Annotated in this window: 61 protein-coding genes and 1 pseudogene; 54 read left to right on the plus strand and 8 right to left on the minus strand. The window is 46.1% G+C overall.

The window, feature by feature from the left end; genetic code table 11:
• Positions 1-14: 14 nt before the first annotated feature.
• Positions 15-284, minus strand: a pseudogene (locus OGY13_RS05915) (transposase); the annotation flags it as partial.
• A gap of 298 nt (positions 285-582) precedes the next feature.
• Here OGY13_RS05915 and OGY13_RS05920 point away from each other — a divergent pair.
• Entirely contained in the window at positions 583-1,650 is a 1,068-nt protein-coding gene (locus tag OGY13_RS05920) for a TraU family protein (RefSeq protein WP_007372234.1), read from the plus strand.
• 48 nt (positions 1,651-1,698) lie between these two features.
• On the opposite strand, the gene OGY13_RS05925 is transcribed toward OGY13_RS05920, so the two are convergent.
• On the minus strand, positions 1,699-2,445 hold the full coding sequence (locus OGY13_RS05925) for an AcaB family transcriptional regulator (RefSeq protein ID WP_009653890.1): 747 nt from the start codon (positions 2,443-2,445) through the stop codon (positions 1,699-1,701).
• Between the two features lie 437 nt (positions 2,446-2,882).
• Here OGY13_RS05925 and OGY13_RS05930 point away from each other — a divergent pair, with 437 nt between their 5' ends.
• The 21 genes from OGY13_RS05930 (at position 2,883) to traN (ending at position 25,632) form a co-directional block, all read left to right on the plus strand.
• Entirely contained in the window at positions 2,883-3,494 is a 612-nt protein-coding gene (locus OGY13_RS05930; RefSeq protein ID WP_009653893.1) for a hypothetical protein, read from the plus strand.
• Positions 3,495-3,556: 62 nt separating this feature from the next.
• Complete coding sequence (locus tag OGY13_RS05935) at positions 3,557-4,057, plus strand: hypothetical protein (protein WP_016241582.1); 501 nt, start codon at positions 3,557-3,559, stop codon at positions 4,055-4,057.
• A 366-nt stretch (positions 4,058-4,423) separates the two neighbouring features.
• Positions 4,424-5,188 carry a single stranded DNA-binding domain-containing protein gene (locus tag OGY13_RS05940; protein WP_016241581.1) on the plus strand — a complete coding sequence of 255 codons (765 nt, stop codon included), beginning with the start codon at positions 4,424-4,426 and terminating at the stop codon, positions 5,186-5,188.
• A gap of 75 nt (positions 5,189-5,263) precedes the next feature.
• On the plus strand, positions 5,264-6,820 hold the full coding sequence (locus tag OGY13_RS05945) for a recombinase RecT (protein ID WP_007372238.1): 1,557 nt from the start codon (positions 5,264-5,266) through the stop codon (positions 6,818-6,820).
• 57 nt (positions 6,821-6,877) lie between these two features.
• Complete coding sequence (locus OGY13_RS05950) at positions 6,878-7,987, plus strand: lambda-exonuclease family protein (protein ID WP_007372239.1); 1,110 nt, start codon at positions 6,878-6,880, stop codon at positions 7,985-7,987.
• A 371-nt stretch (positions 7,988-8,358) separates the two neighbouring features.
• Positions 8,359-8,736 (plus strand): hypothetical protein, encoded by a 378-nt coding sequence (locus OGY13_RS05955; RefSeq protein ID WP_007372240.1) that lies wholly within the window; start codon positions 8,359-8,361, stop codon positions 8,734-8,736.
• 59 nt (positions 8,737-8,795) lie between these two features.
• On the plus strand, positions 8,796-9,875 hold the full coding sequence (locus tag OGY13_RS05960; RefSeq protein ID WP_007372241.1) for an AAA family ATPase: 1,080 nt from the start codon (positions 8,796-8,798) through the stop codon (positions 9,873-9,875).
• 59 nt (positions 9,876-9,934) lie between these two features.
• A complete protein-coding gene (locus OGY13_RS05965) occupies positions 9,935-11,290 on the plus strand; it encodes a DUF3150 domain-containing protein (RefSeq protein ID WP_009653892.1) in 1,356 nt (451 codons plus the stop codon).
• Positions 11,291-11,354: 64 nt separating this feature from the next.
• Positions 11,355-13,268 (plus strand): VWA domain-containing protein, encoded by a 1,914-nt coding sequence (locus tag OGY13_RS05970; protein WP_007372243.1) that lies wholly within the window; start codon positions 11,355-11,357, stop codon positions 13,266-13,268.
• 63 nt (positions 13,269-13,331) lie between these two features.
• Positions 13,332-13,832, plus strand: a complete 501-nt coding sequence (locus tag OGY13_RS05975; RefSeq protein WP_016241579.1) for a hypothetical protein — start codon at positions 13,332-13,334, stop codon at positions 13,830-13,832.
• A 55-nt stretch (positions 13,833-13,887) separates the two neighbouring features.
• Entirely contained in the window at positions 13,888-14,196 is a 309-nt protein-coding gene (locus OGY13_RS05980) for a hypothetical protein (protein WP_016241578.1), read from the plus strand.
• A gap of 10 nt (positions 14,197-14,206) precedes the next feature.
• On the plus strand, positions 14,207-14,434 hold the full coding sequence (locus OGY13_RS05985; protein WP_016241577.1) for a hypothetical protein: 228 nt from the start codon (positions 14,207-14,209) through the stop codon (positions 14,432-14,434).
• A gap of 33 nt (positions 14,435-14,467) precedes the next feature.
• Positions 14,468-14,689 (plus strand): hypothetical protein, encoded by a 222-nt coding sequence (locus tag OGY13_RS05990; protein WP_007372244.1) that lies wholly within the window; start codon positions 14,468-14,470, stop codon positions 14,687-14,689.
• Positions 14,690-14,716: 27 nt separating this feature from the next.
• Positions 14,717-14,977, plus strand: coding sequence for a hypothetical protein (locus OGY13_RS05995; RefSeq protein ID WP_016241576.1), 261 nt, complete (start codon positions 14,717-14,719; stop codon positions 14,975-14,977).
• A gap of 24 nt (positions 14,978-15,001) precedes the next feature.
• Positions 15,002-15,391, plus strand: coding sequence for a hypothetical protein (locus OGY13_RS06000; RefSeq protein WP_016241575.1), 390 nt, complete (start codon positions 15,002-15,004; stop codon positions 15,389-15,391).
• A gap of 21 nt (positions 15,392-15,412) precedes the next feature.
• Positions 15,413-15,934: a hypothetical protein gene (locus OGY13_RS06005; RefSeq protein WP_007372245.1), complete on the plus strand. Its 522-nt coding sequence runs from the start codon at positions 15,413-15,415 to the stop codon at positions 15,932-15,934.
• A 216-nt stretch (positions 15,935-16,150) separates the two neighbouring features.
• Positions 16,151-16,489: a hypothetical protein gene (locus OGY13_RS06010; RefSeq protein ID WP_024196083.1), complete on the plus strand. Its 339-nt coding sequence runs from the start codon at positions 16,151-16,153 to the stop codon at positions 16,487-16,489.
• The gene (gene traF / locus OGY13_RS06015) at positions 16,467-17,567 is read left to right on the plus strand and encodes a conjugal transfer protein TraF (protein ID WP_007372246.1); all 1,101 of its coding nucleotides are present in this window, start codon (positions 16,467-16,469) and stop codon (positions 17,565-17,567) included. Before OGY13_RS06010 ends, traF begins: the two co-directional genes overlap by 23 nt.
• The gene (locus OGY13_RS06020; protein WP_009653894.1) at positions 17,564-19,006 is read left to right on the plus strand and encodes a conjugal transfer protein TraH; all 1,443 of its coding nucleotides are present in this window, start codon (positions 17,564-17,566) and stop codon (positions 19,004-19,006) included. Before traF ends, OGY13_RS06020 begins: the two co-directional genes overlap by 4 nt.
• A gap of 14 nt (positions 19,007-19,020) precedes the next feature.
• A complete protein-coding gene (locus tag OGY13_RS06025; protein WP_007372249.1) occupies positions 19,021-22,539 on the plus strand; it encodes a conjugal transfer protein TraG N-terminal domain-containing protein in 3,519 nt (1,172 codons plus the stop codon).
• A gap of 435 nt (positions 22,540-22,974) precedes the next feature.
• Positions 22,975-25,632 (plus strand): conjugal transfer mating pair stabilization protein TraN, encoded by a 2,658-nt coding sequence (gene traN / locus OGY13_RS06030; protein ID WP_007372250.1) that lies wholly within the window; start codon positions 22,975-22,977, stop codon positions 25,630-25,632.
• A gap of 44 nt (positions 25,633-25,676) precedes the next feature.
• Here traN and OGY13_RS06035 read toward each other — a convergent pair whose 3' ends face one another.
• The 6 genes from OGY13_RS06035 to OGY13_RS06060 form a co-directional block, all read right to left on the minus strand.
• Positions 25,677-26,447 (minus strand): putative periplasmic lipoprotein, encoded by a 771-nt coding sequence (locus OGY13_RS06035; protein WP_007372251.1) that lies wholly within the window; start codon positions 26,445-26,447, stop codon positions 25,677-25,679.
• A 127-nt stretch (positions 26,448-26,574) separates the two neighbouring features.
• Positions 26,575-27,105, minus strand: a complete 531-nt coding sequence (locus OGY13_RS06040; RefSeq protein ID WP_007372252.1) for a FlhC family transcriptional regulator — start codon at positions 27,103-27,105, stop codon at positions 26,575-26,577.
• Between the two features lie 2 nt (positions 27,106-27,107).
• Entirely contained in the window at positions 27,108-27,638 is a 531-nt protein-coding gene (locus OGY13_RS06045) for a hypothetical protein (protein WP_016241572.1), read from the minus strand.
• Positions 27,631-28,191, minus strand: a complete 561-nt coding sequence (locus OGY13_RS06050; protein WP_016241571.1) for a transglycosylase SLT domain-containing protein — start codon at positions 28,189-28,191, stop codon at positions 27,631-27,633. Before OGY13_RS06050 ends, OGY13_RS06045 begins: the two co-directional genes overlap by 8 nt.
• A 29-nt stretch (positions 28,192-28,220) precedes the next feature.
• A complete protein-coding gene (locus OGY13_RS06055; RefSeq protein WP_016241570.1) occupies positions 28,221-28,751 on the minus strand; it encodes a hypothetical protein in 531 nt (176 codons plus the stop codon).
• 14 nt (positions 28,752-28,765) lie between these two features.
• Complete coding sequence (locus OGY13_RS06060; protein ID WP_286637563.1) at positions 28,766-29,788, minus strand: ParM/StbA family protein; 1,023 nt, start codon at positions 29,786-29,788, stop codon at positions 28,766-28,768.
• Between the two features lie 1,183 nt (positions 29,789-30,971).
• Here OGY13_RS06060 and mobI point away from each other — a divergent pair.
• The 32 genes from mobI to OGY13_RS06220 form a co-directional block, all read left to right on the plus strand.
• Entirely contained in the window at positions 30,972-31,403 is a 432-nt protein-coding gene (gene mobI, locus OGY13_RS06065) for a conjugative transfer protein MobI(A/C) (RefSeq protein WP_016241569.1), read from the plus strand.
• A gap of 975 nt (positions 31,404-32,378) precedes the next feature.
• Complete coding sequence (locus OGY13_RS06070) at positions 32,379-32,969, plus strand: hypothetical protein (RefSeq protein WP_234625563.1); 591 nt, start codon at positions 32,379-32,381, stop codon at positions 32,967-32,969.
• 594 nt (positions 32,970-33,563) lie between these two features.
• Entirely contained in the window at positions 33,564-34,127 is a 564-nt protein-coding gene (locus OGY13_RS06075) for a hypothetical protein (protein ID WP_007372259.1), read from the plus strand.
• A 12-nt stretch (positions 34,128-34,139) separates the two neighbouring features.
• Entirely contained in the window at positions 34,140-34,556 is a 417-nt protein-coding gene (locus OGY13_RS06080; protein WP_016241566.1) for a hypothetical protein, read from the plus strand.
• Between the two features lie 121 nt (positions 34,557-34,677).
• Positions 34,678-34,929 (plus strand): hypothetical protein, encoded by a 252-nt coding sequence (locus OGY13_RS06085; RefSeq protein WP_007372261.1) that lies wholly within the window; start codon positions 34,678-34,680, stop codon positions 34,927-34,929.
• Between the two features lie 15 nt (positions 34,930-34,944).
• Positions 34,945-35,217, plus strand: coding sequence for a hypothetical protein (locus OGY13_RS06090; protein ID WP_016241565.1), 273 nt, complete (start codon positions 34,945-34,947; stop codon positions 35,215-35,217).
• 13 nt (positions 35,218-35,230) lie between these two features.
• Positions 35,231-35,614: a hypothetical protein gene (locus OGY13_RS06095; protein ID WP_007372262.1), complete on the plus strand. Its 384-nt coding sequence runs from the start codon at positions 35,231-35,233 to the stop codon at positions 35,612-35,614.
• Between the two features lie 62 nt (positions 35,615-35,676).
• Complete coding sequence (locus OGY13_RS06100) at positions 35,677-36,381, plus strand: hypothetical protein (RefSeq protein ID WP_007372263.1); 705 nt, start codon at positions 35,677-35,679, stop codon at positions 36,379-36,381.
• A 168-nt stretch (positions 36,382-36,549) separates the two neighbouring features.
• On the plus strand, positions 36,550-37,722 hold the full coding sequence (locus OGY13_RS06105) for a hypothetical protein (protein WP_007372264.1): 1,173 nt from the start codon (positions 36,550-36,552) through the stop codon (positions 37,720-37,722).
• A gap of 792 nt (positions 37,723-38,514) precedes the next feature.
• Complete coding sequence (locus OGY13_RS06110; RefSeq protein WP_007372266.1) at positions 38,515-38,850, plus strand: hypothetical protein; 336 nt, start codon at positions 38,515-38,517, stop codon at positions 38,848-38,850.
• Between the two features lie 147 nt (positions 38,851-38,997).
• On the plus strand, positions 38,998-39,591 hold the full coding sequence (locus tag OGY13_RS06115) for a hypothetical protein (RefSeq protein ID WP_007372267.1): 594 nt from the start codon (positions 38,998-39,000) through the stop codon (positions 39,589-39,591).
• A 92-nt stretch (positions 39,592-39,683) separates the two neighbouring features.
• Positions 39,684-39,950, plus strand: a complete 267-nt coding sequence (locus tag OGY13_RS06120; RefSeq protein ID WP_007372268.1) for a hypothetical protein — start codon at positions 39,684-39,686, stop codon at positions 39,948-39,950.
• A gap of 108 nt (positions 39,951-40,058) precedes the next feature.
• The gene (locus OGY13_RS06125; RefSeq protein ID WP_286637564.1) at positions 40,059-40,517 is read left to right on the plus strand and encodes a hypothetical protein; all 459 of its coding nucleotides are present in this window, start codon (positions 40,059-40,061) and stop codon (positions 40,515-40,517) included.
• Between the two features lie 35 nt (positions 40,518-40,552).
• Positions 40,553-41,029 carry a hypothetical protein gene (locus OGY13_RS06130; protein WP_007372270.1) on the plus strand — a complete coding sequence of 159 codons (477 nt, stop codon included), beginning with the start codon at positions 40,553-40,555 and terminating at the stop codon, positions 41,027-41,029.
• Positions 41,030-41,103: 74 nt separating this feature from the next.
• Positions 41,104-41,379 carry a hypothetical protein gene (locus OGY13_RS06135; protein WP_007372271.1) on the plus strand — a complete coding sequence of 92 codons (276 nt, stop codon included), beginning with the start codon at positions 41,104-41,106 and terminating at the stop codon, positions 41,377-41,379.
• A gap of 114 nt (positions 41,380-41,493) precedes the next feature.
• Positions 41,494-41,766, plus strand: a complete 273-nt coding sequence (locus OGY13_RS06140) for a hypothetical protein (protein WP_007372272.1) — start codon at positions 41,494-41,496, stop codon at positions 41,764-41,766.
• A gap of 154 nt (positions 41,767-41,920) precedes the next feature.
• A complete protein-coding gene (locus OGY13_RS06145; protein ID WP_016241563.1) occupies positions 41,921-42,226 on the plus strand; it encodes a hypothetical protein in 306 nt (101 codons plus the stop codon).
• A 12-nt stretch (positions 42,227-42,238) separates the two neighbouring features.
• Positions 42,239-42,532, plus strand: coding sequence for a hypothetical protein (locus OGY13_RS06150; protein ID WP_007372274.1), 294 nt, complete (start codon positions 42,239-42,241; stop codon positions 42,530-42,532).
• A gap of 94 nt (positions 42,533-42,626) precedes the next feature.
• On the plus strand, positions 42,627-44,699 hold the full coding sequence (dinG, locus tag OGY13_RS06155) for an ATP-dependent DNA helicase DinG (protein ID WP_016241562.1): 2,073 nt from the start codon (positions 42,627-42,629) through the stop codon (positions 44,697-44,699).
• A 20-nt stretch (positions 44,700-44,719) separates the two neighbouring features.
• A complete protein-coding gene (locus tag OGY13_RS06160) occupies positions 44,720-45,040 on the plus strand; it encodes a hypothetical protein (RefSeq protein ID WP_016241561.1) in 321 nt (106 codons plus the stop codon).
• An 87-nt stretch (positions 45,041-45,127) separates the two neighbouring features.
• Positions 45,128-45,550 (plus strand): hypothetical protein, encoded by a 423-nt coding sequence (locus OGY13_RS06165; protein WP_024196082.1) that lies wholly within the window; start codon positions 45,128-45,130, stop codon positions 45,548-45,550.
• Positions 45,551-45,631: 81 nt separating this feature from the next.
• A complete protein-coding gene (locus tag OGY13_RS06170; RefSeq protein ID WP_007372277.1) occupies positions 45,632-45,796 on the plus strand; it encodes a hypothetical protein in 165 nt (54 codons plus the stop codon).
• A 26-nt stretch (positions 45,797-45,822) separates the two neighbouring features.
• Positions 45,823-46,218 (plus strand): hypothetical protein, encoded by a 396-nt coding sequence (locus tag OGY13_RS06175; RefSeq protein ID WP_024196081.1) that lies wholly within the window; start codon positions 45,823-45,825, stop codon positions 46,216-46,218.
• A gap of 181 nt (positions 46,219-46,399) precedes the next feature.
• A complete protein-coding gene (locus OGY13_RS06180) occupies positions 46,400-46,591 on the plus strand; it encodes a hypothetical protein (RefSeq protein WP_016241560.1) in 192 nt (63 codons plus the stop codon).
• A gap of 130 nt (positions 46,592-46,721) precedes the next feature.
• A complete protein-coding gene (locus OGY13_RS06185) occupies positions 46,722-47,417 on the plus strand; it encodes a hypothetical protein (RefSeq protein WP_007372278.1) in 696 nt (231 codons plus the stop codon).
• A 22-nt stretch (positions 47,418-47,439) separates the two neighbouring features.
• Entirely contained in the window at positions 47,440-47,637 is a 198-nt protein-coding gene (locus OGY13_RS06190) for a Lar family restriction alleviation protein (RefSeq protein WP_032155220.1), read from the plus strand.
• Between the two features lie 52 nt (positions 47,638-47,689).
• Positions 47,690-48,148 carry a hypothetical protein gene (locus OGY13_RS06195; protein WP_008786599.1) on the plus strand — a complete coding sequence of 153 codons (459 nt, stop codon included), beginning with the start codon at positions 47,690-47,692 and terminating at the stop codon, positions 48,146-48,148.
• A gap of 147 nt (positions 48,149-48,295) precedes the next feature.
• The gene (locus OGY13_RS06200) at positions 48,296-48,436 is read left to right on the plus strand and encodes a hypothetical protein (RefSeq protein WP_007372281.1); all 141 of its coding nucleotides are present in this window, start codon (positions 48,296-48,298) and stop codon (positions 48,434-48,436) included.
• 15 nt (positions 48,437-48,451) lie between these two features.
• Complete coding sequence (locus OGY13_RS06205; protein ID WP_007372282.1) at positions 48,452-49,084, plus strand: hypothetical protein; 633 nt, start codon at positions 48,452-48,454, stop codon at positions 49,082-49,084.
• 460 nt (positions 49,085-49,544) lie between these two features.
• Entirely contained in the window at positions 49,545-50,216 is a 672-nt protein-coding gene (locus OGY13_RS06210) for a hypothetical protein (RefSeq protein ID WP_007372283.1), read from the plus strand.
• The gene (locus tag OGY13_RS06215) at positions 50,213-50,560 is read left to right on the plus strand and encodes a hypothetical protein (protein ID WP_286637565.1); all 348 of its coding nucleotides are present in this window, start codon (positions 50,213-50,215) and stop codon (positions 50,558-50,560) included. The genes OGY13_RS06210 and OGY13_RS06215 overlap by 4 nt, the downstream gene beginning before the upstream one ends.
• Positions 50,561-50,577: 17 nt before the next feature.
• Positions 50,578-51,521, plus strand: a 944-nt coding sequence (locus OGY13_RS06220) for an IS5 family transposase (protein WP_188010678.1), incomplete at its 3' end; no start/stop codon positions are given.

The following is a 51,521-nucleotide window of genomic DNA, read 5'->3' on the forward strand; positions in this document are numbered from 1 at the left end:
GTCTGTCGTCAGTACTTTCGCCCAAGAGCCACCTGAAGCGCCTCTTTATCCAGCATGGCTTCGGCAAGCAGCTTCTTGAGTCTGGCGTTCTCTTCCTCAAGCGACTTCAGGCGCTTAACTTCAGGCACCTCCATACCGCCATACTTCTTACGCCAGGTGTAAAACGTGGCATCGGAAATGGCATGCTTGCGGCAGAGTTCACGGGCGGGTACCCCAGCTTCGGCTTCGGCTTCGGCTTCGCGGAGAATACTGATGATCTGTTCGTCGGAAAAACGCTTCTTCATGGGGATGTCCTCATGTGGCTTATGAAGACATTACTAACATCGGGGTGTACTAATCAACGGGGAGCAGGTCAACACCAGCCTCCCTCACGCCAATACTGGTCACGACAAACGTGTATGGTGATGGCTGGCAGACCTTCCGTGACACCAAGAAAGAATACGGTGACTTCGCAAGGCTATACATGATTCAGCCAGGCATGGCCGAACATTATGGTTTGATAAACGTGCCCAGCGTTGTGACAGCCGACAGTAAGCGATTCATTAATGATGAATATTCACGCAAAGATTTTGAGGAGCTGAAATGAAAAAAATTCTCTCAGTTCTGAAATCACCCAAGACCCTGGTGCTCGCATGTCTGGCTTTTACTATGCCGGTTTTTGCGGCTGACGTTTCATCACCCGTACAGAACAAGGTCTGTCATGATAACCAAGTCTTATCAGCGAAACTCATTACGGATGTTTGCTGGAACTGTATTTTCCCGATAAAGCTTGCCGGTATTAATCTGTCGATGACAGGTACTGCACCTGACAATGCAGCATCAGGGACAGTATGTGCCTGTAAGGATGGATTGAACGTCTATCACCCGGGTGTATTGACCGCGATGTGGGAACCGAGAAAGCTCATCGAGTTAACGAGAACACCCGGGTGCATGTCATCCCTAGGAGGGGTAACACTCGACCTTGGTAATGATTTGCAGTTTGGCCCGCAGACCGATGGAGCAGCCGAGGAACAGCGGGAGCGTTTCTCAATAAGTTTCTACAACGCACATATGTATGCTATGCCGTTATTAAGAATGTTGGATATGTATCTACCCGGTCAATGTAATGCCGACCCATACAGCGATTTTGATATCATTAATTTCACGGAGATTGACCCGACCTGGAATAATACGATGCTGGCATTCTTCCAGAACCCGGAATCAGCAGCTGTGGCTAACGTGATAGCAATGCAGGCTTGCGCCGGTGAAGCAGCGGCACAATTTGCAGGTAAACAGCCAATAGACTCACTTTGGTGGTGTGCCGGTTCCTGGGGTGGGCAGTATCCTTTAACTGGATCGGTACGGAGTATGGATGCCCCCAGAACAACCAGCCTGGTCGGGATCCGTATGCTGGCCGCAGAACATCGTCGTGGACTGGCCTACCGTTCGATGGGAAACGATACTGTTTGTCGCTCCAAGATTTACCCAACGTTGCCAAAGCAACAGTACAAATTGAATATGTTCTACCCTACCCCGGAGACAAAAAACAGTCATGAGGTCGGTGAGTCCCCATACCAATGGCAAGGTGGGCCTTTCCGTTATCCAACCGGTAAAGGCCAGGACAGCACCTACATGATTTTCCAGTGGGTAGATTGTTGCCGCACAATGTAATAAAAAAACCCTGCAATGCAGGGTTTTTAATTTCTGTTTTTCGTTGAATTAAGCCTGCCGTTTAATGGCCTCATTCTGATCATCATTCGCTTCATTACTGGCATCCTGCAACACCTTTGTTTCCTGGTCTACCTGGGTAGGTTCTGTCTCAGTGCTTCCAGCCAATTCTTTTTCAGCGGCCCGGCCATTGGCCTGATTAAGCTCATCAGCAGATGCCTGCGCGTGACGTTTGAGTGATGCTGCCAGATCACGAATGAGATTATGAAGACGAGACTTAAACTCCTCGACCTCATCCTGATTAAAACAGTTATTTAACCAGAGGGTATCGATGATCTGGTGCAATTTATCAAAGTTCTGAATAATGCGGATAACCCGCAGCGCTTGCGGCGTTCTGATGCGAACCTCATGTTCTTTTGGATGGGTATACCCGACTTCATTGAGGCTGCTGCGTTCTTCTTCTTCTTTTACCGCACGGTTCAGAATAGCAATGTTATTTTCCAGTTCTTTCTCAGGCATGTCGATTACTTCGTTAACCGCCTTCAGTGTACGTTCAATCGCACCACTGTATTTAGTGCCAAGCCGTTCAAGGGCTCGGCTGTTATTGGTCAGATTGAAGAGAGCCTGGGAGATAATGTTAAAATTACGGGACTGTACCCGAATACCTTCCTGGGTGTGAAGAGTAAATTTCACGACAGCTTCAGGATTGGAATATTCGACACGAGAGTTAGGGGTTCGGTTATCCTGAGCCCCACTCTTTTTAGCTTGTTTTACGGTTTGTACCGGTGCTTTAGCCATAACAGAACCTCGGAGTTAATTTGTATGCCAATTGATTAGGCCAAAACTCAGGATAGTTGTCATTGAAAAATGGCTGCAATATGACCATGAAAAACCGACTTGAAAAATTAAACCAATATGCTTAAATGAATAAGAACCGAGCTGACGGACATCAGCACAACTTCCTAGTTAATTTCGCGCTCAACCAGCGCCCACCGGATGACCTCCTCCCGGGTTAACTACGCCTTCTACAGGCCCGAGCATCTCTGATGTGTTTAGGTTAAACCTGACATGTCTCTTTGCTTACCCAAACGGGTATTTTGGTTCTCAATCCCAAACAAAAAAAATTGTTAATCCTTTTAACTCCAGCGAATCAACAGATGTGCAGTTTTGTGTACATCCGTTTAGTTTACCTTTTAGGTAGCTAAATTTTCGCATTCTAAATTTATAGGTGATCTATGTCTGACCCAATCTCATTAATGGCAGGTATCGTATTTTTTGGTGCTGTGTATTACCGTGCCGAATATATCAGATTCCTTGGCCCAATCTGGCTGGCAATTTTTATAACGGAACGCGGTTTACTGTTCACTGGTCTCGGTTTTGTTACCGCGACTGTATGTGTAGTTGTTGCTTTACTCGTTATTTATAATTCATTCTTTACCAAGTCTGGGAAAAAATCTAATGAAGCAACTAATGGAAACATGGTTGAAGGTGTTTCTCGGGCTGGGTCAAATAATGACAAAGCCAAATATGCAAACCATCGTTTTGAAGGAAAGCTTGTTTACCACGGTCTCGAAAACTGGAAACACGATCCTAATAACGATAAATCGTATTTAGTCACAATACGTAGTGGTGGGAAAGACCATGAAATTTGGGCTGTTGGGCTCAAAAATGCTGTTGAGACTTGTGGAGCACAAGTTGGTGATATTGTTTCAGTCTGGAAAGAGTCTGAAGTAAGAACCGACAAAGCACAAGTGTTTGACGAAAGCGGTAAGGTTACAGGGTATCGTACTCTCCTTAACGAAAAACGTCGCGGCATTTGGGTTATGCAAGTACTCGCCGAAAGCTAAAATATTCTTAATTCAGGCTATAAGCCTTAACTTTTTAATCTTTTAAATATATGAGGTATATTATGACAATTGTCTATGGTAGTAGCATTGAGCCGGGTGGTATGGAACTGGATGATTACACAATGATTGCAGAGTGTGAAAATTGTGGGAAAGACTGCCGACATCGGATTTATGAAGACTGTGTTGCAGGGGCAATAAACCAGAGATTCTCTTATACGTGTAATCACTGCGGTTATCATTCCTGTAACGCTGAAGTATGTGACGTATGCGATAGCATCGAATGCGAAGAACATGCTGGTCGTTATCAGTCTAATATTTTCTTCGAAATGCATGAGCTCATTGAGCTCATGAAAATAGAGGGAGATATACTGGCAATCAGAGCAAAAATCAATGTAGGCGCTCACGACTTTGGAGATCTTTCAAAGTTAGATGATTGCCTGCATAGGCTCACCTTTCCAGGTTACTATGAACGGCGAAATACTGATCTCTATAAAGAGATATCAGATGCTTCAACCGACATGGCAATCCAAACATGGAAGCGTCTGGAACGCTTGTTATGCTAAACCTCCCTATAAAAACCCAGCGAAAGCTGGGTTTTTTTCTTTTCTGGATTGACCAACCAAACGTCGTATCATAATCTTATATCGCGGGCATCCCGCTTAACTTCTTTTAACACTCTTTATTTCGGCAACGCGCCATCCCTGAATGAATAAGTTCATTCGCACGGCTTCCCTACGCCCATAGAATTCGACACACGGTGCATCATGCATCGTGTTTTCTGCGCCGTCGAAAAAGGTGTTTTTCCTCTTGTTGAGGATACAGTGAGTCCAGCACTCTAACTGGATGCTTCACAAATCTTTCTAATTTTTGTGCCTATAGCACTAAATCATTTTAACTTTTTTAATTTAAAAATTTATGAGGTATAAACTATGCAATCCAGAGCAAAGGGTATTGTTGCGATAGAACCTAAATATGTGCCTGCATCTAACAATGCAGATTCATATATTTATTTCCGTTTGCGCTGTGACATGTCCATTAGCGGCAAGTCTCAGACCGAGTTCTATTCGATAAAAGCATTTGGTAAAGTCGCGGATTTTCTACGCGATAATATTCAAATGAATACCGAACTGTATATCGAAGCATTAGCTCGATCATTCCGTTATACAAAACATGGTATTGACCAAATGAGGACTGAGTTTCATGTTTTCATGGCTCGAATCATTCAGACTGGTCAATCAATAGATACCCGTGCAAATGAAACTGTAAAGCCACCATCTACATCAACCGTCACTTCGCTATCCCCTCAAGTAGCGCAAAAACTTAAGGACGATATGAAGTGGCAGAAAATGTCTGATGAAGAGGTAAGAACTGCTTCTGAAAAATGGAGAACAGTATATGCCGAGCAAAAGCAGCTGCACCCTGGAAAAGAGTCTGTATCACCAGACAACAATAAAAATTCAGTAGAGAAGATACCAGAAGCTTCGCCGAAGCTGGATGCTAAGAATAGAGCCGTGCAGACATCACGTCCGCAAGCCGCAACCTCTAAGCACCCTGTCAACATGCAAGCCTGGACAAATCTGCCAGCCGATAATTCGACAGCAGCCGTTATTGTAGCTCGTATGAAACTTAATGAAAAATTAAGCTCCTCCGGGCAAGTAACTTTAACTAACGCATATTCATCAGTTCGCGGTTGATATGACTGGTTGCTGATTCCTCAGCAACCTTCTTCTTTTTTAATCTTATAATTTATTTAATTTAATGAGGTATATATGTACTCAAATAAATCACGTAGTTCTGGTTCATTCTCAAACAACAATAAAGGGAACACCGATATTGTCGTTAAGATAGACAGCATTGCTCGACATATGTTGTCGCTCGAAAAGATGTTTGCATCCGCAGGTTCCAGTTCACCTCACATCTCATTCGAACGTGAATGCGTTTTTGCAAAACATATTGTCAACAATAATAACTACTTGGCTGACATAGCAGTTAATAATCCAAAGTCCTTCGAAACAGCATTCCTTCAGCTTGCAAGTAGCGGCCTTACTCTTGACCCGGCGCAGAAGCAGGCTTACCTGGTTCCACGCGATGGTCGTGTCATTCTTGACGTGTCCTATATTGGGCTCAGCAGGATGGCCACCGATGAAGGTTTATGCGAAGACATTGTGGCTGAATTAGTTTTTGAAAAGGACTCATTTAAAACCAATGGTCGTCGTTCCAGCCCAGACCACGAATTTGACCCCTTTGCTTATAAAGGGGGACTCGTTCTCACAAACACCGATCAGGGTGCTTTAGGAGATCGAGGCATGTTCAGGGGGGCTTATGTCGACTATTTAATGAAGGATGGACGTCATCTGGTATTTTTCATTGACCTTCAGGATTTAGCTCAATCTCGGGCGAAATCCGAATCTTGGGCAAAAGTGGAGAAACGGCAGTATTCACCGTGGACTCAGTTCCCTTGGAAGATGGTGCTCAAGTCAGCTATTAAGCAGACCATACACTTAATTCCTGGTAACCGTACTCGCCTGAGTTCAATGATTGAATATCTGAACACTGCTGGTGGTGAAGGTTTCCGTACAGCAACAATACCCGTCGCAGCTGCTGAAGCTGAAATGGAGGTTAGACAAGAAGCCAGGACGGCTGGTAATACGGATACTACAATCCGAACTGCAAAGTCTGATGATAAAGTTATTGAAGGTGAGTTTAATAAGCTCCCTGAAGAACCTGATTCAACCGAGCAGCAGGACATCAAGAGCAATACACCAACCGATGTTTACGATACGGCTGAGGGAAATACACCTCCAGCTGACGTAAATGGTTCGGCTGATGATATTCTCCCTCCACCCGGAGAAACCAATGGGCAGTCCAATGAAGAAATGTCTGAGCATCCCGGGGTCAGAAAATGGGCTGAACGCAGAATTAAAAAGTTAGTAAGCCGGGCAGAAAAGACGCTTGGATACGAAACTATTTTAAACGATGCAAAAAGCAGTTTCGATCTGAATGAAAGTGAGCTGGCATTCGCTCGCTTATCTTTAGAAAAATCCCGTCGGTCACTTCTCAAAAATCATTTAACTAACGCAGTAGGTAGCTTCGATTTTACTCAAGTACTTAACTTCATCGAAAAAATGGGTAAGGGTGAGTTTAAAACCGACGCGGCCAAATGGGTCGGTGAAGTCCAAGCCGAATCAATGGAAATACACAAGTTATATCTTGAGGCTGTTAATACATCTGATTTTGTGAGGCTCAATGCCGCTCTCAACAATGTGACATTTCCCCCTCTAAAAGAAATGGTAGAAGGTCTTATTGAAGATCTTCTGGCCGCTTAACTTATCCGGCAGGAAACTGCCGGTTTAACTTTCTAAATTTATCTTAAGGTGATCATTATGTCTGACATTTATGAAGTCGTTGATGTTGTGCAGGGCTCAAAGGAATGGCTCGAATGGCGTAAAACTGGTGTGACAGCAACATGCTCCCCTATTCTGTTAGAGGAGGCTGGTGCAACTAAAACGCCCTACGAACTCTATTTGCAATACGCTGGCCTGATTAAGGCAGAAGACCTTTCTGTCATTAAACAGGTTGATGCTGGTAAAAAGCTTGAAGCACTTGCCAGAAGTTACTGCGAAAAAGAGATTGGACAAATCGCCCTGCCTTTCTGTGTAAGGAACAAAAAGTATCCTTACATGATTGCTTCGCTGGATGGGCAGTTCGACGATGGTTCAATCCTTGAGATAAAGAATCTTTGCGAGAGCAAACATCTTTCTATTCTTCAGCTTGAAACCAAATCGCCAGAATTCCGTTATTACTACTGGCAAGTTCAGCACCAGCTGCTGACAACAGGCGCACCCCAGGCGTATCTTGTGTTTTGGTCGGCCACTGACCAGACCAAGGTCTTTAAAATTATGCCTTCGAAGAAAGCGTTTTATCGAGTCCAGGTTGCCTGCGAATACTTCTGGAATAAGGTTCAGACAAAAACAGCTCTACCGTTTGATAAGGAAAAAGATATTTTGCTTATCTCTGACCCTGAAATCATGTCTCAGACACAAGGCTTTAAGCTTCCAGACGACCTCGAAGCTCGTGTGGTAGACATAGCCAGACAAGTTGGAACATTGCAGCAGATGGAGAAAGAGTTGGCTTTAAAGAAAAAGCAGTTCGAAGAATACCAGAACGCGGTCAATTTATTGATCCAGGGTCTAGGTGCTTCTATTGGCTTTTCCTATAACGAGCTGGTTAGAATCGATGGCTTTGGCTTTCGTTTTCTTCAGTCTCGCGTACCGGAAAAACCGAGCTACAAACGAATCTGCGATAAATTATCTATTGACCCCAAACATCATCCAGAATGTTACGGTCAGTCATCGGTACGAAATTCGTTAAGTACCTATGAATATAAATCAACTCTGACTGATACTGTCTACATTCCTTTGGATGACACTTCCGTACTGGTATCTCCTGGTGCAGAAGAGACAGACTCAGCCCAACAATACGTTGTTTTTTAATTATTGAGCCCAGTTTAAAACTGGGCTTTTTTTTTGCTTGACCAATTACACATCCTTTATTATCTTTAAATAGCGGCTTAGTCCGCTTAACTTCAGGCAACTGCCTTTAAACACCTTCTAAATTCGGCGCTCAAGCCACTCCTGAATACCTCCTGGTATTCACAAGGATTTCTTTCGCCTAAACAAATTCGATAGCCTGCGGCTCTCATAAGCGGCAGGCTTTTTTGTCCGTCGAAAAAGGTGTTTTGTTGTCACGTAGACAACAACAAGTGCCTCAGTCACTCCCAAACTGAAACTAGTACCTAACTTCAGCCTTCATGCAAGGCCTAATTCATCTAATTCACTAATCTTTTTAAATGAGGAGTCTGATCATGTTTCTTGTAAATATGACTGCATATCTTGCATCCCCAGAACAACGGGAAATGGGCGTTATTGATGTCGATCAGCAAGTATCACACGCATTACGTGAACTGTTGACCTTTAATACCTGTCCTTCAGAAGATGTTATGACCGATAAAGCTAAAGAATTTGCTGAAATCGCTACATCACTCTGTAATAAATATAAGGCTGATGGTGTACTTGTTTATGCCAAAACCTATTTTATGCCTGTTCTGGTCTCTGCATTGAGAGCCAGAGGCATCGTTTCTTATGTAACGTATGCACCAAAGGTTACCAGTGTTGATAACAGTGGCAGTGTTAGCCGCAATTATAAGCATGTCGATTTAGTACGTGCTGATATTGCTGCATAACATCATTCTTCTTAATTAATTTTTAATTTTTAAATCTATCTAATTTAATGAGGTATATCATGACTACTAATTTCGCAAACCTGTCTGTTGAAATCATGGCGCGCTCTACACCTGTCCACCCTTCTGTATTTGGTATTGTTGTTCCAGATCATCAGATGGATAAAGTTAAACCGTTCCAGGGATTTGACTCAGCCAATCCATTTAGTGCATTCGTGCCTAAACAGAATGACGACTATGTTTTTGAAGCGTATTTGCGTTCATCTGTACTGATGTGGATTAACTATCCACAAAATCAGTCTCTGTGGATCTCTGGCCCAACAGGTTGTGGCAAAACCAGTGTTGTCGAACAAGTAGCAGCAAGACTTAACTGGCCTGTCATGAAAACTACAGCTTCACAAGACCTGGATATTAACAATCTCATTGGCGGTCTCCGGCTTCAGTGTAATGAACTGACCGGTGATACCAAGACTGTTTTTGTTCATGGCCCACTGACGCTGGCGTACAAGTATGGACTGATTTTCCTACTCGATGAGTACGATCAATTAGACCCATCCTGTGCCAATGCCTTTAACGCCATCCTCGAAGGAGGGAATTTAGTTATTCCTGAAACCAACGAGGTAATTAAACAGCACCCGAACTTCAGATTTGTTGCAACGGCTAACTCAATTGGTCAGGGCGATTTTACTGGCGTTTATGGCGGTGTGAAAACATTAAATGTGGCCAACCTTGACCGCTATATGTTTATCACTGCTGACTATATGCCAAAAGAAACCGAGACTAAATTGATTACCAAATATATCCCCGACACCAAAGTCGCGGAGAAATTTGTTGACGTTGCGAATATGATTCGCGGTCTTTTTGTAGGCAAGAATATCACCGGTGAAATTGACACTAGTGTCAATACTAACAGTGCAAAACTCCCGGACGGTGTTCTTCCCGACACTCGTTTATCAGTAACGTGTTCAACTCGTTCGCTGGTGGCCTGGCTTGACCGCTACTCAATGATGAAAGCTGCAAAGATGCCACGTGCATTATTAACAGCTTTCGATTATCAGATTGGTAATCGTGCATCAGCAGATGATAAAAAATCTTTGCATCTCATCGTTGAAGCTGTATTCGGTTCTGAAGCACTTAAATAAAACCCCGCTTGGGGTTTTTTAATTCTTTTTAAATCAATTTTAAATTAATGAGGTATGTCATGACTATCAAATCCAATGCCACTCAGGTTCTGGAACAACTTATTCTCGTTTCTCTTTCTGATATCACCAGTATTAGTGGTCGTCGTAAGCTGAAAAGAGAAGATCTTGGTAACAGTGCTGATTTGCCACCTGATGTACTTGTTTCATTAGGTAGCAAGAAAATCATTGACCCACAACTCATCAATCCATTTACCCGCAAGAAGAATTCAGCTCACGCTTTATGTCTTGAAGCGGGTATTAAATTTATGGGAGGCTATGCAATTCCAGCCGACAAGGTTAATGATTTAATTGGTAAACTGAATGTACTTAAGGGCGAGTTTTACGATTACAAAAAGGAATTTATGAAAGCTGATTTTAATAGCTGGATTAATTCTTTTGAAGAAAAGTATCGCTCTATACTTTTGCGTGATGCTGCGATCGATTTGTCTTATATGGATAGCCAGATACAATTTGGCTTTACTGCGATTCATATCACACCTTATGGTAACAGTGTCATTCAGGATGGTTTAACTGGGCAAGTTAAAAGTTTAGCGGATGAAGTTTATGAGGATGTGGCTGATGTTGTTGAAGGTTTCCTTAAAAACAGGAACCCCGATGCGTTTTCTCAGCACACACTAAATCCTTTACGCCGCTGCGGCGATAAACTCGCTTCCCTAGCTTTCATCGCACCAAGCGTCCAGTCTCTTAGCGACTATGTTAATCAGGTAATGAAAGACATTCCGCTAACCGGCAAAGTGACGGGCAAACCTTATAACGACATTCTCTCTCTCCTCAATAACCTACGCGACCCAATTCATGCAAAACAGTTTGTAGAACTGCTGTCATCAGCCAGTACTACAGATGGTAACGATGCGATTGACCCATCACTTTCAATGAACCTTATTGGAGATGATGATGCCATGACTTTAGCGGCCATTTCGGCAACTCAGGTTCAGGTAGAAACGCTTCCTCCTCCGCATACAGATGCGTTTGCATCTGCTGTGGTAGTAGAAGATCCGATCGGATTGCAAAGCGTTGATTCACTCGCTGAAGCCCCATCTGTTCTGGTAGAAATCAATGGTTCAGCTGATACGTCTTTGGCAATCGAACCGGTTAATACGTCGGCTGATACTGACGTTAACGACTTGTCCGATACCCAGGAGCATGGAATTGTTAATGACGCTGTAATACCGGCGTTTAGTGCGGTTATGGTCGATGATGATTCATTTTTGGGCGGTGATTCGATTGTACCCCGCTCTCTGCCAGACTCAGCTCTTATTTCGGGTTTGGATTCTGAAAAAGTCATTGATGGAAAAGAGCCTGAAATTGTAATTTCGTCTTCACTCGATGATGACGAAACAATAATGGTGTTTTAAAAATAAAAGGCCCACTCCGGGCCTTTTTTCTAATTAATCTATTTAAATTTATTGTGAGGTATATATGGGTATTTATAATTCCCTTCCTATTGTCGCACGTGCATTAAGCTCTCAGATTGGTCTTAATGTTTCTGTTGGCGGCAATGAAGCATATGCTACGGAGACTGGTGCTGGTTTTCTTATTAACCTTCCATTCTTCAAGGACGCTGAAATGTTGGCAAATCCGTTATTAGGGTATGCCGTACATGAAGCAGCACATATCCGTTTCACTGATTTTGGTGATCTTAAGATATTCATTCAAGAGCATATGGAGTCGGATAAATACAACGTTGAGGTACTTAGACACCTGGTCAATCTTTGCGAAGATTTGCGCATTGAACGTGCGATGAGTTGTCGCTATCCAGGTACATTGAAGTATCTCAATTCACTGAATCATTTTTTGTTCAGTGAAGAAGCGGAATCCTGTGATAAAGCTTCATCGGTATTTCTGGATACCCTGCTTACTTGTGGTTTGAACCGCTTCAACGGTTTAACTATCCCAACAAAGCAAGTGCGTGAAGACTTTGAACGCATCTTCGGGCTGGAGCTGTACGACAAAGCTATGACGGTTATGGCTGAAGCAGTACAAGCAACCTCGATTAAAAAGGTGTTTGAAGTTGCATGTCGGTTATATGACCTCGCAGTAGATGCATTTAACGAAACTAATGAGCAAGAAGAACCTCCGCAGGATGATAATCAGGGCGCTGATTATGGTGACAGCAAAGGCGATGACAGTTCGTCAGAGCCGGGCCAGTCATCCGACAGTTCTGACAAAAATGGGGATGGCCAGACTGTAAGTTCAGGCGGTAATGGCGGCTCGCCGTCATCGTCAGCCGGTCAGAATGGGCCTTCTTCAGATCCTGATGGTAATACCGGTGGCGCACCAGATAAAGAACATGGGCAAAACGATAGCGATGATGAAAACGATAACTCATCGTCAACGTCAGCTAATCGTAATACTCCTGCTTCCGACTCTGGTGACAACAAAGCCGGAGCTTCCCAACCGGGCTCAAATGCTTCGGGTGAAGCTTCTGTCGTTAACATGTCCCAGGGCGGTAAAGACCCTTTCGAAGGAACCACATCGAATGACCTTGGCCGTACTGGACAGAACACTTCAGATAAGCTCAATCAGTTAATCAAAGACAAAGTACCACCGCATCAACGTATCGTTTCACCTACTCCATATTCAGTAGCACCTGCGAAGCGGCACGATACCGGTAATGCATCCGTAAGTTTAGGGGTGCAGATGGCTACCGGGTTACGCCAATCACTTCATGGGTTGTTACAGGGTGTAAGAGCGGTGAGAAGAACACATCGTGAAACTGGTCGTAAGCTTGATTCTCGACTGGTTACCAGTGCCATGCTGGGCAATACGCGTCTTTTTAAACATAAGTCCAAGGCAGTAGATGTCAGTTCTGCTTTTACTATCCTGCTGGACTCTAGCGGGTCAATGAGCCGGTCGGTTAAAGAGGCTGAAGCCGCTGTTGTATCAATGTTGTATGCGCTCGATGGTATTCAGGGGGTAACTACCTCGGCATACCATTTCCCACACGCCGCACATAATAGCGTAGGTCTGTTAAAAGGACGGGAGCAAACTTTACGGACAGCTATAGGAACTCATCAGTTTGGTATTGGTACGCAAGGCTGTACTCCTCTTTGCGAATCGTTATGGCCTGCACTTGCAGACCTGACGTCAGCTAAAGCGGATCGCCATGTATTGGTTATAGCAACTGATGGCCAGCCTGATGATATGGCTTCTGCGCGAGCGATGATACAAAGCGCTAAAGATGATGACATCATCGTTATTGGCATCGGTTTCGGTGATGCCAGTGACCGCATGATGAAAAGTCTTTTTGGTGATACCGGTGTTTCTGTCGGTTCTGTTTCTGCCTTACGTAGCAAACTCTTTGAAGTAACCCGTAAAGCTCTCATGTCTTAATCTGTATTTTAATTTCCGTTTTAGCTTTCTAAATTAATTTAATTTATTTTAAAGGTGATCATTATGTCTGCAACCGCAAAATCTAAAGTGGTTCACGAAAATCAACTCTCATTCATGAGTATTTTCGATGCCACTGAAAGTGAATATGATCTGATATCAGCCGATTCAGAACATAATTATGAACTTCGTTTTTCATCAAAGATGGCTTACGAAATAATTCGGGATAGTATATATATCATGACTGCATACCGTAGTACTGGTGAGCAGCGTGTGGATGAAATCCTCTGGATTTGTTCGGAAGAAAATCAGGAAGACTTATGTTCATTTACGAGTTGCTGCAAAATAGCGGGTCTTGATCCATTCGAAACCCGGATGGAAATCCTGCACGAGTGGTCAAGTGAATTGGCAAAACAAGCAAGACTGATTGCGTGTCATCACTTTACTGCTCCCACTAATATGGAACATGTTGCATCCCAACGTATTGGATACGAAAAATACAGAAAAGCGTTTTATCACACTTATCCTAAAGAGGCTGCGAAGCCGCTTAAGAATAAACCTCTGTAATAATACAAACGCTGACTTCGGTCAGCGTTTTTTTCGTGCCACGCTGGAGACTAACATGAATATTTTAAAACATGACTTCGATAGTTCCTCTGAACTGCTACAAGCGGGTTTATTGCTTAATCAATTGGAGGATCTAATAGGGTTTATTTCCACGAATGAGTTCAGGAAAACCTCAATCAATCAGTTCATTGAGGTTGAGGCATCTGAACTTATGGTTTTTAACCTATGGCATCCGATGTGTCCCGATATCACTGAGGTTCATTTCTTCCGTGATATGGATTCAAATTGGTGGCCATACAAGATTTATGAACTCATGTCTGATATAACCACCCAAACCCAATTCATTCCTCGGGTAAATCAATAAAGGTGACATCATGATTCATTATTGGGTTAAAGTGAGACCCGGTGAAACAGATATCCTCGCACCTCTTCGTCATGGGGTTCTCGCCATAAAATATTTGGATGGAGCGCCATTGCTTTTCCAATGGCCTCCTGAAGAAGGATGGACGTTCGAAACCCTGGATAAAGTACAGCCTTGTGGTGTTGAGTTTGGGGCCGATGCATATATTAATGATGTATGGATTGGTACTACAGAATTTTAATCTTTAAAGACTGAATGTCTGGAGTCTCATTTAATGGATATCCCATGCATTTTGTTTATATCAAATAGTCGGCATTATGTAATTACTGAAGACTCTGTTATCGCTTCATGGCCATCACGTTCTGATAAAGAAAGTGAGATCATTCAGCTTAATGACGGTCGGATTATTACTGCAAACAATGTACGACGATTTAACTTCATCGACATTTCAAAGATCGAAAGCCTGACGGCGATTGATGATGGAATTGTCTTTTAACTATATAGATTAATAACTGGAGTCTGTATGAGTGGCTGCGCGTTGATAGAGTATAACAACCGCACCGCCAGAATACGCGGTGAAGTTGCACAAGGCGATAAGCATTATATTCAGTATGCTCTCGCTCACTGGGCTGTCATTGCAATCAGGATTCGCAATACAGACCATCATTTTACCCGATTGCCGGTTGATGAGTGGATTGAAGGAATTGCAAAACAAGTAAATCCTTCTGAGGCTCGTGAGCAGATATTTAATGCTCTATTGCGGTGTAAGCCGGGTATCTTCTAATTCATTTAATTTATCGAGGTATATATGTTTCATTCTGAAACCGAGGATATCTATGGTTTTGTGTCTGGCGATATGTCATTGCGACCTCATTCAATCGATAGAGATTTGCAGGACTTAAGGTTACTACTCGCCGATATGGATACCATTAATATTCTGAACGAACGAGGGATAGGAACTCAGAAAACCATCTTTCATGTAACACAAAATGAGTCGAAGGCATTAATGCTGGTTACTCGTTTAACTTACTGCCAAGGTGGTGGACGATTTACTCACCCTGAATGTGCTCTTCTTGTTGAACAGATAACTGATCTAGGACGTAAGTTGGGTAATAAACATTTCGATGCGGCGATGAATGAAGCAAAACGCTTTATAGCGAATGAGGCTGACTTCATGAAAGAACAAACTGTCTGGTAGAAAATTTCTAAGGAGTCACTCATGTATACTTCAACTACTGCTAAATCAGATCATATTGATAGCTTTAATAACGCACAAAACCGTATGTTGATGAATTACGAACGTGATGAGTTTGAACAAGCTCCCGCTGCCGTACTTTATGATGCTGTCGGTGCTGTCGTAAACGATGAATCTGATATTGATATAATTTTTCGCCTTATGGATATGGAAGGAGAAATGTTGTTTCTCCGCGCAATGAAAAACCTCGGTTGCCAAGAGAATGTTTTTTATTACGCATCTGAATCTGGTGCGGTGCTGACTGCTAACGATGCAACGTTGCTTGAATTTGCTTATAACCTGGGCAAACATATCAGCAATGAGTTCTTTACGCGTTTCTTGCGTAATTCTCAGTTAGCCCGTGAACTCATCGGTAACATCATTCGTATAGGCAACGATGCCCTTAAATTTCCAGATGACGGCCTGAATACAGTATTTGAATGCTGTGTGATGGAGAATTCATCCTGGAAGAACCAAGGCCATTTTAAAGATAACTTTGGTCTTTAAAGCATCTAATTCTTTTAATTAGCTAACACAGAAAAACCCAGTCTTCGGACTGGGTTTTTTTGTATTTGCTGATTTCAAATCATGTAAACAAAACGGATGCACATGAAAATTACTTTTGATTTTTACAGTCAAAACGTTGCCATTTTTGAACTTGTTATTTTAACCCATATGGCAAACTAATCGTAATGCCGTCCGTATTTCTGATAAGGGAGTTTTATGAAGACACTTAAATGTTCTCATAACAGGGCAATGCTTATGCCAGCACACAAAATCCCTGCGGTATTAGTTAACGACGACCCTAAGAACATAGTTACTGATGAGCTGTTGCGTAAATATGGAACACGCATGACTCTCGATGAGGCTTGCTCCGAAATTGGTGTTAAGTCGGATAGTGTAGCCAAACGTATAGGACAGGTCAGATATAGGCATTATGCATTAACTCGCCAACTTGAAAGTGCAAGGGTCTTTAGTGGAAAAAATAGCTTTTTCTGGACGGAGTCTATCGCAAGAATAATTTCCGAGGGTAATTCCGATGAAATATCAATTTTTAACTAAAATCATTATTCCCCTGCTAGTGGGATTTGCTTTTTCTACCTCAGTTCTTGCGGATGAGGGTAACACCCCAACGTCTCAATCCCCTCAGACCACCAGTGACGACCTCGCTGGTGGTCAGGCATTTCTGAATGGAAAAGAGGAAGGTTGGTTCTGGCGTAAATCGCCACCTGAGCCAGTGAAGAAAAAGCCAGTGAAGTTACCTCCTCCGCCGACTTTACCGCCTCAAGAAACGCCTAAACAGGTTGCTCAAACACCTATGGAGTCGACTCCAGAACCTGCCGCAACTGAAAAGCCCGGCCCGGCTCCGTTCACCGTAGCCTGGTTTAATGAAAACATTCAGAAACTACGCAACCAGGCCATCGACAATCCTACCCAAGAAAACGTTAGGGCATATTTTCTGGCCCAACGCATTATGCTGGATAAAGCCAGCCGCTTTACTGATATGGCTAGGTTGGTTACTTCTACCGACCCCCTCATAGATGAGAATAGCCGCCGCTCAACCTCAACATTTGGGGCAATGGATCAATCGAATGAAGCTGAAAACAATTCGAGAACGGTCATAAAAGACGTAGCGACAAAAGCAGGATTGTTTTTCTTCTTCCGTGGGGAAAACTGCTCCATATGCGTAAAGCAAGCTTCTGTTATGAATACGTTTAGTTTCATGACAGACATGAAGGTCATCCCAATTTCACTTGATGGTAAACCTCTTCCAGGGAATATTTACCCGGACTGGAGGCCTGATTCTGGCCAGGCATCAAAGCTCCAAATATCAAACGCACCTGCGATAGCTCTGGCAATCCCGCCATCTACAACACGCATTGTCTCATTTGGGCCTATCAGTGCAGACCAGTTAATTTCAAGAACAGTCCTTATTGCCCACGATGCAGGGATCATTTCTGACCAGCAATATAAGAGCACCTTGCCATATAACGATACCGGCTATATCGACTCAAACATTCTGAATGACATGCCTAAAGACCTAACTCAACAACCTGATGAGTTTATCAAATATATACAAGCTAAAGCTGGCTACGGTTCGACACCTAACCCAAATGCTAATAACCCGGGGGAAAAATGAAGATTTCGCGCAACTATAATATAAAGAATGTATTCCGTAGAAACATTCTTGCAATTTCTATCTGCCTCTCCGGGTTGACAGCTTTTCAATGCGAGGCCACCAGCATTAGTACTCAGCTAGACAGTATGTTCGGCTCTATGTCGAATGTTACAGCTCCCGGTGATTATCAGAGCGTTACACGTGATGGATATACCGGTGGCGGATTTGTTCTACGTAATAAGCTCCGTACATTGACACCTATTAGTATTAGTCTCCCTTCTGCGTCGGGAGGATGTGGAGGGATAGACCTTTTCGGCGGGTCATTCTCGTTCATCAACGCTGATCAGTTCGTCCAGATGCTACGTAATATTGCTTCTAATGCTGCCGGTCTAGCTTTCCAGTTGGCCCTGAACGCTATGGATGCCGTTCTGGATAATGCTATTTCGAAAATGCAGGCAATCATCCAGCAGATGAACGATCTGACCGCAAATTCGTGTCAGTTAGCGAAGGGGTTGTTAGTCGACACTGCCTCTGCATTTGGTGACAGTGCAAAGGCTGCTGTATCTTCTCAGCTGTCCTCTGATGGCCTCTCAGACCAATTTAAAGCCATGTGGGGCAATATGGGTGGTGGTAAAGCACCCGACGTACAAAAACAAGAGGCAGGGAAAAGAAAGGCATGTGACGATTACGGTAACATTGTGTGGTGTTTGCTCCAGAATGGTAGCTTTAGTAATCAATTCATCGGCTCCGAAGATGAGCAAAAAGAACTTATTATGTCTATGACCGGCACCATCATCGTCGGTAGCCAGTTGGGTACAGATAAAGATGGGTCAGCTAAAAAGAGTGTGGTTAGGATTGCTCCACTCGCAACTTCAAATGTCCTGGATTCTTTTATAAATGGTGATGATAGTTTCGATTTCTGGTCTTGTTCAGGTCAGACTAGTACTTGTGAGAATCCCAAAAAACAGACCAAAATAATTAAAGGTCTCGCTGCCAATATCACACTCTTCTTTATCGATAACGGATATTTGAGCTCGGCCAGAACTGGTTCAAACCCTGGGGATGCTAAATTACGGCAAGCAAACTACTACAACGTAGCTGGTGCTACCAGTAAAGCGACTCAAATTGCACGTCATGATTTAGCCGCATCTTATTCCTATATACGTGAACTATCTCCTGTCATAGCCTATTCAGCTGCTTATAACTACCTCAGCGAAATGCTTACGGCTGCTGCGACCGGCGCACGGCTCCAGCAGGAAAATGATAAATCGGCGTCAGTTTATTATAAGGATGCTGGAGAGCTAATCGAAAAGGCAAGGCAAAATCTGTATGTCTCCTATAACGCCATGATATCCCGTTATGGTGGCGAGGCCCGTATACCTGAATCATTCAGCAACTATATGACAACGCTTCCGCAGGTTCATTATGAATCTGAAGGTTCTCTTGATGGCTCGCTCTAACAAGGTAACTTAATATGAGTGAATGGAACGTATATACTGTTGGCAACATTGAATTTATTTATAATATATTCAATTCCGTTGCCATGTTATTGAATGATGGCACTTACGGATCCTTGTTTAGGATTTCAGCACTCATTGGTGTAATTTGTGTCGTGCTTGCTGCTGCTATATCAGCCGGGAAATCATTATCCCTTTCTCATATGTGTGTGGCCGTCGTGATGTATTACCTGTTTTTCAGTGTATCGATGCGCACCAACATTGAAGATGTTACAACGGGTAAGTTTCGTGCTGTTGATAATGTACCAGCGGGATTAGCCGTTGCCGCATCTGTACTGTCTACTGTTGGGTATGCAACTACCGAGAAGATGGAGCAGGCATTTTCTGTCCCAAGCATGACTGAGTATGGGTCTCTGGATCCCCTTTTCACTCTGGCCACTTTATACGACACATTGAAAACGCCAATGCGCTGGACGGGTCAAACTGGTGCTTACGGTGATCTGGACGCAAGCGTTTCAAACTATGTGAAGAACTGCGTAGGCAACGATATTATTCGTGGGTCTAAAACCTTTGCTTCAATGTATCGCTCTAATCAAGGTGTATCAGGGCTAGCCTCGAACGATTCCTTCCAGCGGGTTGTTATTTACGACAATGTACGTAGCGGCTGGTCTACCAGTACTGAAGAATCTTCAAATGGGGGCTCACTTTATACCTGTTCTGACGCGTACACGAAACTTAAAGGACTCGCTACCCAGAACGCTTCTAGCCTGGACTCAGCTTTTGCCAGCTCTTATACCGCATCCGGGCGCACTTGCGGTGGTGCGCCATGCTCAGGTTCAGGAAAAGCCCAGGAAGTACTGAATTTCTTCAACATAAGTGGCACTGATATTCGTGATTTCCAATTGATGTTGGTCATGTACCCTCATTTCAGGGAACTGCCAATGTACGGACTCGAAAGCTCATTTCGTGGTACTGCTGCTGTAACTCGCGCCCAAACCATGACTCAACAGGCATTCCAATGGTCTTCTTCTGGTTCATCATTCTTGAGCTGGATGGGTTCATTTATGCCGATTTTCCAGGGAATAATATACGCACTCGCACCATTTATGGCCTTCCTTTTCGGTCTGGGTATTATGGGTTTGCGACTGGTGATGAAGTACTTCCTCGTTATCATCTGGACATGGACTTGGCTTCCCCTCGCAGCGGTCGTCAACATGTATGTGTTAAACAGTATCCGTGATACGTCAAGCCAAATTCTTGTCAGTTCGGGTTCTGGCGGACTTAGCTTTGCTCAGCTTTATCAGCTCCTGTTTGAGACTCAAAAAAGTATAGGTCTTGCTGGTAATTTATACGCGATGATCCCGGCCCTGGGTGGATTCATTGTCTGGGGCAGTTCTGTTGCCTTTAACTCTCTTGCAAGCTCAGCAGCAGCACCTTCAGCTGCCGATACTAAAACTCTCGCACCTGATGTCACCAACGCTCCTGCGATAAACAGTCGTGGTTCCGATGTTGAATTTAACCCAACACAAGGAACTATCATGGGTGGGTCTTCTGGCACTCTCCCTGCCATTGACATGAAAAAGGTCGCTACTCACAACCTGTCCAGCGCTAAGCAAGAACTAGATTCAGCATCCAGTTCCTTGACTGCCCAATCTGGAGCAATGATTAGCCAGGTGGCCAGTAACATGAATTCTGGTGGACATTCGCAAGTTTATAGTGACGCTTCCAATGCAGCATTTGCCAGCCTGAGCAGCTCAGATCGTGCCCTTGTCAGTTCTGTGGCTAAAGAACAAGGTATTTCTGATATGCAGGCGCTTGTCTCTATCGCCAAAGGTGATGTGAGTGTCGGTGGCGGTGCGGGAAGTTCAAGTGCTGGTGTTGGTGTTAAAGGTGGAATGTCACGTTCAGAGGCAGAAAGCAGTGGCCTGAGTAATGACAACAGTGCTAAGTACGGTTCTACAGACAGCGCCTCGTCGCACAAAATAGACAGTGCGACCCAGTCACGCATCGTCAATACCGCAGCAAGTGCGATGTACCAGTCCTTATCGCAAGAAGGTGAGAGTTCTCAATCGACTCGTTCTTTTGCTGAGGCAAATCAAAGAATGCAGTCCGCACAAAAGAACTTCCAGGAAGCAAACTCCTTCGTTTCAAGTACCTCAATGGGCCAGACAATGAATGCTGCGCAACTTGCTACAGCCATTGGTCGTAATCATGATGCACAAGCAACATTGACTCAAACCCTCGCGGCGCACCCGGAACTGTCCAGCAAAATCGCCGGTGATGCAGCGAGCCTGACCTCTTTAGGTATGACTCACGAAGACGCGCATACCTTTGCTCAATTCAAAGCAGCCAGTGAACTTGGTGTTGCCGGTGCAGTAGCTGCCAAAGCCGGGTTCATTAACGCTGATTCCAGCCCAGTACTGACGACAACTGCATCTGAGCAATACCGTGGCGTGAGTGGTGGAGCTGAAAGCGCTGGTGGCCGCGCAGTTGCTGGTGCAGCGGACGTTGGCAACTCCGTTAATGCAGTAACAGGCCGATCTTACGGAGCGCTTGGTGAAGCACATGCGTCATCGTCTGATGGTTATGGGCAAGGCCAGGTTAATACTGTCGGGGGACAGAATAGCGGTGCAGTTGAGCAAATTCACAAGGGAAATGAGGGTGAAGTCATGACGAAAGCGGGTAACACCGCCGCAAATGATTTCGAAAACAACCACTATAATCTTGGCGGTATTACTGGCGATTTTAATAAACTCGTTTCTCATGTCAGTAATGCGTTCAAAGAAAGCCCGGTATATGAACAGGTACATGATCAGGCCAGAACCATCGCTGGGGAAATTCCGCTTGGTGGAGATGCAAACCGCGAAGCGGCGCGAGATTCTATTGTGAACTACTACGCCATGACTAAAGCTGGAGCGTCTGAGCAACAACTTTCCCAGGCCCGCAGTGACATGATGGCACGTATTCAACTCGCGACGGGTGGTGAAAATGACAATGGAACGGTTATGGGCGGAAATACTGCTCTTGCCCGTGGTATTGCAGCCCGTATTGATAATGCCGGTTTAGACCGTTCAGCCAATGATGGCTCCATTATTCAACAGGCTACTACTGCACTGAATACCGATCGCCAAACCCACGAATACAACACCGGTGGCATGGCCAACAACCTTGGAGGGATGCATCAGGCATCAAATGGAGGTTCTGCTGTGGGTGATGGCGTCCCTTACGCGATGGGAACCCACAACCAGGGATACGGCGAGGCTGAGACAATGACCGTTAATGCCCAAGGTGCTGAAGGTCATAATGGTTTAAACCAGAACTCAAACTATGGTGGGTCTGAGACAACAAACATTAATACCCAAGGCGCTGGTGGTCATAGTGATTCAAATAACGGAGGTACAATGTTCAGTGATCCGCCACCTGCACGTGCAACCCAGTCGCATCAGGAGTATGTACCTGTGCATCCACGTAATAAAGAGAACAATGGAGGTCATAGTGGTGGAAATGACGACATGATAATTTCATCGAGTAAGTGATTCGCAATAAAGCCCTGCAATCTTGCAGGGCTCTTATGTGGTCACGAACATGTATACGACAGGAAGGCTCAGTAAAGAATAGAGCAGAATATAAAACTCCCACATACGCTCACATTTGCTCTTGAACGTTCTGCCATTTTTTCCACGTCCCCTCTTACCATTTCCACCACCATAATCTGAATCGCTTGGCCCCGATAATGGGATAAGGCCAGTAATACCAAACATGTCCATAAGTACCTCCAGTCGGTAATATTCAAGACGCTGAAAACACCCTCGTTTTGCCGTCCTTCTTTATTGTCTGAAACCAGTCTGTTTAATACGCTGCCTGCTTAATCCTTCATTTTAGTAGCTTCGCATAGAAATGCTGGCTGACGAAATTTAGTTACCGAGATCTCTGATTTCATAATCAGTAACCACGACAAAGGTGATCATAGAATGAAAAACCTTTTCCGCAAAAAATGGTTTTACAGACCACTCTGCACAATAACGATGTTATGTCACCTTGGTGTTGTATCCTACGTGCCGTATGCCTTTTCAGCAACGACCCAGGAAAACGTTACATCTGCCACTAATTTCTATAAAACACTGCCGCAAGTTTCAGCTACGTCAAATGGTACGGTTCAGTATGGAAAAGGCCAGGCCGTTGATTTGAACTCTGCTTATCCAAATCAAGGTTCATCAACTTCACTGGATAGCCTGAAAGGAACCTACGGAGATGACAGCAACACGCTAAAACTGGGCAATACAACCAACGCCAATCTGAAAACCGAAAATTCACTGCGCGGCGAAGCTTACCGAACGCTGGTGGGCTCAACGAAAACTACAGCAAACATTAAACCTGATGATTCCATCTTTGATGGCCATAAAGACTTCCTGGAGAATCAGGATAAGTACATGCAAGATCTTGGTGATTGTTCTATGACCAAGACCATGACGAATAAGGACACCGTCAACCATATCCCTGATTATCGCGAATGTACCCGTACCACAAGTGTCAGCGGCACATTCACCCTCTACCATCCTTACGTTGCCGGTATGCTCTCGCATTATAGTGGCGCGGCGAACATCGGTTCTTGCGGCACTAACTGCATCGAACTCTGGCTCGGGACTGTCGGTGATAACTACTGGGACGGCAACTGCACAATATTTGAACAGGCAATGGCCGTCACTGTCTACAATCCCCAGGCAGTTACCAGCGCCAAGATCATCAGGGCTAAATGGGATGATTACATGCAGATTTATGTCGGTGGTACAGATAGGGGTAGTTTGGTTTGGGCAGGGCCAAAAGGTTTAAACGTCTTCCCGCCAGAGACATCAGGAGCCTGTGAATTAAAAACAAGCTGGGATCAGTCGATTAATGTAGATGTAACAGCACAAATCCGAAATACCCCCCAAAATGGCGTTCTTAATTTCAAAAACCGTGTGTCAGTGACTGGCAGCGGCGAAGGTTATGCTCTCATTTATATTTACTTTGACCCAAACAAAATTATCTCGGATAACGCCTGGACTGTTGATAAACCTGAACAATTCGATACGTTGCTGAAGGCCATCAACGCCGGGTATTGCCAGAATTACACGGTAACCTGCCGCGAGACAGTCATTCCTGATGCAAATGGGTGCGCAACCATAAATGGCGCACGTATCTGCGAAAACCAGCTTGCTAAGCCGCCGATCGGAGGTCTCTCACCTTTCTGTAAGTCTGCAACGGTAGTTTCCAACTGCGGAACCGACGGTGGCGTTAACAATACTTGCAAGCAGTACGATGCAAACACTGCATGTAAATTCATTAAGTCCACTTGCATAACAGGTGCGGAGGGTGACAAAAATGGGTGCTGGCAGGCAACCGAGGTATGGGATTGCGGAACGGATGTCGTTGTACCCAATACCTCCTCCACCGATACCTATACTTGTCCTGGCGCTGTGCAATGCCTTAATGGGTCTTGCCTACAGCCTTCTGCTGAACCAAGCGGCGATTTCAACAAAGCAGTTGCAACTCTTCAGGCCGCAACTTACGCATTGAATGAAATGAAGTGTGGCGATGATACTGACGAAACCAACCGTTCCTGCACTCTTTTTAAAGGTGAGTCTGCACAATGTAAATCGGCGATGGGGGGATGGGTGGATTGTTGTGATCAGCCCGTAGATGTCAGCTGGATTCAGTATTTGCAGTTGTCCTACTACACTCTAAAAATTGCTGATGCTGTCTCTGTAAAAGCCGGTATGTTCGAACAGGGAAAAGGTATTTTTGACATGGGTTCCGAACTTATGACTAATGCCATCGATACAATAACTCGACCAGCTATTTCCGCTTTCAACAGTCTGGTTGGGTCGGCAGGTACTGAAGCGGCTCAGCAAGCTACAGAAGCAGGTTTGTCCGGTTTGATGAATCAGGCTATAGGAGCGCTGACGAAACAAGTTGCTCAATGGACTCTTGATACCTTCGGCCCTGCTGCGACGAATCTGATATTTGAAAGTGCGGCCTCTGGCGGTGGCGCAGCCGTAACATCGTCTGGCCTGGCTACATCTGTTCAATTGTCGTCAACTATTGTTTCGGCAATATCCGTGGTTGGATATGCTTACATGGCGTACCAGATTGCTAATATACTGGTCAACATCATCTGGGCTTGTACTCCTGATGAATTTAAGCTTGCCGTTAAGAAAGAAACAAAATTGGCCGTGCATATATCCAGCTGGTGTGAAACAAAGTTTCTGGGTGTCTGTATCGAGAAACGGTCAAGTTATTGCACGTTTGATTCTCAGATTGGTCGCATCATTCAGGAACAAGGGAGACCAATGTTAGGTATCGGCTGGGGGGATAAAAAGAACCCGGATTGTCGACCACTGACGTTAGAAGAATTTGGACGGATTGATTTTAACAAACTCGATTTGTCAGAGTGGATTGGTTCACTTTACGAGGCGAAACTTTTACCTAAAGCGTCGGAAATAAATCTGGATAAGATAACCGGTAAAGGAAACGTATTGAATATAGATGGATCTCGCCAGAACTCCCTGGAGCGATTCCAGAGCGGTGTTGACAGTATCGATGTTGATGCGGCGAAATCTAGCACAGAGGCTGTTTTGAAAACTCAATAGCTTTGCAGGATAAGAAGCCCCGACTTTATGTCGGGGCTTTTTTTTTACTTTCTGAACAGGTATTGCTTACCGTCACTGAATACCATTGGTTCATGTTCAGGAGAGCCTGGTAAGAACAGAGCCCGCTGAGCACCCAGTTCTTTACTCATTTCTTTAACCAGACCTACGTTAGAGGCTCGTGTTGCATAGAGGTTGAAGCAGTCATTACCGATAATGAATGTCACCTGACCGCTGGTGCTGATAGGTGGTTTCGGCAACGTTGGAGCTATATCAGCATACGATACCCAATCACCGTTCGTCGCTTTCCGACGAACTGCATTTTCAACAGCACCGCCTTTCCCCTCACACATCCCACCAACTTTGTATCCATCCATCCGGGTTAGTGTTTTCCAGAAAATCGCATTGACCTCACGCTCATTATCTTCCTGAGATTTACCGTTCCATGACGCGACACGCACCACGCCATCAACAATAGCAGTAGGCTGTTGGGCCGTTAAAACAGACAGCACAGGGATGAAAGATGTGTGTGTCGCGAAGCCCGCAGCCACATCGGCCACTCCATTACCTCCCAGGTTGGTTACACCTTTTTCACCAGCCTTAACCGGGGTTTTGAGAGGGACAAGCTGCCCATTGGACGCGAAACCGTTATAGATAAGGTATTGATCGCCAGCATCGGTGATCTGACGTAAATCCATCGCTCGGGCAAATTTCAAAGCATCAGATGGATTGCTGTCAACCGGCATAGCTGGTGGTTGAGAAGCCGCGCAACCAACTAACATCAGCGATACCAAAGCAAGACCAGAGATTTTCTTCATTTTATTTTCCTTGGGACACCAGTAGGTTTGTTATTCAATACTAACCCGACTCATTCACGTGACGAAGTATCCAGGCAATAAAAAAGCCCGTTAAAACGGGCTTTTTTATGAAATTTAACTTAGTCACTTACGAGCTTTCATTTTCAGCTTCTGTATCAGAGCAGAACGGACAAATATGTTTTTTCCGTGGACGGTCACAACTCTGCGGTGAAATAAATGAAAGATCGCAACGGTAACACCTTACCATACGTATTTCTTCAGCTCGAAAATCACGAGCAAGAGTCCAGGCCTCGTTGGCATCAATCATCATTTTCGAGGCTTCTTCCGGGCGGAATTTAAGGTTTAGTTCCCGGTAGATTTCGAACGCACTCACCACATCAACGATGTTGTCACTGTTGTTTGGGTCTTTCGAACGACGCAGATAGATGCTCATAAAATTGGTTGCCTCAACCTTTTTATGTGTCGTATTGAGCAGCGTCTCTGAATGTTTAAGTCGTCCGATTGATACATCACTCAGATGGAACTCTTTTCGCAAAAAATCAATAACACGGTCACTTGCATTAAGCGAATGCACAATGATCTTTCTACGAAATCCTAATTTTACCATTTTCTGTGTTAAAGCAAATTTATCTTCATCCCGGACAAGAGCAGCCTTCATAATCAATTACTCCAATGAGAATAGCGCGACTGTAAGTAACCTGTTAATTCTAAGGTTGGGTTGGGGGCTCCAATAACTGTACTGAAGTCACAATCTACTAAATCGGCAAATGGACGAATAGGTTTAAAATATATTTTGCCGGTTATGATTGCATCGATTGTTTGTGCATCATCCATACGTTCGACAAGCTGTACGGTTTTTTCATTATCAAACCAGTAGAACGTTTGGGCAACAGTCCCCGTATTAATGAAAACACGAACACTGAATACCAGCAGGGCAAGCCGTAGGATGTATGAGTCATGACGAACGAATTTTTCTACCTCAGTAGATATCTTGCGCTCGGGATCATGACAGATATTAAAGATGGGCAAGTCATACTTCTCCATCGATAAAGCGAGCTTGGCCTGATTAGATTTCTCTATCAAAAATTCCCGGTCTCCTTCTGCTAACTCAAAAGGGCTTTTATACAACGATTGCGCACGGGTAATAATTGAGATGGCAGTCTGTAGAAAATACAAATTTTGATTAATCATTTTCGATAAGCCTCTTCCATACGCGTAATACGCGCTGACCATATTCACGAGCCTTGCCTTCCAACTTAGGGTTTTGAGTGTTGTATCCACCTATCGCCAGTTCTATATCGCCAGGGTTAGCTTTGATGGCTGCACACAAAGTCTTTGCCCCGATTCGGATGTTTGTATCGACATCCAGGAGTTCTTCAGGATGGTTAACATACTGTCCGTTCCAACGAAAATTAATTTGAACGATTCCAATATCTGTTACCGGAGTGGCTGAGAGATAGCGGGCTAGCGCTCTCTTTGCATCTTCATAACTTGTCGGGTAATACGACCCATAAACATAGTTGTTCAATGCCCAGGGGCTGGGAACAACATACCCCTTGGTTCCTGCATTATTTTTACTCTCGGTGAGTGCCACCGCGTAGAGAAGGTACGGATCGAGGCCACACTCTTTCTGGGAATGCTTTTCCCAAGAAGTGCCACGAAGATCTACAAGCCTGGCGTTCGTACTCGTGCAGTAAGCAGCACATAGTAAAGCGAGCACCAAACTCTTCGTTGCTATCTGCATTTCCCCTCCCCACAAACCCTACAACGGCATCAACTTATGCGAACACGCCTTGGTGTAACCTTTTCATTAACGCCGCTATCTTGATTGTCGCCTGTCTCCCCAACGCCCGATTTATCTCCAGGATTGGGATCCGGTATTTTTCCAGCAATCTCAGGCTTACTGGTAAGGTTCGCCGTCGATAACTGGTCATCTTTAACTTCGAACTCTTGAATATCACTGCCCACACAAAATGGCGGGCCTGTATTGACTATATCGTTGCTAACCACGTGACGAAATTTTGGTTCAGTGTCCTCATTTACTTTGGGTAAGTGGCCGTCTCTCTGACTAGTCATCAGACCAGTCTCATTTTCTGTATTCGGCCCACGGACTGATTTCTTCTGTTCTGATTTACGTTTTTTTGAAGTCTCACGGACGATACCGGGTATAAAACTGTCACCTGCTAGCAATGCTCGGTTTGCCAGCGCCAATAGTGAACTGCTGCGCTGGCCAGACTGTTTTGATTCCAGATAATTAATCAGCTCTGGAAACAGTATTGGATTAATCGTCACTCGAACTTGCATGAAACCCCCTTTGCTCAATCATCGCCGTAAAGCATCAAGTCAACGCCATAGTTCCAGAAACCAATGGCATTACTGGCAACAGGCAACGGGCTCGATACGATCCTGGCTCGGGGGAATTCTTCTCGTATGGTCTGTTCGTAGAACCTTGTCCCACCACCGGCAGCTGCAATGATATGGACTGGCCCGAGAACCCTTGTCGATTTTCGCAACTCTTTGACTACATCACTGGCGATGGAGGGAATAGCTTCTTCAAGCAGAGGACGTAGGGAAATGTGGCGGAACCCATTAAAGAAAGACTGCTCATTGTTACGGAGAGCGATTTCAATAATTTCTGGTAGATCATCAATTCGCTCTTCCGGGTTATCGGCATTAAGGCGGTTCACAATGCTTTCGATAATTGCACTGGTTGCTTTTAATGATGAACCTGAAGAGCCTGATACCCTGCTTCCGCTCTTAAAGGCGATGTAGTCCATCGAGAAGAAGCCAGGGTCAACCACGAGAATGGTCGACTTCTCTAATTCTTCCTGACTGATAAGGCCCGGTTTGTTAACGATGTCATTGATGACACCAACGCCCTGCTGAAGAACGAGGCATTTTTTAACAGTCACTGTTTTTCCTGGCGCAATAGTAAACGTACCGGTGAGCCTCGCAGTCAGTTTCGCGCGTTCACTTTCATTAGCAAGACGGACAGGTAAACCAGTTACTACCAGGTCGATTTCATTGCCTGCTTTAGCAGTGATTTTATCCAGTGAGGCCAGATATAGTGCCAGGTACATTTCTGTCATGTGGTAACGGTCATGCAGCTCACGCGCATCGGGGCGTTCGGTAAAAGCCCGCCATTCTTTACCTCCTGGGTACACCAACACTTCATGTTCGCAGCTACGCTTTACCAGCCGCACATCATCTACTGGCTCATTCGTAGCGTAGGCCGGATAAATACTGACTGTGGGTTTGTCATCCGCTGAATCCCCTACAGCAATTTTTACATTGCTGTATCCAATATCAATTCCGCAGACAACCAATTTGTCATTGCTCATTCGTTAACCCTGCAAGTTAAAAATGAATTACTGCCACTCCGATAACATTTGAGCGCCAAAAAGGGGTTCGCACTAACGTAAAGAAAGGTGGCCTCCCTCTGTCAACGTCGGGAATTAACCGTTAACAAGTTGTAACATGGTATTCAAACGATCATCGATTACCATTTTTTTTATCGGCAAAACGTCCCCATTTTTGACATTAATAATGGCTAGATACGGACGTTTAAAATGTCAGATATGTACATAAATGCTGCATGAAACTGGACGTCATATATGGCTAAATCCGGCCCTAAAAACCTTAACCCCTAACCTAAATCAGACTGAGGAAATTAGGTGGTAATGTATGAGGGCAACACATTTAGATTGGCTTTCCGCCTGGGGATTTCGCGGAGTATATATACTAAAAACACATGCTTCGGTGAGGTGAATTAAGGTATGTTGTGGCGATTACTCAAGGGTACACTTCGTGAAAATTTTACTTAAGCACAAGTTATAATTTCACTTAAATATGCATATCTCCCCTTCACTTCCCCCCCAAAAAAACTCTCTCAAACTAGTATATATACCTACAAAATGTGACATAAATCACTATGAAGTTACTGTGATTTAGGATTGATCCTGAAGACGGAGGGAGGTGATGGAAGTTTCAGCTGCGTTTGCCATTGTATTCTCCAGAAAGGTAACAAAAAGTGGAAAAGCCAGAAACATAAGTTTCTGCCATATCATATAGCGACTCTACATAATCGTTTACTAAGAGGTTTGTGCAGCGGTGGGCGTCATCCCGTTAATCGCCTCTACATTAGGGGAAGTAAGTTTCCATTATATTCCCCAGAAACCTATTAAAAATCAGAAATGCCCAGAAACGTAGTTTTCTGCCATATCATATAGAGATTGGCAAACTGCTTGATTAAAATAAAATGGCTTGATAAAAGTACCCGTACAGATAGATATTAATAGCTCAATCACCAGATTGCCATTGTATTCTCCAGAAACATGCAAAAAATGAGAACACCCAGAAAGATACTTAACTGGAGAATCAATCTTTCCTGTTTTGGAACTGAAAACTAAAAATCGAACCTGAAAAGGAGTTTTCTCTTTCTCCAGAAACATAGAGTTCTGGCGTAATAATAGAGATTCTCTTTTTTGGGGTTAAGTCCTAATCAAAAAACATCGAGGTGGTTTTATGCAACTCGTCGGGTACATCAATGATCTGGAAAAGGCTCGTGATGCGGTTGATTCAGCCGCAGAACTTCTGTTTAACGAGGCCAATAGTCTTCGGGAGGAATACTGGGACAAAGCTATTGCTGATGACGAGAAGGCACGGTACAGCTTTAACGTAACCAGGCAAGGAACAACTATCAGGATCCGCTGGGCCAGATTGACACCTTTGCGCAAAGCTGGTGGAGGCATTGATCGTGTCGTTCCCAAATACCTACCTCTCAACAAAGGCGAATCATATCCACCAGCGAAATTTAAGGATGCAAGCCAGCGAGAACTTGCGCTTATCGAACTGTATGAAGGTCAGCTTATTTGGTTGCGTGATGAGTTACGAAAAAACCGTGCAATTCGGCAGGCACTTTCACTTCGAATAACTCACCTAAGAAAACAGCTTTAGAAATACAAACCGCTCTGGAGTAAACATAACGGATATACATGAATACCAGGCGATGACCTGGTATTTTTGTTAGTGAGCCTTCAGGCGATCTGTTAGTGAGCCTTCAGGCGATAGCGGACTTATCGCGGCGGAAATGAATCAGGATGATCGCAATATGATCGCGAGTGTTTTCGCCCGGGTATGATCGGGTGGGAATGCAGCGGACTATTTCGCGGGCGCGAATATGGAAGGTAAACAAAGCGGAAGCGATAGCGTCGGTTTTCTCTATTTTTACATCGGGAGGTTGAGCATGGTAATAATCAAACCGCACGATGTCGGAGGAAAGATGAATTTCCTCCGGGGGTTTTTATGGGCAACCGGAGGTTGCCCTGGTTTTAATCGCCGGGGAAAACCAAAAGTGAATAACCAACATGGTTTTCCTCCGGGGGTTTTTGTCGCGGCGAGTACCGCTTAGAAATTGTGATCGGCTATCGAAACGGACAATATGAAGTCGATACCCTCGTTCGGAATAACTTCCCTCCCGATACACGCGTAAACAAAACGAAACCATTAACAAATTATCGCTCAGATTATCAAAGTGGATCATCTCCGTCTCATACCAGCCAAATTCCCTTGTAAACCGATCTGTATTCGCAAAAGGATCCGTTATTGGGATAAAACCACGCCAGAATCGCCTCAGAACGATTCTGAGCTTATCCCCCTGGTATTTTCACGATCGGATTGATTAAAACGCGCCTGAGCGTTTTGAGCGCGTTTTGTAGATCGACATATCTGTAAATTTCCTGAGTATGGTTTGGCTATGCCCTGATTTTGTTCCGAACGGGGAAGCCGTTATGATTAGGTCTGAATGTAAAGCACTTGTAGAGGTGATGCGGTATGAGTCACGAGCGCATTGAGGTTTTTGGTGATGGAGGCAGCTGGATAGCCGAAAGGCTTAAGTCATTCAGGTTAACGATCTTGGGTCAAAGTGAGTCGTTGTCTATCGTCAGGAACCCGACTGACAATTCTGCCTGGGTGACTCACGATGATACCGGCCTTGTTTTATGTCCCCTCCATGTTGATGGTTCGTTGGCCCCGGATATCGCTGAAGCTACTGAGACGGTGGAGAAATACATCTCCCGAGTGAGCCCTGCGGGAATATCAGCACGGATAAAGCAAGCCCGTAACCACCTGGATAGAATTGCCGCACCGGTAGACTCACGTTCTGCGGCAGCACTGTTAAGACGTGGCGGAATCCCGATTCTCTCACTGCGAACCACGGAATATCTGAAGTGGTACGAGTTGTTAGCGAGACTGGCGAAAGGTCAGGCTCTGTCACCATCCATCTGGGTGGATAACTACCTTGCCGGTGATACACCAGAAAGTGCATGGGCTAATGGACGCGGACTCTATGAGTTAATCAACAATGGGAATATGACATCAGCCAATACGATTTTCCCGGTCTGGTATTCTGTAGCTCTCGCACTGGGAAGATTCACAACAGAAGAACTACCTGTGATGAACGCCTGGCCGAGCTATTGTGATGGAACCCGTGTGGAGAGTTTTATCCAGTTGTATCGTGATTAATTCTTATTCATATGTCATATGATTAACGCTAAAGAAGATCTGCGGTAAGTCTGGCCGTTACCCGGAACCCCGGGACAGACCGAAACTTGCTTTCGGGTTGTCTCGGGGTTGGCCGAGCGAAGCGCTGGCAAGCACCACACCTATTTTGAGGAGAAGCCAATGTTAATTTCGTATAAGAGCAAATTGAAATTAGGATCTATCGCACTATGTTCATTTGGTGTAGGTATGGGCGTTATGCTATCAAAAACCGTTCCACTATCTTTAAGCGCTGTAGTAGTACTCGCCTTTTTCTGGTTACTCTCAATCATTTGTTTAGGGGTTGCTGCTTTCTTTTGTTCCGATTGAAATTGTGTAGTTCATACAGTACCCCGAATAATCCCCGCCTTTGTCAGTAGATAACCGTGAGGCAGACCGAAACTTGTTTTCGGGCTGTCGAGGGGTTGGCCGAGCGAAGCGCTGGCAAGTACAGACCATATTGTTCCCCCTGCATTTCTCATCGCTAAATTCTTTCTTGAAATATCGTCAGATTCCCTGTTTGTCACCCACCAGCCTCATGTTGTTATTGACCTAACTGCCATTCAATGGGAAGCAACAATGTTTAATTTAATCGCGAAGGCTAAAGAAGCAGGTTATCAATTCTGGATCAGTGCCTCCAAGGTACTGACAGTTACTACCGGAACCGAGATGGGGCTGACGATTATTAAAACTGTAACTGATATTAACCCTTGCTTGCTGGTGGCGGAGTTAATGAACCTTGGGATCACGTTATCCCCAGATAATAATTATTTCTGCTGGTTGGATAGCGAAGGTGTCCTTTGGGCCGTTGACCGCCACCATCTCTATCGAGGAAATACAGGGGAGCATGGGGTAAACTGGGATGTCGTCTATCATCACGGCATGGTAATTAATACCCCTGAGCAGGCATCCATCCTTTTCAAAATTCCCCACATTGGGCGCTTTACTGCCACTGTAATGTATAGCGCTGGCTATACACCCGACTGGGCTCTTCCAGCCTTTGTTGATTTTTCTGGTGAACCGGATCATGAAACAATACTGTCGTGGTTATCCGAGGTAGGCATTCGTAATGCAGGAATGCATCTCGAAGATATTGAGTTTCTTTCTGTTGAAGAAAATCCCGACGCTTATATCTCTCTTTAATGAGGTCTCTGTATGTCAAACGTTAAACCTTATTCCTGGGTAGTTCGCTTCGATGTTGCTCCTCAGTGGGTAGCTGACGGCTTTATCATGACAGATACCACAGCTCTCGAAATGCTATCTGATGTTATCAACTATGCAAACGATCACGAACTTGCCGCATTGGTTATTTCAGCACCCGATGCAGAAAGAATTTCCGAGGAGCAAGGCTATTTGGCTTCTAACAATGCGGAGCTAATGCGTCAGGTGCTAATCGGCTCACCGCAGGCATATGCTAAAGCATCTGTGGCAAATACCCTGCTAAAGGCTATAACCGCACTTGAGCAAACGCAGGATAATAAGCAGGTCGTTAAAGAACTGCATTCCAGCCTCGCTTTACTGACGGGCAATAAGCCTATTTCGGACATTATCTGGTTTCCAACCCCAGAATAATTCTTTCATAAAGAGCTTAAATCTTTAGCTCATTTATTTATGGATTTTCTATTCGTCAGCCACCCAGCGTGTGTTTAACTGAAGTTAGTAAACAAAACGAAAAACATACGCGGGGTGATTTATGAATACTGCAATTCATCAAGTACGAAATAACGTTCGTCGCACTACATCTGCACGTCCTGTTTGTTATCCAGTTCGCCCGCAGACAGAGAAAGAACTTTTTTCTGTAGGCCGCAGCCTCTGGTATCGCTACACCACTTCATTTGGCCCGTGCCGTGAAGTTCACCATCATCATGTGCAGCAGCTTGCACACCTGGTGGGTAAATCTGTTGGCTATGTTGAACATGCCATTAATCATTACCTCACGCATTGAACGAGGCGGCTTAATATGTCTACTCAAATCTATTGTGCGGTGCTTCGCCATTTCATGATGATGGCTGCATCCTCCCAGCACTCATTGATTGTGCTGAAGCAATTATATAACGCAGAGATTTCATCGAAAGCTCACCTGGCCGGTCTCTCCGTGTCCGAAGCTGAAGCGCTCCTGGCTCTACCATCCACCAGCTGGCGCAAACGCGATGATGTAATTCATGAGCTGAACATTCGCCTTAAGCAACTCACTAGCGTAGCCACACCGCCAGCTCAACAAGTCGCAAACTGAAGGAGTCTATAACATGCTGCCATTTCTCATTTTGCTGTTCTGCTCATCGCCTGAGACGGCGCGAATGATCCTAATCTACGCTACCGATGAATCTGCGGCCCGCCTCCAGGCGCTTGAAGATTTCGCACGTCTGAATGATTCGGGTTTTGCTGCTTCCGCCCAAACCCCATATGAGTGGGAGAATCCTCACGGTGACCAGCTCTTTATTGAGTCGGTATACCCGGTTCCATCCGGCGATTTATCTGCTATCCGCCGTATGCTCGGGGATGACGATGCCCCATATACCGACAAGCACCTTATTGCCGGTTTACTGGAGGACAGCCGACGTATCCAGATGATTGAACCGAATGCCGGTACTCTTTCTCGTATTGCTCAGGCAGAGCAGTACCTTCAGTAGACTTGTGTTCCGACCGCCCACCAGCAGGTGGGCTTCGGGCTAATTTCCTGTACGAGGTATGTATGCAAGGTACACCACGCTGGTGGCAGAACGGTCGTCGGGTGCAGGCCGTTCTCGCAGAGAATCAGACCGCAGATGTAAGGCTCAATATCGGCCCAGAAAATGACTTCTGGTTTACTGATGATGGTAATAATCCTGTTGCTGTGCTTAGGGTTATCGGCCCGGTCTGTCCACTGGATCCGCTAAAATTCACCTCCAGTATCACTGATGTCCTTCCTGAAGATGTCCATAGCTATAAAAAAGCCCTTCAGGAACACCAGATGATAAACCGGCCTGTCTCGTTCTATCTTGCACTTGCCGATGCCTGGTTGCTTGTTAACGAACAGCAGCCGGTTTACCAGTTCCGCATCCGAAACCAGTACAACGGCATGACTACTGAATGGAATTCCGTTGCCCGGGACAAAGTCATTGAAGTGATTAAGATGCAGCCGGAAACCGCTGAATTCCGGGTTCTCGTCCCATCGGCTCCTGAGCCTGCTGCGAATGCCCGGCAGTTGATCTCAGAAATTGAAGGTCTGCGTGAAGCTATTGGGAAACTCTACCCGGCAAATACTGATGTACGTCGTATTGCCAGAAACAGCGGCTGGATGCATGTATACGACGACACCAATGCCAAAATGAACTTTGCAGACAATGCCAGAAATACCCCTTATCTCGATGCCTTTGTGACTCAACTGCATCTCTTCCTCACAGATGATCGAGAGTAGATGTAAAACCTCCCTGAATCTTTCTGCTCTAACCAGCGCTGTCATATAGCATTTTTTTGACGGCGCTGCCGGTTGCGCTTTTATCAAACATGGTAAATACATTGTTTCATGCTGTCTGGCTCCCGGGCGCGGAGTTATCGTTGATGGAACCAAGTTGAGATATTCGAAATGAAAAGACCAACGGCACATAAAAATGACCGTCTGCCGGTGCGAAGATCTAACCCTACAACGCCTCAAGCAAGAGAGCGCGTTATTGCCGGGCTGGTGGCCTCAGCTACATCTGACTTCGTCTACCTCGTTCAGTGGCTGAAATCAGGAAAGCAGAACGGTGACCCTCTACAGCTATCCAGATGGGATAGCCTGAGAAATGCAATAAGCCACCTTGAGACGCTTGATGCTGGTGTACAACCTGACTGGCGCAAAGTCCTCACCCTGGTGTCGCGGGAAATTCATACCAGCCATAATGTCCAGGCGGTTGTTACTCCTCCGTCTAAAATCGCCGGTGGTATACTCAGCAACCTTAACGACATCAGCCAGAAGATAGCGACCGGGCTTGCTTCCCCTGACATGCTCGGCAGGCTCGATTATATGCTTCAGTTGACCGCAGGCCTGGCAGGTGGTGATGATCTGGCGCAAAGCATCCGTAAGGTTTCAGACAGTGCAGAAAAAGCCCTACGTGGTTATGACAAGCCGCAGGCAAAGGCCAAAACGCCTAAACCGGCCCCACCAGCTCCTGCATTCCGGGATGATCAGACGTTCAGGCAAGAGTGTGCGCCACTGATTGGGGTTGATGACCTCTTTGTTCTGGCTAATTGCCTTATTGCGATGTCCGCCCGCCTGGGCCGTTCTCCTGTCAGCCTAGCGAAACGCGCAGCGGGTTTAAAAGGTGTGATTAAACCCGATATGCTGGCTGACCTGCTGGAGCTCTTACAGCAGGACGTGGATCTGACCGCCCTGGCCCCGCCACCCAGGGTTAAAGACGATAATAGCCGCAGTGATGGAGGTAAGCTCGTCGGTTTAACCGGGGTCGTCGAAGGTGGCGCGTCAATCGGTGCTGAAGCGCAGCGTATCATCACCGCAGAACTGAAGAAGCACTCACCGCTCACTTCGGCGCAGCGCGTATCTTTCGATACCGCCCGTGCGGGTCTGGCGCTGGAGAGCGATACATTCCGGGTTATTGAAGAGATCAGACGTATTGCAGCATCACTCAACTGGAGACCGCTGGCTGTCGCGGCCCATGCCGCGCATAAATCGCCTGGTATCCGCCCGGAGATTGCCGGGGATGTGATCACGTTGCTGGCGCAGGATGAGGCCTTAACCACCAGCAAGCCTAGCCGTTAAGTACCTGCCGCGCTGACTACAGCTTACCTCGCGATATTGCACCAGCAGCTCAGAAATAATACCGGTATAAACGTCCGCGTTTTGCCGGTATTTTAATTCGCCCTATTTTTAGAATTAGCGATAATAGCGTTGCTTATTACGTATTTTTACACTCAGAAACCTTCGTCACATGAATAGGGTATGGTTCACTGAATAGACAAAGACGTTAAATCTGGTCAGCTACAGAAAGGAGGATTTATGTAAATGCTCTCGTTACGTTCAAACTCTTAAAAAACTGCCGCGCCTGCCTATATAAGCCAGGCTGTAGACCTGAAGTCTACAAATTTAGCGTTACTGACAATTCACAATCCAGTGAACCGGCCCACACTAAGGAGGTTATATGCGAACGCGTAACTTTAAATCTGAGTCTATGTAATCTGATCAGCTGGCGCTGCCGAGAATGGCGGACTCCGCTACCCCGGTGATAGACCGGGGTAGCAGGAAGAAAGAGTAACGATTTACCGGTTTTAAAACCAAATTTTCGTCAAATGGGATACAAGCGCCCAAGGCCGGTTCCCGTCTGACAGACCGAAGTTGTGATGTGTGCATCGCCCCCCTGGAAGTTGTTTTATTGAATTGCTGTGTGTAGTTTTGCGGGGATAATACCCCGCTTTTTTTTTGCTTATTCTTCTTCGTCACCCCACCTTCCTGTGCCATCATACGTATAGAAAATAACTTTTCACTTCTGACCCTTTTTCAGTTGAAGTCTTATGATTTGATATTCCGCTAATACACACACATTAAGGAATGAAAATGAGCAACGATATTCATAACAAAATTGCTGATGCTTTAGCTTCTGTTGGTTTAAAACTTTCCGATGGATATACCCGGGCCGCACTCTTACTGAAGATGAAAGGTTCAGTTAGTCTCAATTTTGCTGTTGATGGCAAACCTGTCACTGTCACTCTCCATATGACTGAATCGGGTGATGTTACTGCTACCACTGATTATGACGATTCAACCGCTACTGCCGCAGCAGCAGCCGCAGCCACTACAACGCCAACACAAGAGTCGGTGGAAAAACCAGCAGAAGAGTCGGTGGAAGAGCCAGAAAAAAGTAATACACGAAAAGGCCCAAGGCCTAAGTAATAACTGCGCTGGAACTACATGTTGGCATAATTATAAATATCAAAACTGGCGGGGTTAAATCCCCGCTTTTTTATGCCCGATTTCCTTCGTCACCTGAATACCCCGTGAGACTATAAGTAAACAAAACGAACAACACGGGGCAACGCCATGACCACCAGCAAAGAGAAAAATGTATTCTACGTTCACTACTATGAATCCGACTCCAGTGGTGGCGAACTGCCACTGATGCGCATTGAAGCGGAGAACGAAGATGAAGCCAACCTGATCTGTCTTCGCAACCTCGCGGATGTTTATGACGTTGATCATGACGACATCAGTCTTGAAGACGGCTTCGAAGTGAACGGCAATAGCGTTTATCTGCAAGGTATCTACCCGGCGACCTCAGAGCAGGCACTGGTAGTTGATGCGGTATTTAATATGACTTCTGTAGAACCAGTCGCTGAGGCTGTGACCGGCACGGCGGAATCCGCCTGCGGTATCAGCCTGGTCTCTGATAAGGTCTGGCTGGAAAGCTGGTTCGACCTCGAAGACAAATTTGCTGATCAGATGGCCCACGTCGCTGAAGATGACAAGTCTGATACACGCTTCTTGCTCTACCGTGACCAGGTCATCGATGTGCGTGAATGCGAGACATCTTCTGTCCCAGGCTGGGATCTCCAGTTCGGCTTGAGCGGCGGTACGCAGATGCTATTCATTCGCCTTTCTGATGATGGCGATCACGTTGCACTGGGTCTCGAATAACTGCTGCCTGCGCCCGGGCTTGTTTGCCCGGGTTGCTCCCCTCCCCTGAATCAAACCGAGTATCATGACATCATTCTGAGGAGTACCAGACGATGAGCGAAGTAAAGCACTTCAGCATCACGAAAACCGTTGATTTTTACATCAATGAAGCATCCCCGGAAATTATTGCGGGCCGCAGGATCTATCTGGAAACCGTATTGATTCCTCGCCTTCGTACCGGCCTTGCCGTGCTCAATAAGATGGGCCTGACCGAGCGTGAAGATATGGAGCTGCGCGATGTGTACCAGCGTGGCGTGGAATTTTTTGACAAATTGTTCGATGGCCCTGTCCCGCAGGCCAATACCACCACCAGCCACTAATCCGCAAATTTTGTCCTTTTTTTACCCGGCTCTGACTTCGTCACCCGGGTAACCAGTGATTTAATAAGTAAACAAAACGAACATACCAATAATCACTGGGGATGCACCATGTTTAAAAGTCTGTCTGAATTGATGACCAGCGTTGGCAAGACTGATGCGCATAAAGTCTCGATAGTCCAGGTTAAAACCGGTGTCACCTCGTGGGGCCGCAAAAACCAGTCATCCCGGCCTACGGCTGAATACCAGATCTGGATGGATACTCCTGACAACGACAGTCGTATCGTCCTGAAGCTGAATTTCGTGCTGAGTTCCCGCCGTAACCAGCCTGAGAAGAATGCGCCCCTGAATATTGAAATCAGCCAGTACGCTAACTGGGATACGGTGAAACGCGCCTGGGCGGAATGCGCTCCTGAACGCTATATGCGGCTGGAGAATGAAACGACAGATGAGTTTATGTCCACCAGCGGGGTCTGGGAAGAAGCATCCGTCATCACCAATGACATGCAGCCGGATTACCGCTACTTCTGTCCAGGCACGTCCTATTACGTGGCAAACGACAGCTACTGAAGCCAGAAAACACACCATATAACCGAGGATCTACCATGACCGACGCTATCCAGACTGCCCCTGAAAGCTTCAGCCTTTCTTCCCTGACCGACCTGTATCGCACAGTGCAGGCAACCGAGTCCCACGCTCTTTCAATGATGCGTGTCCAGAGGGGGATCACCTCCTGGGGGAGCCGTCGTATAACTGACCGCCGAACTGAGGGGTTCACCGTCTTTCTGGATGCGCCGGATAACGCCAGCCGTATTACTGTTAAAACGGAGTTCGTGCTGAATGCAGCAAAGACCGGCCCTGATACGTCTAATGATCTGGTGGTGGAAGCGCGTGAACATTCAGGCTGGGATGAGAGCCGGAATTGTTTCACTGTTACCCGCGAGATCGGCGAACTGCGGGTTAATGCTGGTGGTGAAAATCATGCTGCTACACTTCGTCAGCTGTGGAAGCTGCTTCACGCGCAGGCAAAAGCCTACCAGTCCAGAAATACTGCCGGTAACGCCACCTGGCTTATGTTCTGATAAGCCCCGGGCATGGTAATGTGCGTCACGACATTACGCCGTGGCGCACTACGTTCGTTTAGAAGGAAATGAAGATGAAAATAAGCCAGCTGGAAGTCGGGATGAGTGTCTGGTCGGTTAGCCGGGTAAATATGGGCAACACCACACTTAAAACAGTTGTCGTCCACCCGGTCGTGATTGTCGAAGTCCATGATAACCACGTCATAGCCACCTGGAATGGTAACGCCCCGCGTCGTTTCGGTGAGTCCGTCGTTAAGGGCTGGAAGAAAGAAAAGCCGTTGCTGATCCGTGAAGGTTTCGGGCAAATGCGCCTGGCTACCAGGGAAGAGAAAGCGCTGGCTGGTAAGTAACCCCCTTCGTGACCTGTATGACCCGTGGTGTAATGGCTCCGACAACCTGGCAGTTTTCGCAACGCAACACTCTGCCGCAAATCACCCTCCACGGGGCCAGACAGGGAATACACGATGACCGATGCCATTCTCTCTGAAGAGCTGTACTTCAAATACCTCAACACCTACGAACGCGAAAGCAGGTTTCGCATTGACTCTTTTCGCTTTGATGGCGAGCCTCAGTGGACAACCAAATTCGGTCAAGCTCGCATCCGCCCTTCTCAGGTACGTGTACTGCTCTGCCGCTGCGGGGCAAACAACTGGAAAGACGATGGCAGGTTCGCCAATGAGTACTGCTGCGACAGCTGCGGACAGTTCGTGGAGGTGCTACAGCATAACGACCGTTGATTCGCGTCCCGGGGCCGGAGCTGATGGCTCACTGATAAACCATTTCAGACCGACATATTCATTCTGATAATACCCGACGTATCGCCTTCGTCACCTGCCGGGCCCGTGTTGTACTGGTATCAGTACAACATAAAACGAGATCACGGGGCGCATCATGCAGACACTGACCGACGTATTCAGCGATAAGGCGAATAAAGCCTTTCATTCGATTTTCGCCGATTTCCTGCCCACCAGCGCGGATGGGGTAATCACCTTTACGGTTCGCGGCTATGGCGGAAAAACTGCCTGCATGACCGTCCCCTCTGGAACCCCGGTTTTCGTCTTTGGCACTGAAGAGCTCGCCGACTTCCATCGCTCCGCCGTGGCGGGTGAATTCTACATCGTTGATCACGGTGGTTTCCGCACCCTGAATCAACAGGTAGAACGTGGCCGCGTCCCAGTCATCTACGACATCCTCTGAAGGGATCCGATTATGGCAATCGACACAGTTTACCGCCTGCGGCTCGATTTCGACGTGTATAACGGCGATGTCATCGACACCAAAGAGCAGGAAGACAAAGACCAGATCTCCATTGCGAAAATCACCCAATTTATCTTCGATGCCTCCGTTCGGCTCAAGCTTGATGCCTGCGAAACCAGCGATGGCGGGCCAGCACATGGGCCTTACTGTGTTCTTGAGCACTGCAACCGAGCTGTACTGGAACAGGCCGAAACTGAAATTAAACGCTATGTGAGACGCTTTAAAGGCCATTCACTGGAAGACTGATGAACCCGGTACATCCACCAGCATGAGGATGTACCTGACTTCGATAGCCGCTGCCGGGCTGTGCCTCCTGAGCAGCAGAGGACAAGGTACGGATATGCCAGACAATAAACCCCGGATGACTGCCGCTGAAATGACTGAGCGAGCCTATCACTTCTTCCTGGACGCAAAGGGTCTGTCCCCTCGTGCCGGGCAGGTAGACATGATGGCGTTTTGCAGCGCAGTCGTTAACGCTACCCCCGCTGAGGAGCAGTATCGCGTCGGGGTTATTGAGGCCGGTACGGGGACAGGGAAAACACTCGGGTATTGTCTGCCGCTGATCCCCCTGGCGATGGAAAAGCATAAGACGCTGATCATCTCCACGGCAACCGTTGCGCTTCAGGAACAAATCATCTCCAAGGATCTGCCAGAAATACAGGCGAGAGCGGGCCTGAGCTTCTCCTATGCGATGGCGAAGGGCCGTAGCCGTTACTTCTGCCAGATGCGCTGTGACGTTCATATGGAAAGCGAGATGAATGCCTATGGCTACATCCGCGATGATGTGGAGGATATCAGCAAGGCCTTTGCTGGTGGTCACTGGACAGGAGAGCGTGATTCCTATCCTGATGAGATCAATGAGGCGGTATGGGGTCGGGTCAATGCTATTGGCAGTCAGTGCCCTAAAAAGCGTTGCCCACATTATCACCGTTGTCCGTTCTTCCTCGCCCGCGCCCTGCTGGAGTCGGTGGATGTGGTTATCGCCAACCATGACATCGTATTGTCTGACCTGTCACTGGGAGGCGGTATTATCCTTCCCCCGCAGGAAGAGTCCATTTATGTGTTCGACGAAGGTCACCACGTTCCGCAGAAAGCAATTAACCACTTTGCGACCTCCGCCTCTCTCGATGCCAGCAGGCATTTCATGAGCGAAATCTTCGACATGGTAATGACCATGCCAGAGTCCTACGGCGGGACTATGGAAAAGCACGTGCAGCAGCTGGTGGAGCTTGCGGGCCATGCCGGTGATGAGCTCGGTGAGCTGCGGGGGACACTTTTACGCTCCCTGAACTGGCGAAACGATCACGAAATGCCAAATGGCACGGAATCGGACATCTATCGCTTCCCGGAAGGTTTCGTTCCTGAAGATATTGCGGCCCTGTTTAAGCCTGGGTTAAAGACAGTAAACGAGATGCAGAATATCGTTGTGAAAATGACGGCGATTGTAGATGAGGCCGGGCGGGATATCAGCGAGGAAGAACTGGCCCTTCAAAAGATGGCTGTCGGCGAGCTGGCAAATCGCCTGGCGGGTATGCATCAGGCTCTGGCCTCATACTGCGGGAATAAAACCGTCTCTGGTATGCCTATGGCCCGGTGGATTAACGTCCGTCGTACTAAACGCAGCACCGAAGTGGTGATTAATTGCAGTCCGGTCTATGCGGGCGAACACCTGAAATCCGAGCTCTGGTCGAAGGCTTATGCCACCATTGTGACCTCGGCAACAATCCGCTCCCTTAGCAAGTTTGACGCATTCCTGGAGCAGGCCGGTCTTCCAGTCGATACACCTACCCTGCTGGCCCGCAGCCCGTTTGATTACCAGAACAACGGCGTGTTGTTCATCCCCCGTATGCGCTCGGTTCCGACCAATCATGAAGAACATACGGCGGAGATCATCGAACTCCTTCCCAAACTGGTGCTTCGGCTTCAGGGTTGCCTCGTGCTGTTCGCCTCCCGCAGGCAGATGGAAGAAGTCAGCAAGGCGATGCCTCAACACATTTCACCGCTTCTGCTGATACAGGGGGCACTTCCAAAACGGGAAATACTGCTGCGCCATAAGCTCAGAATCGACCGTGGTGAGCCGAGCATTATCTTTGGTATGGCTTCTTTCAGTGAAGGGGTGGATCTGCCTGGCGTGTACTGCAACAACGTCATCATTGCCAAGCTGCCTTTTAGCGTTCCGACCGACCCGGTGGGCCAGACCCTGACGGAGTGGCTGGAGAAAAACGGGCGTGATGCTTTCCGGGAAATCTCGATACCGGAGGCCTGCCTCAAACTGACCCAGTCCGTTGGTCGGCTTATCCGCACAGAGAGCGATACCGGCGCGGTGACTATCCTGGATAAACGCCTGAAGACAAAAGCCTACGGGAAAGACATCCTCGCATCCCTGCCCCCTTTCAGGCGCGAAATTCGTTAATCAACAGTCGAGAGGTTGCTATGCATAAAATTGAATGCCCACGCTGTCTGGGTGGTAAGGGTGAGATCCGAGCGTTCCGGCACGTTCAAGGCGGTGTGTGTTTTCGCTGCAAGGGCCGGGGGTATGTCGAGGTGAAAACCATCCCGAAGCCTTCTATCCGGTTTGTTGCTATGCAGAAATGGGCAAATCCAGAGGACGTTAACTACAACAATGGGGATTTTATCAGGACGTTCTATTTCAAGGCCCGAAGTCAGGCTGAAGCAACAAAGAAGCTTCAGAAAAAACTCGGCGCGTCAGGTCGTGAGTTTTATGCCACTCCTGCGGATGATGTCCAGCAATAAATGGGGGCGTTTTGTAGTGGTTTATTCACTCTGAAATCTATCACTCTGGTTATGATTGGTTTCGAAACAAATGACAGGTGGTAACACATGAAAAACCAGGCTAAAACACAACATTCTGTTTTTAAGTTCATTCGAGCTGCGATTCCGGTAACAGTTCTATCGGCTATACAGTACGCTGTCATTTCTACATTGCTGGTGGTTGGAAAAATTGACCTTCAATGGTCGGAACTCGCTACATCACTTCCGTTATGTATTATTGCAATATTCTCAACAGCATTTGTATTTTACGACCCAAATGAATATGAGTACTTTCTTTCAGTGCTGGGAATGCTTACCGTTTGGGTTTTAGTGTTTATTGCATCAATACTCCTACTTGTAATCGCGCGAGGTTTTTCCTTCATCACAAGCAATTATGTAACATATGCTGAATTGGCTTCCTATTCCATACAGATAGGAATGATGATTGTATTTTACTTCAAGAGGGATAGTCTTAATCAACAGACCCTATAGATACAGTATTTCGCGATTAATATTATCATTGAACATTAACGCACAAAATTTACCCCCACGTCATACAAGGTTACCGATGCAATGAAAAATAAAATTATCGATGCAAAACTTGCATTTTTTAAAGTAGAGGGAACTCCAAGTACTGGTCACGTTGTGGTTATCGGGAAACCATCATCTGGGAAAAGTTTCTGCCTTACTGATGAAATAACGCGTTTGTTAAAAGCAGGTAAAAACCACGAAAATTAATTTGAATATTGCAAGCGGGGTTTGCTATGACATCAATTATTACCACTTTATATGAAAAACTTTCATTTCGTGTGCTCGCAGTTCCGCTGATTATTTTCAGCATTGAATTTTTGATATGGGCAGTGCTTATTCGAGAAAATGTTATATCCGGGGACTGGCCTTTGTATAGAACTTGTTTGTTCGCTTGTTTTTCCTCGCTGATTATAACTGGATTCACATTCCAGAATCCTGAAGGCAGTGATTTCCTAAAGGCAGCAGCAGGTCTCCTTGGATGTCTGGCCTTGGGGGGATTGATAATTATTATTTATTATATTGGCACTCTCGAATTTCCGATTATCACTGCCAAGATGGTTTGGATTTTCATGATGGCAAGCTTTACGTCTCAGCTTTTCACTTGCCTGATGAAATCGATGACTGATTAATTTGAAGTTCAGCAAAAACAATTGCAGAGCAAAGTTATTTATTCACTCATTTTGCGATCTAAGTATGCTTACGCTGAAGTAACCGAAAAGTACCTTTCTTGAAAAGTTTTTTCGGGATTTTAGGAGAAATGGATAATGGCATTCTCACTTACTTTCCATCAATACATTCTGGAGTAATAACATGTTTACTTTAGTTCTCGTGATTGGGCTTTATTCAAGTGGTCTTAATCCAAGTGGTGTCACCTCTCAGAAAATACCTGACTACAAAACCTATGATGAATGCCAGAGTGCCGCGCCTAAAGCAAAGCGTGGGGAAACTATCACCATCTTAAGTTATTGCATTCCCCAGCCTGCGGATAAGACAAAGGCGTAAAGGCTTCGCTATATGTGAATTATCGAAGGGGTGTCCATTTCATACCCGATTACTTCGTCAATTGTCGACCGGTGGGATAATAGGATTAAAACAGTTTTTAGCTTCACGATATTATGGAGAAACCGCCGTCATGCACCCATTCGATTCGGTCAGAGTAAAACTGAGTTTTGCCGGAAAGCCACCAGCGGCTTTACTGCAAAGCGCCCTATTTCTTGAAAATCAGCGTCCCGAATCCTCCAGTTGGAGCGACCCGGGCACGGCGGGTAATACACTGCTTCGCGACATCCTCCGGTCACAACCGGTTGAACTGAGCACTCTACAAGGCGTGGTTAATCTGACTACTGGCAACCTCGGTAAAGCCGAATGTAGTGAGTTGCTTGCACTGATGGGCCTTCGTAGCTTCGGTGAAGAAGCTGCTGAGTTAATGGTTCGCAATGCGTCAATGGTTTTTGCGAGTGGACAGGCTAATGCAAAGAACCTGATTCGCATGGAAGTCACTAAATCACACCTTACTTCTGATAAGCAGGTCATTGTCAGTACTGAAACCCTTGAGCGGCGTATGTACGTCATGAACAGCAACGGTATCTGCTTCGTCGTTGAGCCTGAGATCTGCCTTGATGCCGAGAAACTGCCGGGCGCGGATTTCTTTATCACTGAAGACGAAATGGATGCTGCGGGCGTGAGCCGCTGGGGTGAAAACGGCAGTCAGCACTGGCGATGCATGGTTACCTGGTTCAATGGCAGTAGCACCATCATGAACGAAATGGGACACATGTACGAGCTCGGTGATGAACCTGAAATTCGGCTCAATAGCTTCGGTGGATAAAGCCCACCAGCGAGGAAATACGATGAGACACGATAACGTCAAGCCCTGCCCTTTCTGCGGTTGTTCATCTATCCGGGTTCGGGAGATTTCGAATAATTTTCGCGCCTGCTGCAATTCCTGTGAGGCCACGGTGGCGTTTCAGGACTCCGAACAAGCCGCTGTGACGCGCTGGAATACCCGCGCTGAAGAGAAACAATCTGGCGGACTCCAGTCAGCATAAATTAAGCCCCGGGCTGCTCTGGGCCTGAATACCGATAAGAGGAAACACCGACATGAAATTTTACATCAGCGACGTTTTATGGAAATCCGGGCAGGCATTCATTTTCTCGTTTGTCACTGCTCCGGCAGTTGCGTTACTGCTCATTCTGTTCTGCACAGTTCTTACCAGTTCACCATCCAAGGTCTTCCTCGATCAGGCCCGTAGTCTGGTTGGAAATGCCACCAGCACCTCGGTCATGGTTTGCCCTGAAGAGAAAGCAGTGTTTGCCGCGTTCCGCTCCTCAGAATGCCAGCGACACGTGGTGAATGCCGATGATGCCATTAAACAATGGGACTCGCTGTTGCTCAAAGGCTACCTGATAGTGGCGGGTATCGCTCTTATCTGCTGGATGGTAAGCGAGGCAGTTAACTACCGCAGAAAGCCGTGGCGCTATGGGATCCGTCCCTCTGATATGACATTTAGCTATACAAAACTCGTGCCGAAAGAATCCGATGATGACGCGGATAAATAACCACTCATTTAGCACGGCAGACAGCCGGTCAATGCCAGCAGCACAGGGGGCAGTATGGGTAGACCTACAGGCAATATCGTCAGACTCACAAAATCAACAGGCCGCAGCAGCGACTTTTTCGGGCCATGTGAGTTGTGTGGAAAACATATGTCAGAAGCATTCCGTACCCGAAAAGCGCGTGAGTGGCAGCGTGAAAATGGCGAACTCTATTACGGCCATGATTCCGCCGTCATGTATGCACATGAAAAATGCATTCTGAATCTGGAAAGCAAATTTACCTCAAATTAACGACTGGTGAGATTTATGAAAATACCTCTGGGTAAGACGTTCCCAATTTTTTTTATCTTATTGGTGGTGGTGCTGGGGGGCGCTATCGCCGAGAAACTGCTATGGGAGGGACACCTCTATCCCGATTTTCTTATCAGTGATGCCTATGTGGCGAAAGATACTCAATTGCAGGCCAGTAACGACACAACACTGTTGAAGCAGTGCTACGCTCAGCACTTAACTGGATGTGAAAAGTATTATAGAAGCTTCAGCCAACTGGAGGTCAGGGGTAACGATCTCAAGTCGCTGTGTAAAGTCCTGACAAATAACACTGATCTGGACGTCTTTCAGAGTGATGCTCAATTGCTGGTTCGTTGCTCACGATGGAATGTTTTCCGTGTAATTCCATTTAAACCTACAGATAACGCAACTGATAAATTTAAGCCAATGGTCGATATGGTTGGGAGCTGGATGGCCTACAACCGGCTCTCAAAAGAGCTACTTCATGAAGATCCGGTCGATATCTTTTTTGTTGGACTGGATGAGGGAAAAAAGCAACTATCCCTGAAATATTGCTTTACCGGGGTTGATCAAATTCCTCCTCAAGTAGCTTTCCAGCGATGTGACACCGAGTCGGATACGACTAAAACCCAGAGTGACAAATCATGATGACATTTCTCGCTAATTTGCATCGCCATACTACGGCCTGCCGCAGCTTCGCATTCTTCACTCTGGTCTCCGGCCCGGCGATTGCTTTATTTATCACGTTCATCTGCATGAACTATTCAGGTTCACCTTCAGCGCATCTGGTTAGTGCAGCCAGGGCTGTCATTGATGGTGCTCCGGTCGGCAAACTAATGGTATGTACCGAAGAGCCACAATCCACGACTCCCCCGACACTTATCGAATCTCCCTGCGTTCGCGAGGCGGTCGATGAATCAATAGTAACCGCGAAGTGGGATTCAAACTTCCGAATGGTTTACGCAATGCTTGCTCTGCTTTCTTCTGTTATCTGGTGTCTAGTGAGCGCCACACGAGCGAACATATTCAAGGACGCTAAACCCCCTACTCGATAAGCCTGTCAATTCTCAAATAAAATGATGAAAAGTTGTGAAATTAAGGAGTGATGATGAACATAAATTACAGTATTAATAACAGTGTGCTCATGATGATGAGTGAGTTTATGATTACAGCTTTTGTAATCGTAATACTTTTTGTGATTGTATTAGTATATAACAAAGCGTTTAAGTCTGAATTAAGCATAAAAATATTTTGTTTTAGTCAGTTAACAGCCATTTTCATTTCCGTATTAGAAATAACAACAAAAAGAACAAATGCTGGAAGTATCAGTATTACATGGAGTGACGGCATCCATCAGTTTTATACTCACGTTTTTCTGGGGTTTGCTTTTTCTTTCTTACTTTTTTTGCTTGGTCTTTATGACTACAAAATGAAAGGCAACAAAGATGGTTTAAAGGATTGCAAAAAACATGTTTTACCGTGTTTCATAGGGAGTTGGTTCGTATTAATAATATTCTTTTTCTCCGCTTCGCCTTTGCGCTATGAGGAGAATTTGATTACGGATGCTCGCGTCGTAGCTTCGGATCCCAATCGAACCACAATTATCTATGCTGATGGGTTCTACTGGCTATTTGATATGGATAGAAATGAATTTGATAAGTCTATATCCAGAGAGATAGTCAGAGGCAACTACAAGATGTTATGTACTTCAGATACACCAGCTACCTGCTGGGCGGGCAGAAAATTCCCCAAAAACACATCACTGGATAAAGTTTTATGAAAGATTGTAACGCTGAGAAATATAGCTATTCATGTCTTTTCGCAGCGGTATTTAGACCAGGTGAAATGCCTGTCATTTCCGCGTTCCGGGCGCGGTATTGGGCTCTAATCATTCGATGGGCATTGCGTTTCGGTTACACCGTTTGCCTGATTGGCAGCACTGGAACCGGAAAAAGTTACCTCATCGAAAGAACGCTACCAGGACGGATCATTGATGCCCGACTGTTACTGGTAAAGAATGATTGGCATGGCCCTGTGCCATTCAGTTTGCGCGGTGCAAAGCCCGGCCCAGTTGGCATTGATGAGTCGTCCAGCTTTTCAGAGGAAACGGGCTTTGTTGAATAAATCGAACTTTTGCTGAGTTGAAGGATCAGATCACGCATCTTCCCGACAACGCAGACCGTTCCGTGGCAAAGCAAAAGTTCAAAATCACCAACTGGCCCACCTACAATAAAGCCCTCATCAACCGTGGCTCCATAACTTTCTGGCTGGATGATGAAGCTATTCAGGCCTGGTATGAGTCAGCAACACCTTCTTCACGAGGCAGACCTCAGCGCTATTCTGACCTTGCCATCACGACTGTGCTGGTCATTAAACGCGTATTCAGGCTGACCCTGCGGGCTGCGCAGGGCTTTATTGATTCCATTTTTTCTCTGATGAACGTTCCGCTACGCTGCCCGGATTACAGCTGTGTCAGCAGGCGGGCAAAGTCGGTTAATGTCAGTTTCAAAACGCCCACCCGGGGTGAAATCGCACACCTGGTAATTGATTCCACCGGGCTGAAGGTCTTCGGTGAAGGCGAGTGGAAAGTCAAAAAGCATGGCCAGGAACGCCGCCGTATCTGGCGTAAGCTGCATCTCGCCGTTGACAGTAAAACACATGAAATCATCTGCGCTGACCTGTCGCTGAACAACGTTACGGACTCAGAGGCCTTCCCCGGGTTAATCCGGCAAACCCACCGGAAAATCAGGTCAGCCGCCGCCGATGGCGCTTACGATACCCGGCTATGTCACGATGAACTGCGGCGTAAGAAAATCAGCGCGCTTATCCCTCCCCGAAAAGGTGCTGGTTACTGGCCCGGTGAATATGCAGACCGTAACCGTGCAGTGGCTAATCAGCGAATGACCGGGAGTAATGCGCGGTGGAAATGGACAACAGATTACAATCGTCGCTCGATAGCGGAAACGGCGATGTACCGGGTAAAACAGCTGTTCGGGGGTTCACTGACGCTGCGTGACTACGATGGTCAGGTTGCGGAGGCTATGGCCCTGGTACGAGCGCTGAACAAAATGACGAAAGCAGGTAT

It is taken from the genome of Citrobacter sp. Cpo045, assembly GCF_030332875.1.
Taxonomy (GTDB): Bacteria; Pseudomonadota; Gammaproteobacteria; order Enterobacterales; family Enterobacteriaceae; genus Citrobacter; species Citrobacter portucalensis.

Excerpts from the sequence above, each read along its gene's own strand:
- OGY13_RS05920 (WP_007372234.1), top strand. The coding sequence starts at position 583 with ATGAAAAAAATTCTCTCAGTTCTGAAATCACCCAAGACCCTGGTGCTC.
- OGY13_RS05925 (WP_009653890.1), bottom strand. The coding sequence starts at position 2,445 with ATGGCTAAAGCACCGGTACAAACCGTAAAACAAGCTAAAAAGAGTGGG.
- OGY13_RS05930 (WP_009653893.1), top strand. The coding sequence starts at position 2,883 with ATGTCTGACCCAATCTCATTAATGGCAGGTATCGTATTTTTTGGTGCT.
- OGY13_RS05935 (WP_016241582.1), top strand. The coding sequence starts at position 3,557 with ATGACAATTGTCTATGGTAGTAGCATTGAGCCGGGTGGTATGGAACTG.
- OGY13_RS05940 (WP_016241581.1), top strand. The coding sequence starts at position 4,424 with ATGCAATCCAGAGCAAAGGGTATTGTTGCGATAGAACCTAAATATGTG.
- OGY13_RS05945 (WP_007372238.1), top strand. The coding sequence starts at position 5,264 with ATGTACTCAAATAAATCACGTAGTTCTGGTTCATTCTCAAACAACAAT.
- OGY13_RS05950 (WP_007372239.1), top strand. The coding sequence starts at position 6,878 with ATGTCTGACATTTATGAAGTCGTTGATGTTGTGCAGGGCTCAAAGGAA.
- OGY13_RS05955 (WP_007372240.1), top strand. The coding sequence starts at position 8,359 with ATGTTTCTTGTAAATATGACTGCATATCTTGCATCCCCAGAACAACGG.
- OGY13_RS05960 (WP_007372241.1), top strand. The coding sequence starts at position 8,796 with ATGACTACTAATTTCGCAAACCTGTCTGTTGAAATCATGGCGCGCTCT.
- OGY13_RS05965 (WP_009653892.1), top strand. The coding sequence starts at position 9,935 with ATGACTATCAAATCCAATGCCACTCAGGTTCTGGAACAACTTATTCTC.
- OGY13_RS05970 (WP_007372243.1), top strand. The coding sequence starts at position 11,355 with ATGGGTATTTATAATTCCCTTCCTATTGTCGCACGTGCATTAAGCTCT.
- OGY13_RS05975 (WP_016241579.1), top strand. The coding sequence starts at position 13,332 with ATGTCTGCAACCGCAAAATCTAAAGTGGTTCACGAAAATCAACTCTCA.
- OGY13_RS05980 (WP_016241578.1), top strand. The coding sequence starts at position 13,888 with ATGAATATTTTAAAACATGACTTCGATAGTTCCTCTGAACTGCTACAA.
- OGY13_RS05985 (WP_016241577.1), top strand. The coding sequence starts at position 14,207 with ATGATTCATTATTGGGTTAAAGTGAGACCCGGTGAAACAGATATCCTC.
- OGY13_RS05990 (WP_007372244.1), top strand. The coding sequence starts at position 14,468 with ATGGATATCCCATGCATTTTGTTTATATCAAATAGTCGGCATTATGTA.
- OGY13_RS05995 (WP_016241576.1), top strand. The coding sequence starts at position 14,717 with ATGAGTGGCTGCGCGTTGATAGAGTATAACAACCGCACCGCCAGAATA.
- OGY13_RS06000 (WP_016241575.1), top strand. The coding sequence starts at position 15,002 with ATGTTTCATTCTGAAACCGAGGATATCTATGGTTTTGTGTCTGGCGAT.
- OGY13_RS06005 (WP_007372245.1), top strand. The coding sequence starts at position 15,413 with ATGTATACTTCAACTACTGCTAAATCAGATCATATTGATAGCTTTAAT.
- OGY13_RS06010 (WP_024196083.1), top strand. The coding sequence starts at position 16,151 with ATGAAGACACTTAAATGTTCTCATAACAGGGCAATGCTTATGCCAGCA.
- traF (WP_007372246.1), top strand. The coding sequence starts at position 16,467 with ATGAAATATCAATTTTTAACTAAAATCATTATTCCCCTGCTAGTGGGA.
- OGY13_RS06020 (WP_009653894.1), top strand. The coding sequence starts at position 17,564 with ATGAAGATTTCGCGCAACTATAATATAAAGAATGTATTCCGTAGAAAC.
- OGY13_RS06025 (WP_007372249.1), top strand. The coding sequence starts at position 19,021 with ATGAGTGAATGGAACGTATATACTGTTGGCAACATTGAATTTATTTAT.
- traN (WP_007372250.1), top strand. The coding sequence starts at position 22,975 with ATGAAAAACCTTTTCCGCAAAAAATGGTTTTACAGACCACTCTGCACA.
- OGY13_RS06035 (WP_007372251.1), bottom strand. The coding sequence starts at position 26,447 with ATGAAGAAAATCTCTGGTCTTGCTTTGGTATCGCTGATGTTAGTTGGT.
- OGY13_RS06040 (WP_007372252.1), bottom strand. The coding sequence starts at position 27,105 with ATGAAGGCTGCTCTTGTCCGGGATGAAGATAAATTTGCTTTAACACAG.
- OGY13_RS06045 (WP_016241572.1), bottom strand. The coding sequence starts at position 27,638 with ATGATTAATCAAAATTTGTATTTTCTACAGACTGCCATCTCAATTATT.
- OGY13_RS06050 (WP_016241571.1), bottom strand. The coding sequence starts at position 28,191 with ATGCAGATAGCAACGAAGAGTTTGGTGCTCGCTTTACTATGTGCTGCT.
- OGY13_RS06055 (WP_016241570.1), bottom strand. The coding sequence starts at position 28,751 with ATGCAAGTTCGAGTGACGATTAATCCAATACTGTTTCCAGAGCTGATT.
- OGY13_RS06060 (WP_286637563.1), bottom strand. The coding sequence starts at position 29,788 with ATGAGCAATGACAAATTGGTTGTCTGCGGAATTGATATTGGATACAGC.
- mobI (WP_016241569.1), top strand. The coding sequence starts at position 30,972 with ATGCAACTCGTCGGGTACATCAATGATCTGGAAAAGGCTCGTGATGCG.
- OGY13_RS06075 (WP_007372259.1), top strand. The coding sequence starts at position 33,564 with ATGTTTAATTTAATCGCGAAGGCTAAAGAAGCAGGTTATCAATTCTGG.
- OGY13_RS06080 (WP_016241566.1), top strand. The coding sequence starts at position 34,140 with ATGTCAAACGTTAAACCTTATTCCTGGGTAGTTCGCTTCGATGTTGCT.
- OGY13_RS06085 (WP_007372261.1), top strand. The coding sequence starts at position 34,678 with ATGAATACTGCAATTCATCAAGTACGAAATAACGTTCGTCGCACTACA.
- OGY13_RS06090 (WP_016241565.1), top strand. The coding sequence starts at position 34,945 with ATGTCTACTCAAATCTATTGTGCGGTGCTTCGCCATTTCATGATGATG.
- OGY13_RS06095 (WP_007372262.1), top strand. The coding sequence starts at position 35,231 with ATGCTGCCATTTCTCATTTTGCTGTTCTGCTCATCGCCTGAGACGGCG.
- OGY13_RS06100 (WP_007372263.1), top strand. The coding sequence starts at position 35,677 with ATGCAAGGTACACCACGCTGGTGGCAGAACGGTCGTCGGGTGCAGGCC.
- OGY13_RS06105 (WP_007372264.1), top strand. The coding sequence starts at position 36,550 with ATGAAAAGACCAACGGCACATAAAAATGACCGTCTGCCGGTGCGAAGA.
- OGY13_RS06110 (WP_007372266.1), top strand. The coding sequence starts at position 38,515 with ATGAGCAACGATATTCATAACAAAATTGCTGATGCTTTAGCTTCTGTT.
- OGY13_RS06115 (WP_007372267.1), top strand. The coding sequence starts at position 38,998 with ATGACCACCAGCAAAGAGAAAAATGTATTCTACGTTCACTACTATGAA.
- OGY13_RS06120 (WP_007372268.1), top strand. The coding sequence starts at position 39,684 with ATGAGCGAAGTAAAGCACTTCAGCATCACGAAAACCGTTGATTTTTAC.
- OGY13_RS06125 (WP_286637564.1), top strand. The coding sequence starts at position 40,059 with ATGTTTAAAAGTCTGTCTGAATTGATGACCAGCGTTGGCAAGACTGAT.
- OGY13_RS06130 (WP_007372270.1), top strand. The coding sequence starts at position 40,553 with ATGACCGACGCTATCCAGACTGCCCCTGAAAGCTTCAGCCTTTCTTCC.
- OGY13_RS06135 (WP_007372271.1), top strand. The coding sequence starts at position 41,104 with ATGAAAATAAGCCAGCTGGAAGTCGGGATGAGTGTCTGGTCGGTTAGC.
- OGY13_RS06140 (WP_007372272.1), top strand. The coding sequence starts at position 41,494 with ATGACCGATGCCATTCTCTCTGAAGAGCTGTACTTCAAATACCTCAAC.
- OGY13_RS06145 (WP_016241563.1), top strand. The coding sequence starts at position 41,921 with ATGCAGACACTGACCGACGTATTCAGCGATAAGGCGAATAAAGCCTTT.
- OGY13_RS06150 (WP_007372274.1), top strand. The coding sequence starts at position 42,239 with ATGGCAATCGACACAGTTTACCGCCTGCGGCTCGATTTCGACGTGTAT.
- dinG (WP_016241562.1), top strand. The coding sequence starts at position 42,627 with ATGCCAGACAATAAACCCCGGATGACTGCCGCTGAAATGACTGAGCGA.
- OGY13_RS06160 (WP_016241561.1), top strand. The coding sequence starts at position 44,720 with ATGCATAAAATTGAATGCCCACGCTGTCTGGGTGGTAAGGGTGAGATC.
- OGY13_RS06165 (WP_024196082.1), top strand. The coding sequence starts at position 45,128 with ATGAAAAACCAGGCTAAAACACAACATTCTGTTTTTAAGTTCATTCGA.
- OGY13_RS06170 (WP_007372277.1), top strand. The coding sequence starts at position 45,632 with ATGAAAAATAAAATTATCGATGCAAAACTTGCATTTTTTAAAGTAGAG.
- OGY13_RS06175 (WP_024196081.1), top strand. The coding sequence starts at position 45,823 with ATGACATCAATTATTACCACTTTATATGAAAAACTTTCATTTCGTGTG.
- OGY13_RS06180 (WP_016241560.1), top strand. The coding sequence starts at position 46,400 with ATGTTTACTTTAGTTCTCGTGATTGGGCTTTATTCAAGTGGTCTTAAT.
- OGY13_RS06185 (WP_007372278.1), top strand. The coding sequence starts at position 46,722 with ATGCACCCATTCGATTCGGTCAGAGTAAAACTGAGTTTTGCCGGAAAG.
- OGY13_RS06190 (WP_032155220.1), top strand. The coding sequence starts at position 47,440 with ATGAGACACGATAACGTCAAGCCCTGCCCTTTCTGCGGTTGTTCATCT.
- OGY13_RS06195 (WP_008786599.1), top strand. The coding sequence starts at position 47,690 with ATGAAATTTTACATCAGCGACGTTTTATGGAAATCCGGGCAGGCATTC.
- OGY13_RS06200 (WP_007372281.1), top strand. The coding sequence starts at position 48,296 with ATGTCAGAAGCATTCCGTACCCGAAAAGCGCGTGAGTGGCAGCGTGAA.
- OGY13_RS06205 (WP_007372282.1), top strand. The coding sequence starts at position 48,452 with ATGAAAATACCTCTGGGTAAGACGTTCCCAATTTTTTTTATCTTATTG.
- OGY13_RS06210 (WP_007372283.1), top strand. The coding sequence starts at position 49,545 with ATGAACATAAATTACAGTATTAATAACAGTGTGCTCATGATGATGAGT.
- OGY13_RS06215 (WP_286637565.1), top strand. The coding sequence starts at position 50,213 with ATGAAAGATTGTAACGCTGAGAAATATAGCTATTCATGTCTTTTCGCA.